This window comes from Curtobacterium sp. MCLR17_042 (genome assembly GCF_003234695.1).
Taxonomy (GTDB): domain Bacteria; phylum Actinomycetota; class Actinomycetes; order Actinomycetales; family Microbacteriaceae; genus Curtobacterium; species Curtobacterium flaccumfaciens.
In genome coordinates this window covers 57,672-102,728 of record NZ_QKTD01000016.1, presented here as the reverse complement: position 1 = coordinate 102,728, position 45,057 = coordinate 57,672, and the positions used below count along the sequence as shown (strand labels likewise).

The 45,057-nt window shown below is 71.0% G+C and carries 42 protein-coding genes (1 of these 42 cut by a window edge); 23 read left to right on the top strand and 19 right to left on the bottom strand.

All coding sequences use genetic code 11. The features are described 5' to 3' along the window. Window positions 1-370: 370 nt before the first annotated feature. On the top strand, window positions 371-766 hold the full coding sequence (locus DEJ02_RS15205) for a hypothetical protein (RefSeq protein WP_111024640.1): 396 nt from the start codon (window positions 371-373) through the stop codon (window positions 764-766). A gap of 120 nt (window positions 767-886) precedes the next feature. Here the strand turns inward: DEJ02_RS15205 and DEJ02_RS15200 are convergent, their stop codons facing one another. The 3 genes from DEJ02_RS15200 to DEJ02_RS15190 form a co-directional block, all read right to left on the bottom strand. Then, the gene (locus DEJ02_RS15200) at window positions 887-2,284 is read right to left on the bottom strand and encodes an FAD-binding oxidoreductase (RefSeq protein ID WP_111033638.1); all 1,398 of its coding nucleotides are present in this window, start codon (window positions 2,282-2,284) and stop codon (window positions 887-889) included. A 61-nt stretch (window positions 2,285-2,345) separates the two neighbouring features. Continuing rightward, on the bottom strand, window positions 2,346-2,678 hold the full coding sequence (locus tag DEJ02_RS15195) for a VOC family protein (RefSeq protein WP_181440385.1): 333 nt from the start codon (window positions 2,676-2,678) through the stop codon (window positions 2,346-2,348). 27 nt (window positions 2,679-2,705) lie between these two features. Beyond that, window positions 2,706-3,581 (bottom strand): DUF808 domain-containing protein, encoded by an 876-nt coding sequence (locus DEJ02_RS15190; RefSeq protein WP_111033650.1) that lies wholly within the window; start codon window positions 3,579-3,581, stop codon window positions 2,706-2,708. Window positions 3,582-3,675: 94 nt separating this feature from the next. Here DEJ02_RS15190 and DEJ02_RS15185 point away from each other — a divergent pair, with 94 nt between their 5' ends. Continuing rightward, entirely contained in the window at window positions 3,676-3,945 is a 270-nt protein-coding gene (locus DEJ02_RS15185) for a hypothetical protein (protein WP_111033636.1), read from the top strand. A gap of 19 nt (window positions 3,946-3,964) precedes the next feature. Here DEJ02_RS15185 and DEJ02_RS15180 read toward each other — a convergent pair whose 3' ends face one another. Together DEJ02_RS15180 and DEJ02_RS15175 are read right to left on the bottom strand one after the other, a co-directional pair. Next, window positions 3,965-4,375, bottom strand: a complete 411-nt coding sequence (locus tag DEJ02_RS15180; RefSeq protein ID WP_071405184.1) for a VOC family protein — start codon at window positions 4,373-4,375, stop codon at window positions 3,965-3,967. 48 nt (window positions 4,376-4,423) lie between these two features. After that, window positions 4,424-5,002 (bottom strand): TetR family transcriptional regulator, encoded by a 579-nt coding sequence (locus DEJ02_RS15175; RefSeq protein ID WP_027464431.1) that lies wholly within the window; start codon window positions 5,000-5,002, stop codon window positions 4,424-4,426. 68 nt (window positions 5,003-5,070) lie between these two features. Between DEJ02_RS15175 and DEJ02_RS15170 the strand changes: the two genes are divergently transcribed. The 3 genes from DEJ02_RS15170 to DEJ02_RS15160 all read left to right on the top strand — a co-directional run bounded on the left by DEJ02_RS15170 (window position 5,071) and on the right by DEJ02_RS15160 (window position 6,926). After that, on the top strand, window positions 5,071-5,829 hold the full coding sequence (locus DEJ02_RS15170) for an SDR family NAD(P)-dependent oxidoreductase (protein WP_027464432.1): 759 nt from the start codon (window positions 5,071-5,073) through the stop codon (window positions 5,827-5,829). A 72-nt stretch (window positions 5,830-5,901) separates the two neighbouring features. After that, on the top strand, window positions 5,902-6,507 hold the full coding sequence (locus DEJ02_RS15165) for a nucleotidyltransferase domain-containing protein (RefSeq protein ID WP_111033635.1): 606 nt from the start codon (window positions 5,902-5,904) through the stop codon (window positions 6,505-6,507). Next, window positions 6,504-6,926, top strand: a complete 423-nt coding sequence (locus DEJ02_RS15160; protein WP_111033634.1) for a hypothetical protein — start codon at window positions 6,504-6,506, stop codon at window positions 6,924-6,926. The genes DEJ02_RS15165 and DEJ02_RS15160 overlap by 4 nt, the downstream gene beginning before the upstream one ends. A 311-nt stretch (window positions 6,927-7,237) precedes the next feature. Here the strand turns inward: DEJ02_RS15160 and DEJ02_RS15155 are convergent, their stop codons facing one another. Continuing rightward, entirely contained in the window at window positions 7,238-7,825 is a 588-nt protein-coding gene (locus DEJ02_RS15155) for a TetR/AcrR family transcriptional regulator (RefSeq protein WP_111033633.1), read from the bottom strand. Between the two features lie 76 nt (window positions 7,826-7,901). Then, window positions 7,902-10,076, bottom strand: coding sequence for an MDR family MFS transporter (locus tag DEJ02_RS15150; RefSeq protein ID WP_111033632.1), 2,175 nt, complete (start codon window positions 10,074-10,076; stop codon window positions 7,902-7,904). Window positions 10,077-10,172: 96 nt separating this feature from the next. Between DEJ02_RS15150 and DEJ02_RS18550 the strand changes: the two genes are divergently transcribed. From DEJ02_RS18550 to DEJ02_RS15135, 3 genes are all read left to right on the top strand, one after another. Further along, window positions 10,173-10,637, top strand: a complete 465-nt coding sequence (locus tag DEJ02_RS18550) for a MarR family winged helix-turn-helix transcriptional regulator (RefSeq protein WP_181440384.1) — start codon at window positions 10,173-10,175, stop codon at window positions 10,635-10,637. Window positions 10,638-10,728: 91 nt separating this feature from the next. Beyond that, complete coding sequence (locus tag DEJ02_RS15140) at window positions 10,729-12,537, top strand: DEAD/DEAH box helicase (protein WP_111024629.1); 1,809 nt, start codon at window positions 10,729-10,731, stop codon at window positions 12,535-12,537. A gap of 219 nt (window positions 12,538-12,756) precedes the next feature. Continuing rightward, entirely contained in the window at window positions 12,757-14,097 is a 1,341-nt protein-coding gene (locus DEJ02_RS15135) for a fibronectin type III domain-containing protein (RefSeq protein WP_181440383.1), read from the top strand. 143 nt (window positions 14,098-14,240) lie between these two features. Here the strand turns inward: DEJ02_RS15135 and DEJ02_RS15130 are convergent, their stop codons facing one another. Beyond that, complete coding sequence (locus DEJ02_RS15130; RefSeq protein WP_111033630.1) at window positions 14,241-15,212, bottom strand: NAD-dependent epimerase/dehydratase family protein; 972 nt, start codon at window positions 15,210-15,212, stop codon at window positions 14,241-14,243. Between the two features lie 74 nt (window positions 15,213-15,286). Between DEJ02_RS15130 and DEJ02_RS15125 the strand changes: the two genes are divergently transcribed. From DEJ02_RS15125 to opgC, 4 genes are all read left to right on the top strand, one after another. Continuing rightward, entirely contained in the window at window positions 15,287-16,063 is a 777-nt protein-coding gene (locus tag DEJ02_RS15125) for a TetR/AcrR family transcriptional regulator (RefSeq protein ID WP_111033629.1), read from the top strand. A gap of 310 nt (window positions 16,064-16,373) precedes the next feature. Continuing rightward, the gene (locus DEJ02_RS15120; protein ID WP_258378752.1) at window positions 16,374-18,329 is read left to right on the top strand and encodes a glycosyltransferase; all 1,956 of its coding nucleotides are present in this window, start codon (window positions 16,374-16,376) and stop codon (window positions 18,327-18,329) included. Then, a complete protein-coding gene (locus DEJ02_RS15115; RefSeq protein WP_111033628.1) occupies window positions 18,326-18,736 on the top strand; it encodes an ATP-binding protein in 411 nt (136 codons plus the stop codon). The genes DEJ02_RS15120 and DEJ02_RS15115 overlap by 4 nt, the downstream gene beginning before the upstream one ends. Further along, window positions 18,733-21,222, top strand: coding sequence for an OpgC domain-containing protein (opgC, locus tag DEJ02_RS15110; protein WP_258378751.1), 2,490 nt, complete (start codon window positions 18,733-18,735; stop codon window positions 21,220-21,222). Before DEJ02_RS15115 ends, opgC begins: the two co-directional genes overlap by 4 nt. Window positions 21,223-21,363: 141 nt before the next feature. Here the strand turns inward: opgC and DEJ02_RS15105 are convergent, their stop codons facing one another. Genes DEJ02_RS15105 through DEJ02_RS15085 form a run of 5 tightly spaced genes read right to left on the bottom strand, consistent with a single transcriptional unit; the run spans window position 21,364 to window position 26,428 of the window. Continuing rightward, window positions 21,364-22,467: a Gfo/Idh/MocA family protein gene (locus DEJ02_RS15105; RefSeq protein ID WP_111033627.1), complete on the bottom strand. Its 1,104-nt coding sequence runs from the start codon at window positions 22,465-22,467 to the stop codon at window positions 21,364-21,366. Further along, entirely contained in the window at window positions 22,464-23,312 is an 849-nt protein-coding gene (locus DEJ02_RS15100; RefSeq protein WP_111033626.1) for a ThuA domain-containing protein, read from the bottom strand. Before DEJ02_RS15100 ends, DEJ02_RS15105 begins: the two co-directional genes overlap by 4 nt. Window positions 23,313-23,344: 32 nt before the next feature. Next, the gene (locus DEJ02_RS15095; protein ID WP_084740987.1) at window positions 23,345-24,232 is read right to left on the bottom strand and encodes a carbohydrate ABC transporter permease; all 888 of its coding nucleotides are present in this window, start codon (window positions 24,230-24,232) and stop codon (window positions 23,345-23,347) included. After that, window positions 24,225-25,190 carry a carbohydrate ABC transporter permease gene (locus tag DEJ02_RS15090; protein WP_111033625.1) on the bottom strand — a complete coding sequence of 322 codons (966 nt, stop codon included), beginning with the start codon at window positions 25,188-25,190 and terminating at the stop codon, window positions 24,225-24,227. Before DEJ02_RS15090 ends, DEJ02_RS15095 begins: the two co-directional genes overlap by 8 nt. Window positions 25,191-25,192: 2 nt before the next feature. Further along, window positions 25,193-26,428 carry an ABC transporter substrate-binding protein gene (locus DEJ02_RS15085; RefSeq protein ID WP_071405204.1) on the bottom strand — a complete coding sequence of 412 codons (1,236 nt, stop codon included), beginning with the start codon at window positions 26,426-26,428 and terminating at the stop codon, window positions 25,193-25,195. 201 nt (window positions 26,429-26,629) lie between these two features. Between DEJ02_RS15085 and DEJ02_RS15080 the strand changes: the two genes are divergently transcribed. The 4 genes from DEJ02_RS15080 (at window position 26,630) to DEJ02_RS15065 (ending at window position 30,999) form a co-directional block, all read left to right on the top strand. Beyond that, the gene (locus tag DEJ02_RS15080; RefSeq protein ID WP_258378750.1) at window positions 26,630-27,646 is read left to right on the top strand and encodes a LacI family DNA-binding transcriptional regulator; all 1,017 of its coding nucleotides are present in this window, start codon (window positions 26,630-26,632) and stop codon (window positions 27,644-27,646) included. Between the two features lie 220 nt (window positions 27,647-27,866). Beyond that, the gene (locus DEJ02_RS15075) at window positions 27,867-29,186 is read left to right on the top strand and encodes an ABC transporter substrate-binding protein (protein WP_111033624.1); all 1,320 of its coding nucleotides are present in this window, start codon (window positions 27,867-27,869) and stop codon (window positions 29,184-29,186) included. Between the two features lie 149 nt (window positions 29,187-29,335). After that, complete coding sequence (locus tag DEJ02_RS15070; protein ID WP_204166204.1) at window positions 29,336-30,151, top strand: carbohydrate ABC transporter permease; 816 nt, start codon at window positions 29,336-29,338, stop codon at window positions 30,149-30,151. Beyond that, window positions 30,151-30,999 (top strand): carbohydrate ABC transporter permease, encoded by an 849-nt coding sequence (locus DEJ02_RS15065; protein ID WP_027464448.1) that lies wholly within the window; start codon window positions 30,151-30,153, stop codon window positions 30,997-30,999. Before DEJ02_RS15070 ends, DEJ02_RS15065 begins: the two co-directional genes overlap by 1 nt. A gap of 95 nt (window positions 31,000-31,094) precedes the next feature. On the opposite strand, the gene DEJ02_RS15060 is transcribed toward DEJ02_RS15065, so the two are convergent. Further along, complete coding sequence (locus DEJ02_RS15060) at window positions 31,095-31,541, bottom strand: MarR family winged helix-turn-helix transcriptional regulator (RefSeq protein ID WP_164941227.1); 447 nt, start codon at window positions 31,539-31,541, stop codon at window positions 31,095-31,097. A 121-nt stretch (window positions 31,542-31,662) separates the two neighbouring features. Between DEJ02_RS15060 and DEJ02_RS15055 the strand changes: the two genes are divergently transcribed. Beyond that, entirely contained in the window at window positions 31,663-32,646 is a 984-nt protein-coding gene (locus DEJ02_RS15055) for a helix-turn-helix domain-containing protein (protein ID WP_111033623.1), read from the top strand. A 13-nt stretch (window positions 32,647-32,659) separates the two neighbouring features. Here the strand turns inward: DEJ02_RS15055 and DEJ02_RS15050 are convergent, their stop codons facing one another. After that, complete coding sequence (locus DEJ02_RS15050; protein ID WP_181440381.1) at window positions 32,660-33,703, bottom strand: LacI family DNA-binding transcriptional regulator; 1,044 nt, start codon at window positions 33,701-33,703, stop codon at window positions 32,660-32,662. Window positions 33,704-33,849: 146 nt separating this feature from the next. Between DEJ02_RS15050 and DEJ02_RS15045 the strand changes: the two genes are divergently transcribed. The 4 genes from DEJ02_RS15045 to DEJ02_RS15030 are packed head-to-tail and all read left to right on the top strand — an operon-like array spanning window position 33,850 to window position 39,591. Further along, complete coding sequence (locus DEJ02_RS15045) at window positions 33,850-35,145, top strand: ABC transporter substrate-binding protein (protein WP_111033622.1); 1,296 nt, start codon at window positions 33,850-33,852, stop codon at window positions 35,143-35,145. Window positions 35,146-35,147: 2 nt separating this feature from the next. Then, window positions 35,148-36,170 (top strand): carbohydrate ABC transporter permease, encoded by a 1,023-nt coding sequence (locus DEJ02_RS15040; RefSeq protein WP_027464452.1) that lies wholly within the window; start codon window positions 35,148-35,150, stop codon window positions 36,168-36,170. Beyond that, complete coding sequence (locus tag DEJ02_RS15035; protein ID WP_017886791.1) at window positions 36,170-37,051, top strand: carbohydrate ABC transporter permease; 882 nt, start codon at window positions 36,170-36,172, stop codon at window positions 37,049-37,051. Before DEJ02_RS15040 ends, DEJ02_RS15035 begins: the two co-directional genes overlap by 1 nt. Continuing rightward, window positions 37,048-39,591: a glycoside hydrolase family 3 N-terminal domain-containing protein gene (locus DEJ02_RS15030; RefSeq protein WP_181440380.1), complete on the top strand. Its 2,544-nt coding sequence runs from the start codon at window positions 37,048-37,050 to the stop codon at window positions 39,589-39,591. Before DEJ02_RS15035 ends, DEJ02_RS15030 begins: the two co-directional genes overlap by 4 nt. Window positions 39,592-39,631: 40 nt before the next feature. On the opposite strand, the gene DEJ02_RS15025 is transcribed toward DEJ02_RS15030, so the two are convergent. Then, window positions 39,632-40,921 (bottom strand): MFS transporter, encoded by a 1,290-nt coding sequence (locus DEJ02_RS15025; protein ID WP_111033621.1) that lies wholly within the window; start codon window positions 40,919-40,921, stop codon window positions 39,632-39,634. A 64-nt stretch (window positions 40,922-40,985) separates the two neighbouring features. Here DEJ02_RS15025 and DEJ02_RS15020 point away from each other — a divergent pair, with 64 nt between their 5' ends. Further along, window positions 40,986-41,609 (top strand): CGNR zinc finger domain-containing protein, encoded by a 624-nt coding sequence (locus DEJ02_RS15020; RefSeq protein ID WP_111033620.1) that lies wholly within the window; start codon window positions 40,986-40,988, stop codon window positions 41,607-41,609. A 93-nt stretch (window positions 41,610-41,702) separates the two neighbouring features. On the opposite strand, the gene DEJ02_RS15015 is transcribed toward DEJ02_RS15020, so the two are convergent. Then, complete coding sequence (locus tag DEJ02_RS15015; protein ID WP_111033619.1) at window positions 41,703-42,728, bottom strand: glycosyl hydrolase family 18 protein; 1,026 nt, start codon at window positions 42,726-42,728, stop codon at window positions 41,703-41,705. Next, a complete protein-coding gene (locus DEJ02_RS15010) occupies window positions 42,725-43,480 on the bottom strand; it encodes an AraC family transcriptional regulator (protein WP_111033618.1) in 756 nt (251 codons plus the stop codon). Before DEJ02_RS15010 ends, DEJ02_RS15015 begins: the two co-directional genes overlap by 4 nt. Window positions 43,481-43,840: 360 nt before the next feature. Between DEJ02_RS15010 and DEJ02_RS18610 the strand changes: the two genes are divergently transcribed. Then, entirely contained in the window at window positions 43,841-44,803 is a 963-nt protein-coding gene (locus tag DEJ02_RS18610) for an AraC family transcriptional regulator (protein ID WP_220038391.1), read from the top strand. 34 nt (window positions 44,804-44,837) lie between these two features. On the opposite strand, the gene DEJ02_RS14995 is transcribed toward DEJ02_RS18610, so the two are convergent. Next, on the bottom strand, window positions 44,838-45,057 hold the 3' end of the coding sequence (locus DEJ02_RS14995; protein ID WP_111033616.1) for an acetylxylan esterase. It continues 770 nt past the right edge of the window; only the last 220 of its 990 coding nucleotides appear in the window; its start codon lies off the right edge, out of view; the stop codon is at window positions 44,838-44,840.

Here is a 45,057-nt window from a genome sequence, read left to right as displayed (position 1 = left end):
GGCCTGGGCGGAGGAGATCCCGAACGCGGCACCGCCGAGGACGAGGGCGCCGGTCGTGGCGAGGGTGATGGAGGTCTTGAGGCTCTTACGCATCGTGATCAGTCCTTTGCTGTTGTCGCGCTCGGCGCGGCTGCTGTGTGCGCGCCGAACACACCCTTGGTGGGGTGGAGAACCAGCGATGTGCGGCTGGTGAGCGCTCCGGGTGTTTCCCGGTCGTTGCAGGTGATTCGGCACCCTCCGGCGAAGGGTTTGGACGGATCTGCTGTCGTTACCGCTCTGTGACCTTCGGGCTCATCCGGACAGCGCTCACGCCCGCAAGTACGTTCTCTGAGAGGCCGCTGAACGTGGTCCATCGAGAAAGGCACTCCCCATGGCATCGACGTCCAGTCGTCCCACGTCCGTCACCGTCGCGTTCGTCATCTGGCTGGTGGTGGTCCTGGCGAACATCCTGCAGGGCATCATCAACCTCACGTCGGGCTCCTCCGCCGACGTCGCTGACAGTGTCGGCACCGCCCCGCTCGTCGGCGGCGCGATCTTCGCGTTCATCCTCGCCGTGATCGAGCTCATCATCGTCTTCAAGATGCGCGACGGCCGCAACTGGGCCCGCATCGTGCTGACGGTCCTCGCGGTCCTGCAGCTCATCGGTGTCGGTGTCGGCGCGGCCTCGGGTGGCAACGCCTTCGGCTGGATCGGTGGCGTCGCGGTGCTCATCGCAACGATCCTGATGTACGTCGGCGGCGCGAACGGGTACTTCCGTCGCCACTGAGCGCGCGTGCGTGCGGATGCGCTCCTGCGTGACGCACACCGGTCGCTGAACGCGACCACCTGACGGACGGGAGGCCCGGTGCCAGCTGGCACCGGGCCTCCCGTCCGTCGTCCGCTCGGGTCAGAACGCCTTGCCCGGGTTCAGGGTCCCCGCCGGGTCGAGCGCGTCCTTGACGGAGCGGTGCATCGCGAGCACACGGTCACCGAGCTCGACCCGCAGGCCCGGCAGCTTCAGCAGCCCGACGCCGTGCTCACCGGTCACGGTCCCACCGAGCGCCAGGCAGTCCGCCACGATCTGGTCGAACGCGGTCTTCGCGCGGGCCTTCGCGGCGTCGTCACCCTCGGGCGCGATGATCAGCGGGTGCAGGTTGCCGTCGCCGGCGTGCGCGATGTTGGCGATCGTGACGTCCTGTGCGTCCGCGGTCACCTGGATCCGCCGGAGCATCTCGGGCGCCGCGCTCCGCGGCACGCAGATGTCCTCGGTCAGCACCGGACCGAGCCGTTCGAGAGCCGGGTAGGCGAGCCTGCGGGCCTGGAACAGCCGGTCGATGTCCTGGGGGTCGGTGGCCCGCTCGACGTCCGTCCCACCGGCCTCGGCGAAGACGTCCGCGACGTGGTCGGCGATCGCGTCCCCGGCGGCACCGCGCTCGTCGACCCGGGCGAGCAGCAGGGTGTCGACGTCCGCCGGCAGCCCGAGGTGCATCCAGTCGTCGACGGCGCGCAGGCAGGTGCGGTCGACGATCTCGAGGGCCGCGGGGATGATGCCCGCGCGCGAGATCGCGGCCACGGCGTCGCCCGCGGCGGTCAGCGAGGGGAAGTACCCGATCACGGCCCGCTCGTCACGGCCGGCCAGGGGGAGCAGCTTCACGGTGACCGACACGACGATGCCGAGCGTGCCCTCGGAACCGACCAGCAGCCCCGTGAGGTCGTACCCGGCGACGCCCTTCGCCGTCCGGCGGCCGAGCTCCACGACCGACCCGTCGGCAAGCACGACGGTCATGCCGAGCACGTAGTCGCGGGTGACCCCGTACTTGACGCAGCAGATGCCGCCGGCGTTCGTCGCGACGTTGCCGCCGATCGTCGAGATCGCCGAGCTCGCGGGGTCCGGCGGGTACCAGAGGCCGTGCTCGGCGACCGCGGCGCGGAGTGCGTCGTTGATGACGCCGGGTTCGGTGACCGCGTAGCGCTCGTCGGTGTTCACCTCGAGCACCCGGTCCATCCGCTCGAGCGACACGACGATCGAGTCGGCCATCGCGTTGGCGCCGCCGGACAGACCGGTGCCGGCACCGCGGGGGACGACCCGGAGGCCGGCAGCGGCTGCCCAGCGGACGGCGGTGACGACGTCGTCGGTGCTGCGTGCCAGGACCACGGCGAGCGGTGCCGTGGAGTCGGCCCACTCGGCGTCGTCGTGGCGGTAGCGCTCGAGCGACTCCGGGTCGCGGAGCACCTGGTCGGACCCCAGCAGGTGTTCGAGGGCGGTGGCGTCGGCTGCGGTGGCGGATGCGGCGGTGACGGTCATGCGGGGTGGGGGTCCTTCCGTGGCGCGGCGGTGCGGTTCGGGTCCGTCGACGATACGCCGGTCAGTCCAGGCAGAACTCGTTGCCCTCGACGTCCTGCATGACGATGCACGACTCGTTGACCTGGTCCGCCGTCATGCGACGGACCTGGGTGGCGCCGAGTCCGACCAGTCGGGCGCTCTCGGCGTCGAGGGCCGCGAGCCGTTCGGCACCGACCATCCCGGTGCCGACCCGGACGTCCGGCTCGGCGCAGTCGAACGTCACCTGGACCTGTCGCACCGTTGCCATGGCGCCGAGGATACGACGATGCGCGACCGGCGTCCGCTGAGCGCGGCCCGCACCGTCAGCGGTGGGCGCACGGTGCGCCGGGCGGGAGGCACGGTGCCAGGCCGCCACGGGCCTCCAGTCCGTCGCGCAGTCGCGTCAGTGCTGCTTGCCGCGCAGGCGGCCGATGCCCAGCACGATGCCGACGACGACCATGCCCAGCGCGAGGCCGGCCACGGCCGAGACGGCGGTGTCGGCGATCCAGACGACGACGGGGCCTGCGGTCTCGAGTGCGTGCTCGATCACGTGCAGCAGGTCGTACGGTCCGTGCCAGATGGTCTCGGCCAGGTTCGCGATGACCAGGTGTCCACCGACCCAGAGCATCGCGACCGTGCCGATGACGCTGATGACCCGGAAGACCATCGGCATCGCACGGACGATGCGGGCACCGATGCGGCGGGTGCGGCGGACGGAGTTCTTCATCATCTGCAGGCCGATGTCGTCGACCTTCACGAGCAGTGCCACGGCGCCGTAGACGACGGCCGTCATGACCAGACCGATCACGATCAGGGCGCCGAGCGTCGGCCAGAGCCCCAGGTCGGGGTCGAGGCCCGCCAGTGCGATGAGCATGATCTCGGTGCTCAGGATGAGGTCGGTGCGGATGGCGCCGAAGACGAGCTTCGGTTCGGTGACGGCCTCGTCGGACCCGCCCTCGTGGTGCACGCCGAACCACTCGGTGACCTTCTCGGCACCCTCGAAGCACAGGTACGTGCCGCCGAGCAGCAGCAGCCACGGCAGCACCCCGGGTGCGAACGCCGTGAGCAGCAACGCCAGCGGGATGATGATGATGAACTTGTTGAACAGGCTGCCGAGGGCGATGCGCCCGACGACGGGGAGTTCACGAGCGGGCTCGAGGCCCTGCACGTACTGGGGCGTGACGGCGGCGTCGTCGATGACGACCCCGGCGGTCTTCGCGCTGGCCTTGAGGGCTGCGGAGAGGATGTCGTCCACCACGGCGAGCAATCCGACTGACAATGCGTTCTCCACTCGTCTGACCTGTGACCGTGCACAGCGTAGTGGCCGCGGGGCATCCTGAACGCCAGCCGCGGGGCGTCCGTAGGCTCGCGGCATGGCTGACTTCACCGCATCCCAGGCCGCCGTCGTCCGGATCGAGCGTTCCGAGCAGGGGCGCTGGGACCTCTCCGTCATCAGCGACGCCGGTGTCGCGATGGGGCACGGCGTGTACCTGTTCGACGCGGAACACGACGACGCCGAGGACGAGCAGGCCGCGGCCCTCGACTTCGTGCGCGACTACGGGTTCCGGTTCGAGCGCGACGCCGTGCAGGCCGACGGTCCCGACGCCTTCTGGGCACCGCTGCTGCCGTCCGACCAGCAGTAGGCGCTGCAGCGCGCGGGACTCAGCGCGCCGAGTCCTCGAACCCGATCAGCCAGGTGACCCCGTGCGCGTCGCGGACGGTGCCGTCCCAGTCGCCCCACGGCCGCTGCTGCAGCGGGTCGATCACCGTTCCGCCCTCGGCGAGCTGGTCGAACCACCGACGCAGGACGTCCGGTTCCGCGGCGCCGAGCAGTGAGAAGAGCAGCCCGGTCGCCGAGAACGGGGTGTCGCCCTCGCTCGCGTCCGCGGCGAACAGCTGCAGCTCACCGGTGAGCTGGCCGTGCGCGACGGCGTCGGCCGGGCCGTCCGTGCGGGAGAAGTCCGCGTAGGTCGCGATCTGCACCTCGCCGCCGAACACCCGCTGCCAGTGCTCGAGGGCCTGCCTGGCGGTGCCGGCGAACTGGAAGTACGGCGCGGGTCCGGTCGTGTGCATGCCCGGCAAGGTACTCCGGAGTGCGGCGTGCGGGAACCCCGGGGCTCGTCAGTCGAGCAGCGCCAGTGCGCGCTCCAGGACGTCCTCCGGTCGTCCGTCGCCGTGCAGTGCCCACCAGGTCAGTGCGGCGCTCGCGGCGGCGGCCAGCGTGTGGGCGCGCACGGCGACGGCGAGGTCGTCGGCGGTGACCCCGTCCCGCTCGGCCACGTACCGCAGGATCTCGTCGGTCAGGGCCGTGACCGTGGCAGCGCCGACGTGCTCGAGCGACGGGTTCGCGCGGATGACCCGGAGCCGGTGTCGGGTGACCTCGACGGCGTCGTCCGGGAACGTCGCACCGATCCGGTAGGCCGCCCGGAGCGCCACCGCCGAGGGCTCGTCGGCCGGCCGTGACCGCAGGGCCTCGCGGAACCGTGCGGCGAACTCGTCGAGACCGCCCCAGACCAGCGCCGCCTTGTTCGGGAACAGCCGGAAGAGCGACCGACGGCTCACCCCGGCCGCCGCCGCGACGTCGTCCATCGACACCGCGTCGAAGCCCTGGTCGTCGAACAGCCGGAGTGCGACGAGGGACACGGCGTCGGGGTCGATGGTGCGCGGGCGCCCCGTCGGACGGTCGTTCGTCGAGCTCATGGAGACCTTTCGGCACTGAGTGCTATAACCGGTGTGGCGCAGTGAGCGCCCCGCATCGAGGAGACCACATGACCGACACCACCGCCGGACGGTTCACCGGCAGGACCATCATCGTCACCGGAGCGGGTTCCGGCATCGGACGCGCCACGGCGACACGCATCGCGAACGAGGGTGGCCGCGTCATCGCGACCGACGTCGTGGCCGAGCGGCTCGACGCACTCCGCACGGAGCTCGAGGGCTTCGCCGTGGAGACCGTCGTCGGCGACGTCGCCGCGAGCGAGACCATCGATGCACTCATCGCCGCCGCCGGCGACCGGGTGGACGGACTCGCCAACGTCGCCGGCATCATGGACGCGTTCCTGCCGCCGGACGAGGTCGACGACGCCACCTGGGAGCGTGTCTTCAGCGTCAACGTCACCGGCCCGATGCGCCTGACCCGCGCGGTGCTGCCGCTGATGATCGCCGCCGGCAAGGGCTCGGTCGTGAACGTCGCGTCCGAGGCTGCGTTGAAGGCCTCGGCCGCCGGTGCTGCCTACACCTCGTCGAAGCACGCCATCGCCGGGTACACCAAGAGCGTCGCGTTCTTCCACGGGCCGCAGGGCATCCGGGCGAACGCCGTGGCGCCGGGTGCGGTCGCCACGAACATCGAGGCACCGATGCGCAGCGAGTACGCGGCTCGCCGGGTCGGTCCGATCATGCAGACCACCATCCCGCCGGTCGCCCAGCCCGAGCAGCTCGCCGCCGCCATCACCTGGCTGCTGAGTGACGACTCGGCGAACGTCAACGGTGCGGTGCTGCCGAGCGACGGTGGCTGGTCCGTGGTCTGACGGATTTGCTCGGATACGAGTAGAAATCTACCTGGAGTGGTAGATTTCTACTCGATCTGATCGGACCTCTCCATGCAGTTGCAATCCCCCTTCGCGACCGTCACAACCTCCGTGGACGGCGATGTCCTCGCGGTGTTGGCACTGGCCCCAGGGCCGTTGACTATCGCGGGCATCTGCAACCTGGTACCGGACCGGTCGTACGCCGGGGTCCGGAACAGCGCGGATCGGCTGGTCGAGCAGGGCCTCGTCGACGGGCACCGGACCGGACGGACGAAGTCCTTCACCCTGAACCGAGAGCACCTCGCCGCCGATGCGGTCACCGCCCTGGCCGACCTCCGGCGTGTCCTGCTCGAACGACTCCGATCCGGCTGTCGGTCGATCCCCCTCCGGTACGCCGCGCTCTTCGGATCCGGAGCCCGCGGTGCGATGCGCCCGGACAGCGATCTCGATCTCTGCTTCGTCGTCACTCGCGGCCGACGCCCGGACGCCGAGGACCAGATCCACGCCTTGTGCCGCGCAGCCGGTCGTTGGACCGGCAACGCCGTGCGGCCGGTCGTCTTCGACGAGGACGAGATCGAGGGCACCGATCCGCTCCTCGCGTCGGTTGCTCGGGACGGGATCTCCATCGCAGGTGACGGTCGTTGGCTGTCCCGGAAGCTCCGTACGCTGAACGGATGACCCCGCGAACCGGCGCCACCGCACCGGGCGACGATTCGTTCCGGAGGGGCCGGCTCGCCAAGGCGACGGAGTTCCTCGACGCCGCTGACGTCCTCCGCGCGTTCGGTGGTGACCGAGGGGTCCTCAGTGCCGGGTCGCAGTTCGCGAACGCGTTCGTCACACAGTGCGTCCTCAGCGGCATCGCCGCGGCTGACGCGATCTGCGTGGCTCGGACCGGCAGGTACTCGCGATCGGGAGCGCACCACGAGGCGGTGCCCGTGCTCCGCGCAGCTGCCGGGCCCGCGGTCGCGAAGCACCTCGAGGTGCTGTTGGCGGTGAAGACCAAGGCCGAGTACAACGCGAGGTCGGTCAGCGACGGTGACATCGTGCGCGCCGGCGAAGCCGCTGAGGCACTCGAGGCGGCCGCGCGGTCGGTCTGACGCGCTGGTCGAGCGGGCGACCACGACATCGTCGTGCTGCGCGTGCTGCGCGTGCTCCGGTTCGCCCGCGACCGCTCGCGTGACGCACTCGTGTGGCACCGACCGGCGCGGCGGCGTCAGGGCGTCACCACCTGACGGACTGGAGGCCCGTGGCGACGCCGCCACGGGCCTCCCGTCCGCCCTTCGCGCACGTCGGCGACGCGCGGTTCCTTCCCATTGCGCGCGCACTGGAAAGCGGAATCGGGCGTACCGGGCGGGAAGTTCCTGCCAGGTACGCCCGATTCGACCAGGTACGCCCGAAGGGCCCCGCCTCAGGAGACGAGCGCCGCCATCTCGCGCACGACGGCACGGAGCCGGTCCGCGAGCTCGTCGTTGCTCCGCACGGTCTCGCGGTGCGCGACCTCGCTGAGCGCGGACATCACCAGGGTCACCGCGGTGCGGGCGGTCTGCGCGTCCGTGCGGGTGCCGACGACGCTGAGCAGGGACTGGCGCGACTCGGCCATCCACTGCATCACCATCGAGGACATCTCCGGCCGGAGCACGAGCAGCTCCTTCATGCGACGGCGGTCCTGCGAGAGCGGGACGGTGGCCGCGACCAGGGCGCACAGGTCGTCGACCAGGGCACCGTCGGCCTCGGCGAACCAGGCCGCTGAGCGCTCCGGGACCTCGACCGAGTCGAGCCCGAGCGCCGCGTGCGCCTTCGACGAGAAGTAGTTGAAGAAGGTGCGGGGGGAGACGTCGGCGTCGGCGCAGATCTGCTCGACCGTGACGCCGTCGAGCCCGTGCGCGGACACGAGCGTGAGCGTTGCGTCGTGCAGTGCCTGCCGGGTCTGCTGCTTCTTCCGTTCACGCAGCGTGCACGGCTCCGTTGCCGCAGCCGCTGCCGGGGTGGTGATCACGTTAACTCCTGGTGGGTTGCAGTGTGTGGGAGGGGCGCCCGCCCGGAAAGGGGGCACGGACGGACGCCCCGGTCGGTCACCGACGGTGCGTCGGCACGGACCCGGTCGGTACGGACCCGGTCATGGGTCCGGTGAACGAGCCGGCCTCGGCTGCGGCGGCGCCCGCCTCGGCCTCGAGCTGCGCCTCGGCGGACATGTCGGCCTGCTCCTGCAGGGCGGAACGCTGGCGCAGCGGCGGCACCCGGAAGAACCAGGTCAGCACGAACGCGAGCAGGATGACGCCGAGACCGACCCAGTAGATCGTCACGGACGAGGCGTTGAAGCCCGCCATGAACGGCCGGGTCAGTCGGCTGTCGGCACCGGTCAGGAACGACGTGTCGTTCGTGCTCGTGGCGCTGTCGCTCGTGGTGTTGCCGTCGTCGATCTTCTTCGCCAGCTCCGGGGTGAGCTCGTCGACCCAGTACGAGCGCTGCGAGGCGTTCGACCAGTCGACGGACACGGTCCCGTCCTGCACGCTGGCGTGCGCCTGGTCGGCGACCTGCTCGAGTGCGGACTGCTCGGCGGCCGGCGTCGCCGCGGCGACCTGCTGGTCGATGACGGTCTGCGCGGCTGCGGCGGGCACGGCACCGGCGGCGACCTGCTGCTGCACGGCCGCGGTGACCTGCTCGGTGACCGCGGCGTCGGCGGCCTGCTTCGCCTTCGCCGAGGCGGCGTCGAGCTGCGACTGCACGGACTTCGTCAGCGGGGTGACGACGGGCGTCCAGATCTTGTCCATGGCGCCCTGGTTCGCCTTCGCGCTGGCGACGGTCGGGTTGAGCGCGGCGTCGAGTGCCGGACCGAGGTCCTTCTCGTTCGCCGTGGCCGTCAGGATGTTCGCCGGCATCACCGAGAACAGGATGGACAGCAGCACGGCGGTGCCGAGCGTGCCACCGATCTGGCGGAAGAACGTGGCGGAGGACGTGGCGACGCCCATGTCACGAGCCTCGACGGAGCCCTGCGACGCCAGGGTCAGCGACTGCATGACCGAGCCGAGGCCGAGACCGATGAGGAACATGCCGATCATCAGGAACCAGAGCGGCTTGTCGATCGACATGAAGGTCAGGACGACGTAGCCGGCGGAGACGAGCGCGGTGCCGATGACCGGGAAGATCCGGTAGCGGCCGACGCGGGCGACGATCTGACCGCTCGTGATCGAGGCGATCATGAGACCGCCGACCAGGGGCAGCGTGGCGAAGCCGGACTCGGTCGGGGTGAGTCCGACGACGATCTGCAGGTACAGCGGGATCGTGAGCATCGCGCCGAACATCGCGAAGCCGACCAGGAACCCGATGACGGTCGCCATCGAGAACGTGCCCGAGCGGAACAGCTTGAGCGGGATGATCGCCGCGTCGCCCATCTTCGACTCGATGAGCAACAGACCGATCAGGCCGACGACACCGACGACGTAGCAAGCGATGGCGGCGGGGGAGCCCCAGCCCCAGATGCGGCCCTGTTCGGCGACGAGCAGGAGCGGCACGAGGGTGACGATGACGGCGGTCGCGCCCCACCAGTCGACCTTCGGCTTCGCGTCGCCGGCGCCGTGCACCTTCGGCAGGTGCAGGAACACGATGACCATGAGGAGCGCCGCGACGCCGATCGGCACGTTGATCAGGAGCACCCAGCGCCAGCCCGTGATCCACAGGATCTCGGAGGAACCGGCGAGCAGACCACCGATGAGCGGGCCGATGACGGACGAGATGCCGAAGACCGCCAGGAAGTACCCCTGGTACTTGGCGCGCTCACGCGGGGCGAGGATGTCGCCCATGATCGCGAGCGGCAGCGACATCAGCGCGCCGGCACCGATGCCCTGCACCGCGCGGAAGGCGGCGAGCATGAGCATCGAGGTGGACATCGACGACAGGACGGCGCCGAGGATGAAGACGACGATGCCGAAGATGTACAGCGGGCGGCGGCCGAAGATGTCGGACAGCTTGCCGTAGATCGGCGTCGCGATCGTCGAGGTGATGAGGTACGCGGTCGTCACCCAGGCCTGCTGGTCGAGCCCGTGCAGGTCGTCGCCGATCGTGCGGATCGCCGTGCCGAACACCGTCTGGCCGAGCGAGGACAGGAACATGCCCGCCATCAGGCCGTAGATCACCAGGAGGATCTGACGGTGGGTCATCAGCGGCTGCTGGCCGGCGCCTCCGGAGGCCGCGGGGGCCTCGGCGGTGTGCCGACCGTGCTGCACCGAGACGGGTGCGGTGGCGGTCATCGAACTCCTTTTTCTGGCTGTGAAACTTTGCAGACCGCGCAACGATACATCTGTTGCTTCCGGCAAGCAACTAAAGGTGCCCGCTACGCTGAGCGCGTGACCGACGACCGGCGTGCCGCCGAGCGACTCCTGCGATCCCAGCTCGACCGGCTGTGGGTCCGGCAGACCCTGCGCTCCTCGCTCATCGAGTCGCGGGGTGGGCTCGACCCGACCGCCCGCGTGATCCTGCGCGCCGTCGCCGGACACGGCCCGGTCCGGGCGACCGCGATCGCCGACGCGACGGGGCTGTCGCGGCCGGTGATCAGCCGCCGGGTCGCCTCGCTGATCGAGGCCCAGTACCTGATCGGGTCGCCCGACCCAGCGGACGGCCGCGCCACGCTCGTCACGCTCGCCCCCGCGGGCCGGCGGCTGCTCGACGAGCTGGACGCCGCCGGCGCCGAGGTGTTCGACGACCTGACGGAGGAGTTCGCCTCGGACGAGCTGCGCTCGCTCGCCGAGATGCTGACGCGACTGAACGACCGGGCGGACGCGGTCCTGGGGATCGGCACCACGCGCTCCTGACGCGACCAGCGGGACGGACGGGAGGCCCGTGGCGGCGCCGCCACGGGCCTCCCGTCCCTGCGGAGCGCGCATTCGAGATACCGTTGGTGGTATGAGCACGGACACCACCCCCACCACTGAGACCCTCGACGACGGGCCCGTGGTGACGTTCGCCGATCTCGGCCTGAGCGACGCTGTGCTCAAGGCCGTCAAGGACATCGGTTACGAGACCCCTTCCGCCATCCAGGAAGCCACCATCCCCACCCTCCTCGCCGGGCGCGACGTCGTCGGCCTGGCACAGACCGGTACCGGCAAGACCGCGGCCTTCGCGCTGCCGATCCTGTCCCGCATGGAGTCCGGCAGCAAGAAGCCCCAGGCGCTCGTGCTGTCCCCGACGCGCGAGCTCGCCCTGCAGGTGTGCGAGGCGTTCGAGCAGTTCGCGTCCCACATGAAGAACGTCCACGTCCTGCCGGTCTACGGCGGCCAGGCGTACGGCGTGCAGCTCTCCGCCCTGCGCCGCGGCGTCGACGTCATCGTCGGCACCCCCGGTCGCATCATGGACCACCTGGCGAAGGGCACGCTCGACCTGTCCGAGCTGAAGTACCTGGTCCTCGACGAGGCCGACGAGATGCTCAAGATGGGCTTCGCCGAGGACGTCGAGACGATCCTCGCCGACACCCCGGACGACAAGCAGGTCGCGCTCTTCTCGGCGACGATGCCCGCGCAGATCCGCCGCATCTCGCAGCAGTACCTGACCGACCCGGCCGAGATCACCGTCAAGACCAAGACGAAGACCGCCGCGAACATCACGCAGCGCTACCTGATGGTCTCGTACCCGCAGAAGGTCGACGCGCTCACCCGCATCCTCGAGGTCGAGGACTTCGAGGGCATGATCATCTTCGTCCGCACCAAGAGCGAGACCGAGACCCTGGCCGAGAAGCTCCGTGCCCGCGGGTACGCCGCCGCCGCGATCAGCGGTGACGTCGCCCAGGCCCAGCGTGAGCGCACGGTCAACCAGCTGAAGTCGGGCAAGCTCGACATCCTGGTCGCCACCGACGTCGCCGCCCGTGGCCTCGACGTCGACCGCATCACGCACGTCGTGAACTTCGACATCCCGGTCGACATCGAGTCCTACGTGCACCGCATCGGTCGTACCGGCCGTGCCGGTCGCTCGGGTGACTCGATCAGCTTCGTCACCCCGCGTGAGCGTCGCCTGCTGTCCGCGATCGAGCGCCACACCAAGCAGCCGCTCACGCAGATGCAGCTGCCGACCATCGACGACGTCAACGAGACGCGCCTGACCCGCTTCGACGACGCGATCACCGCGGCGCTCGAGGACCAGGGCCGGATCGCCGCCTTCCGCGACGTCATCGCGCACTACGTCGAGCACCACGACGTCCCCTCGGACGACGTCGCCGCCGCCCTGGCCGTCGTGGCGCAGGGCGACTCGCCGCTGCTCCTCACCGCAGCCGACGACGCCCTCCGCAGCCAGATGGAGCGCGACGCCCGCCGCAGCGAGCGTGACGAGCGCGGTGCCCGCGACGACCGTGGCGGCCGCAACGACCGCGGCGACCGTGGTGGCGACCGCGACCGTGGTGACCGCGGCGACCGCGGACCGCGCCGTTCGCAGCCGATGTCCCCGTACCGCATCGAGGTCGGCCGTCGTCACCGCGTCGAGCCGCGCCAGATCGTCGGTGCCCTGGCCAACGAAGGTGGCCTGCGTCGCGACGACTTCGGTGCGATCCAGATCCGTCCGGACTTCTCGATCGTCGAACTGCCGGCCGACATGGACCCCGGTGTGCTCGACCGCCTGACCGACACCCGGATCAGCGGCAAGCTCATCGAGATCCGTGCGGACCGCCGTGGTGGTGGCCGCCGCGACGACCGCGACGAGCGTCCGGAGCGCAAGCCGCGCTACTGAGACGCGCCGCGTCCGAGACGCGACCCCCTTCCTGACGGGAGGCCCGGTGCCAGCTGGCACCGGGCCTCCCGTCCGTCGTCGGTGCGGGTCCAGCCATGCGGCATCTTGCGGTGCGGGGAACCGCAGATCCGACCCGCAACCGTTCCCCTGGGGTCAGCGCGGTGCTGTGATACCTGGAGCCGTGACGCAGGGAGCCGCGGAGAAGGCAGGGGAACCATCGTGTACCGAGCACTCATCACCGCGGTCGCCGCCGCGGCGCTCGTCTTCGGAGGTGCGGTGCCGGCGACGGCGCACACCTCTCCGTCGGTGCCGGGAGCACCGACCGCCGTCCGCGTCACCGGCGACGCGGACAGTGCCACGCTGACGTGGCGCGGCCCGGAGCACGGCGCGAAGGTGGCGGGCTGGAAGGTCGCGGTCGCCGCCGTCTCGAACCGCCACGACCGCCAGGTCGACCGACTCCACCCGCGTGCCCGCTCCGACCGCTTCGACGAGCTCTCGCCCGCGACCACGTACCGGTTCTCGGTGCGTGCCCTCGGCCACCGGGGGACCGGACGCACGATCACGCTGCGCTGGACGTCACCGTCGGTGCCCGAGCCGGAGACGACGCAGTCGCTGTTCGCGCTCGACGGCAACGGTGACGTCGTGCGGTTCGCGGACTCCGGCAGCGGTGCGGAGACCGTCGTCGCGACGGACGGCGAGGGCTTCACCGCGAACGCCGACGGTGACGTGTTCACCCCGTCGGCGGACGGCACCGAGATCCTGCGGGACCCGGCCGACGGCAGCGGGGTCTCGATCATCGCGTCCGGCCTGCACCTGACCCCGGACCTGCGCTCCGACGCCGAGGGCAACCTGTACTGGGTGGACTCGGTGACCGGTGCGGTGCAGAAGCTGTCCGTCGGCGCCTCGACCCCGAAGGTCGTGCTGGACCTGGGTGGCAAGGCCGTCGGGAGCGATCAGCGTTTCTGGACCGTCACCCCGGACGGCAAGGTCGTCGTGCTCGGCGGAACCGTCAGCCAGCCGTACGTCAAGGGCACCGGCATCGCGCCCCGCACGTTCACCGGGCCCGCCGGCTCGACCGTCGGCTACCCCGCCGGTGTGCTCGCGGACTCGCAGGGCAACGTCTACGTCGACATCCGCTCGCCCGGTGCCGCCGGGTCGTGGATCTGGTACCAGCTCAAGCCCGGGGCGACCGAACTGACGAAGATCGAACCGCGGTACGCGTTCGAGTACGCCGCCGCGAACGCCGACGGCTTCTCGCTCCTGCAGTCGGCCGAGTTCTGTCCCGCCCCGTCGGAGTACCCGACCAGCCCGACCGGTTGCAAGATCGACCGCGGCATCCCGGACAAGCTCGTGGTGGGCAGCGGCGGCACGTCCACCGTGCCGGTGACCGGGCTGACCGCCGGGTCGCGTGGCGAGCACCTGGGTGCCGCCTCCGCCGACGGGGACGTGTTCGTCTCCATCGAGAGCGGCCCCTCGGTCGGGCTGTGGAAGGTCCCCGCCGCGGGTGGAGCTGCGCAGCAGCTCGACGCGGCGCAGTACTCGAGGCTGCTGGTGATCTGACCGGCGGTGCGAGGCGGAAGGGGGTGGGACGCAACGGCGCGTCCCACCCCCTTCCGTGTGTGGCGGCGGCGGGCGGCGGTTGTTCGGGCTGCGTCGGGCTGCGTCGGGTGGCAGCGGCTGGTGGCGGTGGCAGTGGCGGTGGTTCAGGCCGCGCCGGCGGCCGTCCGGTGGCACACCTCGTCCCACGGGGTCGGTTCGATGCCGAAGCGCGCCCGGCTCTCGCGGTCGTCGACCACGTACGGCGCGGTCCACTGGTACGTCAGGTCGGCCAGCTCGCGCATCATCGGCGACACGAGCCCGCCGACGCGGAACAGGGCCGCGGGCATCCGGCGCACCGGCACCGCGGGCTTCCCCGCCGCCGCGAGGACGTCGGTGAGGGCCTGCCGCTGCGTCCGCGGTGCGTTGCTCGGCACCATCCACGTGCGACCGTGCGCGCCCTGGTCCTCGGCAGTGGCGACGAGGGTCCGGGCGACGTCGAGCACGTCGGTGAAGGTGTGCGGCAGGTCCGTGCGACCGACCATCGACACCGTCCGTCCCCGCAGTGCCGACGGCAGCACGCGGGTGACGTGCCCGTTCGCGCCGATCCCGGGGCCGAGGTAGTCCGAGGCGCGGACCTCGACGGCGCGGACACGGCCGGCGTCGTGCGCGGCGAGGGCATCGGCCCACAGCGTCGCCCGGAGCACCCCCTTGTGGTCGGTGGCGGCGTCCGGCAGTCCCTCGTGCATCGGCCCGTCGACCGGGCCGTACGGGTACAGGTTCCCGGTGATGGCGTAGGTCGCCCCGGTGCGTTCGGCCGCGGCGAGCAGTGCTGCGGCGAGCGGGGGCCAGGTGCGCTCCCACTGCGTGTAGTCGCCAGGGTTCGCGCAGTTGTAGAGGGCGGCTGCTCCCTCGGTGGCGCGGGAGAGGGCGTCGGCATCGGAGGCGTCGAGCGCGAGGTGCTCGACACCGGCGATGCCCGTGCTGCGACCGGAGCGGGAGACGACGGTGACGCGGTCGCCCCGGACGGTCAACAGCTCCGCGACGTGCCGGCCGACGGGGCCGGCGCCGACGACGAGGTGGTGGGGCATGGTCTCCTGCTTCCTGGTCGCGAGAGCACCGCTCTCGGAAATGAGCATGACGGTTCGTCGACGCGAAATCAAGAGCAGTGCTCTCCTTTGTGTGCGCTGCTCTCTCGTGCCAGGATCGTTGGATGGCACCCACCGCCCGAGCACTCGCACGGCAGACGGTCACCGCGGACATCCTGGCCGCGGCACGCGCCCGCCTGACCGACGAGGGTCCGGCCGCCCTCAGCCTGCGTGCCGTCGCCCGTGACGTCGGGATGGTCTCGTCGGCCGTGTACCGGTACTTCCCGAGCCGCGACGACCTGCTGACGGCCCTGCTCATCACCGACTACGACGAACTCGGCGCCGCGGTCGAGGCCGCCGGTGCCGCGGCCGGACCGGCTCCCGGTGCGCGCTGGGTCGCGATGTGCCGGGCGATCCGCGACTGGTCGATCGCGCACCCGGGGGACTTCGCGCTGCTGTTCGGCTCGCCCGTGCCGGGATACGCGGCGCCGCGTGAGACCGTCGTGCCCGCGACGCGGACGACGCTGGCGCTGGTGCGCGTGGTCGCGGACGCCGTCGGCTCCGGTACGTCCGGTGCGCCTGGTGCGTCCGGTGCGGCGGGCTCGTCCGTCACGTCGACGCCGGGGCCGGCCGGGAGGCCCGGATCACCCACCGCGCCCACGGCGGCTCCCGGGGTGGCCGGTCCCGCCGTCGCGGACGGGGTCGCCACCCTGCGCTCGTTCGGCATCGCCCTGCCCGACGAGGTCCTCGTCCGCACCCTGATTGCCTGGACGACGGTGTTCGGGACGATCTCGTTCGAGCTCTTCGGGCACTTCGTCGGTTCCGTGTCCGACCCGGCCGCCTACTTCGACCAGGTCATCGTGCGCCTGGCGGATGACCTGGGGTTCGCCGCCACGTTCTGACGGGCGTGCTGTCCCCAGATCGGGTGCGCTGCCTGACAGAGCACCCGCCCGTGCGGTAGACAGGTCGTCACGCCGAGGTCGTGCCCGATGACCGGAGCGGACGACCGGCACGGTGCCCTCCGGGTCAGCTGCCGGACGGAACCACACTCGGGCGTGTGCGACGCGGCCGGGGCCCGCGCGGGGATCAGGAGGAACGCTTGCGACGCAGCACGTCCGGCGACGCCGCGGACGGGGAGACCCGGTGACCGCGCTCGACGTCAGCAGACAGGACCGCCGCCGCCTGAGCACCGGCACCGCCCGCCGACGCCTGGTGGCCGTGCGCACGGTGGCGCTCCTGGCGTCCCTCGCCGGGGTGAACTACATCGTGTGGCGCTGGGCGGCCTCGGTGAACTGGCACTCGTGGTGGATCGCGGTGCCGCTGATCCTCGCCGAGACCTACAGCGTCATCGACTCCCTGCTCTTCGCCCTCGGGGCCTGGCGGCTCCGGGAGCGCGGCGAACCACCGGCGAAACCGTCCACCGACGTCACCGTCGACGTCTTCATCACGACCTACAACGAGCCGATCGACCTGGTCGAGCGCACCGCCCGGGCCGCGAAGGCGATCACGCACCCGCACACCACCTGGATCCTCGACGACGGCAACCGCCCCGAGATGCGTGCGGCGGCCGACGCGCTCGGCATCGGCGTCATCACCCGCGGTGCCGACTGGGTGGACCGACCCCGGCACGCCAAGGCCGGCAACCTCAACAACGCCCTGCTCGCGACCCAGGGCGAGTTCCTGCTCATCCTCGACGCCGACCAGGTGCCCGATCCGGCGATCCTCGACCGCACCCTCGGCTACTTCAAGGACCCCAAGATGGCGCTCGTGCAGACGCCGCAGTGGTTCGAGAACGTGCCGGACGACGACCCCCTCGGCAGCCAGGCGCCGCTGTTCTACGGTCCGATCCAGCAGTCGAAGGACGGCTGGAACGCCGCGTTCTTCTGCGGGTCGAACGCCATCCTGCGACGCGAAGCGCTCATGCAGCTCGGCATCTCGCGCTACGTGGCCGAGGTCGAGGCGTCCGTGCAGCGCACCCTCGCGACTTCGCGCAAGCTCCTCGCCCGCTCCCGTGAGACCGAGACCGACCCGCGCGTGCTCGCCGCCCTCGACGACGCCGAGGCGGTGGTGGACCAGGCGCGCGAACAGGTCCGCGCCGGTGAGCCCCTCGGTGACGTGACCTACGCGTTCCAGCGGGGGATCGACGCCATCGCGTTCCGGTTCGCCGCCGCCGACCTCGAGTCCGTGCGGAACGACCTGCAGGAGCTCGCGGCGATGTCCACCGATGCCAACACCTTCGCTGGTCTCGACGACGCCGCGCTCGACGTGCTCGGCCGGCGCGAGGCCTCACCGGTCGCCGCCATCGAGTCCATCGCGGTGCTCGCCCGTGCCCTCGACGTGAACCGTGACGACGAGGCGCAGCCGATCATGCCGCTGGCGACGATCTCGGTGACCGAGGACATGGCCACCGCGATGCGCCTGCACGGCCTCGGCTGGAAGTCGGCCTACCACGACGAGATCCTGGCGAAGGGCCTGGCCCCCGAGGACCTGCCGACGATGCTCGTGCAGCGACTCCGCTGGGCGCAGGGCACCATGCAGGTGTTCTTCCGCGAGAACCCCCTGGTGCAGAAGGGGCTGTCGTGGGGGCAGCGGCTCATGTACTTCTCGACGATGTGGAGCTACCTGTCGGGGTTCGCCGCGATCGTCTACATCGCCGCCCCGGTGCTCTGCCTGTCGTTCGGGGTCATCCCCGTGCAGGCCTACAGCGTCGACTTCTTCGCCCGGCTCATCCCGTTCCTGGTGTTCAACCAGCTGCTGTTCTGGGTGGTGGCCGCCGGCAGACCGACCTGGCGCGGGCAGCAGTACTCGCTCGCGCTCTTCCCGGTCTGGATCGAGTCGGTGACCAGCGCGTTCCAGAACGTCTACCGGGGCAGGCCGCTCGGGTTCCGCGTCACCCCCAAGGTGCGCGACGAGACCGAGCAGAAGCCGCGGTGGGACCTGGTCAAGCCGCAGCTGTACGCGATGGGTGCCCTGGTCGCCGCCCTGGTCATGATCGGCATCCGCTACCTGACCGGCCAGGCCGAAGGGATCGCGCCGCTCGTGAACACCGCGTGGGTCGTCTTCGACCTGTTCATCTTCAGCATCGTGATCCGGGCCGTCCGGTACCGGGGTCCGGCCACCCCAGTCCAGTCCGAACACGAGTCGAGCACCGCCGGAGGACCCCTGTGAGCACCGAGACCACGTTCGAGGTCGCCGCGACGCCCGACTCCCTCGACGAGGTGCAGGACCGCTTCGCCGCGTGGTGGGACGGCCTGGGCATCGACGACGTGCGGCTCCGGTTCGCGCTCGAGACCGCGTTGGCCGAGATCGCCGCGAACATCGTCGAGCACACCGTCCGTGCCGACCGGGGGACCGGGCGCCGGTACTCCGTGCGCCTCGAGGCCACCGACCAGGCCCTGACCGCGGTGCTGACCGACAACGGGATGCCCGTCGACATCGACCTGAGTGCCGTGACGATGGCGGACGTGGAGCAGGAGAGCGGCCGCGGTCTGGCCCTCGCCATCGCCGCCCTCGACCGCCTCGAGCACCGGCACGAGCCCGGCCACAACGTCTGGACGCTTGCGTGCGACCGGTGAAGCAGCCGGTGGTCCGCGCGGTCGCCCTCCTCGTCACGATCGCCACGCTCCTGCTCGGTGGTGCGCTGCCGGCGTCCGCGGCGTCCGTGCCGAGAGCCGCCGCCGTGCAGCCGTCCGAGGGGTCGACGTGGTTCGGCCCCGACCTCGACTGGGCCAGCGATTCGCCCGAAGGGTACGAGGGCCGGCTCGGTGCGACGCCGTCGATGTACGGGGTCTCCGTCGACTACCCGCTCGACGGCACGGCGGAGCAGGAGCTCCTCCGCTCGGCGCGTGCGGCCGCGACCCAGGGCGCGGTGCTCGTCGTGAGCCTCGAACCCGACCGCGAACTGCGGTCGCTCGACACCGCGGACACCCGTGCCGTCAACACCGTCTTCGAGGACCTGCACGACCAGTACGACACCCAGGTGCTCGTCCGGTTCGCACCGCAGATGAACGGCACCTGGGTCCGCTGGGGCCAGCAGCCGACGGAGTTCATCCGGGCGTTCCGGGCGCTCGGGACGACCGTGCACGCGGGCACATCGGACGCGCTCATGGTCTGGTCGCCGGGGTACGGTGCCGGCTACCCGTTCGGCGAGTCCGCCGGGCGGCTGCGGAACCTGTCCCCGGTCGACGTCGCGAAGGCGGACACGAACGGCGACGGACAGCTCACCGGTGCCGACGACCCGTACGGGCCGTACTGGCCGGGCGCCGAGGCCGTCGACTGGGTCGGGCTCTCGATGTTCTCGTACGGCAAGGGCGACCCGACTGAGGCCGCCGGTCGCGCCGTGCCGCTCACCCGCAGCGGTGAGGTCGAGTCGCGGTTCGACGAGGACTGGGGTTACGACCAGCCGCAGTCGGGCACGTTCTACGACCGGTTCGCGGCGGCCGACGACCGTCCGATGCTGCTCGACACCGGTGCCCTGTACAACCGCGAGCTGCAGGGCGACACCGAGCTCCAGGTCAAGCGGAGCTGGTGGCGGCAGGTGCTCGCCGCCGTGCAGGAGCGTCCGCTGATCCGGGGCATGACCGTGCTCGAGGCGGAGCGACGCGAGCCCGAGGCCGGCAACCGCGTGGCCGACTGGCGGCTCACCGCGGACCCGGACGTCGCGGAGGCCTTCCGCGCCGACCTCGAGCGGTCCGGCGACTTCGCCTTCGGCCCGGTCACCGACCGCGTGACCGTGCAGCAGGGCAACGCCGCGATCTCGCAGGAGTACGAGACCGGCGGCGACCAGATGGCGTGGATCGTCTGGCTGGCCGCCGGCCTGGCGGTCGTGTTCCTGCTGAGCGGGGTGTTCGGACGGCTCCTGCCGAGCTGGCGCTACCCCGACGACGGCAAGCCCGGCCGTGACCTGCGCCTCGACCTGTTCCGCGGGTTCATCATCCTCGCCGTGGTGATCACCCACATCGAGATCGGCGGGCCGTACTCGTACCTCACGCTGCACGCCGTCGGGGCGATCACCGGCGCCGAGATGTTCGTGTTCCTGTCCGGCATGGTCCTCGGCATGACGTACCCGTTCGCCGTGAAGAAGTTCGGCGAGTGGGCGGCGGCCATCGGGGCGTGGAAGCGCGCGCGCAAGCAGTACGTCGTCACGCTCGTGGTGATCCTGGTGGTCTTCGCGCTGAGCTTCGTCCCGTTCCTGAACACCGACGCCATCACCACGTTCACCGACCGCGGCACGGGCACCGGCGGTGTCGAGGCCGAGGGCCGGGTCTACGACCTGTACCCGAACGCGATGCAGCTGCTCGCCTACCCGCCGCCCTGGTACGCGATCCGGCAGTTCCTGCTGCTCGAGATGGGGCCGTGGCCGTTCAACATCATGGGCCTGTTCGTGGTGCTGAGCCTGTTCATCCCGGCGTTGATCTGGGTGATCCGCCGCGGGTTCTGGTGGGTGGTCCTCGCCGCCAGCTGGGCGCTGTACGTGTTCCAGGCGCTCAACCCCGACTTCCGTCCGCTGAACTCCCAGTTCGAGGCGGTGTTCCCCCTGTTCACCTGGCAGGTGGTGTTCACCCACGGGCTCGTGCTCGGGTACTACCGGCGGCAGATCGTCGGCGCGCTCACCGGGCGTCTCGGCAAGGTCCTGGTCGGCGTCGCCGTCGGCGGGTACGCGGCGTTCCTGGTCTACGTGTGGGCCGGCGACCACTTCGGGTTCACCCCGGTGCCGTTCCCGGCGACGATGTACGAGTCCCTGTACAACACGGCGTACCAGCGGGTGGACCTGCAGTGGGGCCGCCTGGTGGACATCGCGTTCTTCGCGATCGTGTCCTACGCGATCCTCACCGTGTTCTGGAAGCCCATCGCCGCCGCCATCGGCTGGCTCTGGATCCCGCTCGGGCAGGCGAGCCTGTACGTGTTCGTCTGGCAGGTGTTCTTCGCCCTGGCGATCGCGTCGATCCCCGGTGTGCCGTGGGGCGACTTCTGGATCGGGTTCGTGGTGCACACCGCGCTGATCCTGCTGGCCTGGTACATGGTCCGCAAGAAGTTCCTGTTCTCCGTCATCCCGCGCTGACCTCGCGCGCACGGATGGTGAGCAGGAATGGTCGGGTCCGACGTGCGGACCCGACCATTCCTGCTCACGAAGCGAGGGCGGACGGACGGGAGGCCCGTGGCGGTGTCGCCACGGGCCTCCCGTCCGTCCTGCGGTCGCGTCTCAGGACGCGGGCAGCCGCTCGCGCAGGGCGCCGCGGACCGACTCCCACCCGGCCAGGCGGTCGCGGATCGCGTCGTCCTGCTCGGCGGCCAGGGCGTCCCGGTGCGCCTGTTCGAGCACCTCGTCGATGACGACCCGGCGGCCGCTGCGGGCCGACGTGATGGCTGCGTCGACCATGGTCAGGCTCATCACGTTGCCGTGGACCTCGCCGTCCGGCACCTCGCCGGAGCGGACCGCCCGGACGAAAGACGCCAGCGACCCGGCGATCTCGTGCCCGACCGACGGCGCAGCGGCAGGGGAGCCGGGGGTGCCGTCGAGGTCGCTCGACGGGTCGTGGTCGCCGTCCCAGAGTGCCGTGCCGGCCGCTCCGGAAGCACGCCAGTCGCCGTTCCACGAGGTCTCGGCACCCGGCGCGCACCACGAGCCGTCGTAGACGTAGCGGACGTCGTCCTCGAACGTGAAGACGGCTGCGGCGGCCGCGTCGCCCCGGTACCAGGACCACGACGGGTTCCACGACTCGCAGTACACCGACACCGGGTCGCGTTCGAGCACGTACCGGGCGGAGTCGAAGGCGTGGATGGCCATGTCGAGCAGCAGGACGTCGTCCATCTCCTCGCGGAACCCACCGAAGTGCGGCGCCTTCGCGAACCGGGTGCTCACCCCGCCGACGGCACCGAGGTCGCGGACGTGCTGCCGGAACGCGACGAGCTGGTCGTTGTAGCGGCGGGACTGCGACACCATGAACAGCTTGCCGGTGGCCTCGGCGGCGGCGGCGAGCGAGAGCGCCTCGGCGACGGTCTGCGCGGCTGGTTTCTCGCCGAGCACGGGGAGCCCGGCACGGAGCGCCTGCAGGGTGACCGGGTGGTGCGCGCCCGGCACGGTGATGTCGAGGACGGCCTCGGCACCGGTCTCGGCGGCCAGCGCGGTCAGGTCCGTGCCGACCGGGATCGACGGGTCGCCGGCGTGCTCCGCCCCGGCGCGTGCGGCGTCGAGGTCGAGGTCGACGATGCCGACCAGCTCGACCTCGGGGTCGGCGGCGACGGTGGCGAGCCAGGCCCGCCCCATCCCGCCGGCGCCGACCTGCAGGACGCGGAGGGGGCTCACGCCTGCGCCCCGTCGCGCTCGGCTGCCTGCTCGCTGGCCGCCGGCTCGCTGGCTGCCGGCTCGGCGGTCTCGGGCTCGGCGTCGTCGAACGGGCCGCGGTAGTGCTGCCCGTCGAAGTACTCGCCCAGGTCGTAGCGGCGGAGCGTCGGGATCTCCCGCTCCCGCTCGGGCCGCGCCCACTCGGCGCCGTTCGCGATCACGCGGCGGACGTCCGGGTGGTGGTAGACGGGGAAGTCCTGGTCACCGGGGGAGAAGTAGAAGATCTTCCCGAGGCCGCGGCGGTAGGTCATGCCGCTCCGGAACACCTCGCCGCCCGTGAAGCCCGAGATGAACACGAGCTCGTCGGGCGTCGGGACGTCGAAGTACTCGCCGTACATCTCCTGCTCGGGGATGACGATCGGGTTCGGCACCCCGCGGGTGATCGGGTGCTGCGGGTTGACGGTCCAGACGAGCTCCTGGTCGTGCTCGCTGCGCCAGCGGAGGGTGCAGGTGGTGCCCATCAGCTTGCCGAAGATCTTCGACCAGTGGCCGGAGTGCAGGACGAGCAGCCCCATGCCGGAGAGCACGTGCTTGTGCACCCGGTCGACCACGGCGTCGTCGACGTCCTGGTGTGCGGCGTGCCCCCACCAGGTGAGGACGTCGGTGTTCGCGAGGACCTCGTCGGTGAGGCCGTGCTCGGGCTCCTGCATGGTGGCGGTCCGGACGACGGCCTCGGGCAGGTGCTCGCGGATGCCGTCCGCGATCGCGCCGTGCATGCCGTCGGGGTACCGCTCGGCGACGTGCTGCTCGACCTGTTCGTGGACGTTCTCGCCCCAGACGGTGATGCGGAGCGGGGTGGTGGTCATGGTGTGTGCCTTTCGGGGGTGGTGAGACCCGGTCACTTGACTGCGCCGCCGGTGGCCCCGGCGGCGATGAACTTCTGCGCCACGAGCAGCAGCACGATGGCGGGGATCGAGGCCATCACCGCGGCGGCCATGACGGTCGACCAGTCGGCGGTGAAGGTGCCGATGTAGTTGTAGATGCCGAGGGTGATCGGCCGGACGTCCTCGGTGGTGGTGAGGGTCAGGGCGAACAGGAAGTCGCTCCAGGTGAACAGGAACGTGAACAGCCCGGCGGTGATCAGGGCGTTGGCGCTGATCGGCACGACGACCGAGCGGAAGGCCCGGAAGTTGCCGGCACCGTCGACCTTGGCGGCCTCGATGATCGACGGCGGGATGTTCTGCATGAACGCGCGCATGATCAGGATCGCGAAGGGCACGCCGGCGGTGCTGTCGGCCAGGATCAGTCCCGGCACGGTGTTCAGCAGTCCGAGGTCGTTGTACGCCGCGTACAGGGCGTTCGCGACGACGATGCCCGGGATCATCTGCGAGATGAGGATGCCGAACAGCACCGCGTTGATGCCCTTGACCTTGAACTGGGCGAGCGCGTACGACGCCGGTGTCGCGATGAGCAGGCTGACGACGACGCTGCCCAGGGCGATCACCAGGCTCGTGACCAGGGCGCCGCCCTGGTCGGCGATGGCCTGGGCGTAGCCGCCGAGCTGGGCGTTGATCGGGAACCAGGCGGCCTCGATCGCGGAACCGGCCGGCTGCAGGGAGATGTTGATCATCCAGTAGACGGGGAACAGCATCACGGCGAGGATCAGGATCCCCACGCCGGACAGCACCCACTGCTTCGCGCTCGTGGGACGGACGGGCCGCCGGGCACCGCGGGTGACCACCGCGCGGGTCCGGAGGGCGTCGGTGGTGGACGCTGCGTCAGTCATCGACGGCCTTCCTGTTGAGGCGGAGGTAGACGATCGCGAACAGGGCGGAGATCACGATGAGGATGTTGCTCAGCGCGGCGCCCTGCCCGAAGTCGAACTGCTTGAACGACAGGTCGTAGGACTGGGTCGCGATGGTCTGGGTGGCGTTCGCCGGCCCACCGTTCGTCAACCCGAGGATGATGTCGAGCACCTTGATCGTGTAGACGACGCCGAGCACGAGCGTGACGCTCACGACCGGTCGCAGCATCGGCCAGGTGATCGCCCAGAAGGCCTTCCACCCGGTCGCGCCGTCGAGCGCCGCTGCCTCGTACAGCTCGGTGGGGATGTCCTGCAGACCGCCGTACAGGATCGTGGTGTTGAACGGGATCCCGATCCAGATGTTCACCGCGATGACGGTGATGAGCGCCACGGCGGGACTCGTCAGCCACGGGACCGACGGGATGCCGAAGGTGCCGAGGAACTGGTTGACGACGCCCGAGTCCTGGTCGAGCATCCACTTCCAGACCGCACTCGAGACGATGAGCGGCAGCAGCCAGGGCAGCAGGAGCAGCGAGCGCAGGAGACCGGACAGCGGGAAGTTCCGGCGGAAGAACAGGGCGAGCAGCAGGCCGAGGACGAACTGGCCGACGATCGACCCGATCGTGAACAGCGCCGTGTTGAGCATCGCCGTGCCGAACAGCTGGGACGACACGACCGAGGCGTAGTTCGCCAGGCCGACCCACGGCGCCTCGCCCGTGTAGAACGTCGACGTCGTGTACGCCTGGAAGCTCATGACGATGTTCTTGACCACCGGGTAGCCGAAGAACAGCAGCAGGAACAGGACGGCCGGCAGCAGGAACAGCAGCTGCGCGATCCGTTCGAAGCGCAGCGAGCGGCCCGGGCGGGGCCGCCGGGACGGAGCGGGTGCTCCGTCCCCGGCGGCCCGCCGTGGGGCGACGGGGGTCGCGGTGCTCGTCATGCTCAGTTGCTCGACTGCGCGTTCTGCAGGGCGTCGGCCGGGGAGTCCTGCCCGGTCAGCGCCGACTGCACGGCCGTGTAGATCTTCGTCGCGGCCTTGGGCCAGTCGGCACCGAGCTCGCCGGTGCGGGCACGGGCGTCGGCGACGAGGTCGACGAACACCTGCTCCTCGGGGACGTCCTTGCCGAACTGCTGGGCGACGTCGGTCTTCGAGGGGATCGTGTAGCGCAGCTTCGCCATCGCGAGCTGGTTCGCGTCGCTGTTCATGCAGTCGACGATCTTCGCCGCGACGGCCTGCTTCGCCTTGTCACCGGTGTTCGGGACGGTCCAGACCTCACCACCGAGCGGGGCCACGGCCTTGTCGCTGGCGGACTGCACGGGGATCTGGGCGATCCCGTAGTCGACCTTCGACTCCTTCAGACCCGGGATCTGCCACGGGCCGTTGATCATCATCGCGGCCTTGCCGGCCATGAACTGGTCGTTCACGTCGGCCTGGGTCCAGTTGACGACGCTCTTCGACATCGAGCCGTCGTCGACCAGGCCCTTCCAGAGCGACAGGGCCTCTTCGGTCTCCGGGGTCGCGATGTCCTTCTCGTCGCCGCCGTTCGACCACATGAACGGCAGGAACTGCCAGGTGCCCTCGTACGTGGCGTTGGCGTCGACGGCGAACCCGTACTGGTCGCCCTTGGTGAGCTTCGCCGCGGCGGACTGCAGCTCGTCCCACGTCTTCGGCGGGGTGACACCGGCCTCGGACAGCACCTTCTTGTTGTAGAAGAGCGCGATGGTGTTCACGGTGGGGGCGAGGCCGTAGACCTTGTCCTCGTAGGTCCCGGCCTGCAGCACGCCCTTGGCGTAGCCGTCGGTCGAGATGTCGTAGTCGGACAGCGGCGACAGCGCACCCGTCTCGGCGATCTGCTGCAGGTCCGGGTTGTCGAGCATCAGGACGTCCGGCAGGGTCTTCGACGACGCCTGCTGCAGGACCTTCTGGATGAGCGACGAGCCGGGCACCAGGCTGCGCTTGATGGTGACGTCGTTCTCGGCACCGCACTTGTCGAGGTACTCGCCGATGACCTTCTTGTCGTTGCCCTGGTTGTAGTAGTCGAGCACGGTGATGGAGTCCACCTTGCCGCCGGAGCTCGCGGACGAGCCCCCGGAACAGCCGGCGAGGACGAGGGGGACGGTCGCCAGCATGGCGACCGCGCTGAGGACCGGGGCGATCCTGCGGTGTCGAGGCTTCATTGCTTCGCTCTTCTCTGGATGGTTGCCGGACACGAGTCGAACGTGTCGCTCGTGGATCGGGGACGACCGGACCAGAACCGCTCCGTCGCGTCCCGAGTGGGGTCGAAGCTAGCATCGAAGCGGTTAGATGGTAAAGCGCTTAGACGAACTTTTTCGGACACCGCCCCCGCTACAGTGAGCGGGACAGGGTGAGGGAGCGGCATGGCGACGATGCAGCAGGTCGCCGACCGGGCGGGCGTCTCGATCGCGACGGTGTCCTTCGTCGTGAACGGCAACAAGCGCGTGTCCGCCGACACCCGTGCCCGGGTCACGGCGGCGATGCGGGAGCTCGGCTACCGGAACAACGTGGTCGCCCGGGCACTGGCATCGCGCCGCACCCGGATCCTCGCGCTCGTGTTCCCGGTGCTCGAGCACCGGCTCGGCCAGACCGCGCTGCAGTTCTTCACGAGTGCCGCGAGCCGCGCCTCGGAACTCGGGTACCACCTGGTGCTCTGGCCGGCGGTGACGACGGCGGACGACGTGCAGGAGCTCATCTCGGGCGGTCTCGCCGACGGGGTCGTGGTGATGGAGGTCACGATGCACGACCCCCGGATCGCCCGTCTGACCGAGCTCGAGGTCCCGTTCGTCGCGATCGGCCGCACCGCCGACCCCTCGGGCATCTCGTACGTCGACATCGACTTCGAGCGCACCGTCGAGGACGCCCTCGACCACCTCACCGGGCTCGGGCACCGTCGGATCGGCCTCGTGGTCGAGGACCTCGACGGCACCACCATGGCCGACTACGGGCCGAAGGTCCGCTCCGAGGCGGCGTTCCACGCCGGCATCGAGCGCCGGGGGCTCACCGGCACCGTGGTCGCCGCCGGCGCCTCCGCCGAGGGCGGTCGTCGTGCGGCGGCGGACCTGCTGGCGCACGACCCCGACGTCACGGCCGCGATCATCATGAAGGACGACTCGAACTTCGGGCTCGTCAGCGGGTTGCGGGCCGGCGGTCGGCGGGTCCCCGAGGACGTCTCGGTCATCGCGATCGTGTCCTCCGACGGCGCCGGCGCCGCGACGGAACCGGTGCTCACGACGCTGAACGCCCCCGGCCCGGCGCTCGGCCGCCTGGCGGTCGAGTCGCTGGTCGACCGCCTCGAGGGCGGCAGCACCGGGCGCACGCACACGCTCATCCCGTGCGCCCTGCACCTGGCCGAGTCGACGGCCCCCGCCCCCGCCTGACCCCCTGCCGGACTGGAGGCGCGGGTCGGCCCCGCCACGCGCCTCCAGGCCGTCGCTGGCCACGTTTCGGGCTGAGCGACAGTTGGCGGGGCCGCGAACCCGTGAACTGTCGTCCACCGCGAAAGCGCGGCCGCGCAGCCGGCGCCCCTGGCGGACAGACCAGGCTCCGCCTGGTTGTGTGGATGCACAGGTTCGCAGCACCACACGTCGAGGAGGACGGATGGCAATCGACCGGAGGACGTTCATGCTCGGGGGAGCGGGGGTGCTGCTGCTCGCCGGCTGCTCCACCCGACCCGAGCGCACGCGGGTCGAGGACTGGCCCACCGAACCGCCCGAGGGCGAGGCGACGATCAGCTGGTGGGCCGGCCAGGTCGCCTCGAAGGACGGCGGTGACCTGCGCCGCCGGCTCATCGCGGAGTTCCAGAAGGAGCACCCGAACATCCGCGTCCGGATCGTCAGCGCCCCGAGCGACACCGACACGAACCGCACCAGCCTGACGACCCAGATCGCGGCCGGCAGCAGCACGCCGGACGTCTACCTGGGCGACGTCGCCTGGCCCGGGCAGTTCGCGAAGAACAAGCTCGCGACCCCCGTGAACCAGCTCGTCGGCGAGGACTTCTTCGACCAGTTCCCCGAGGGGCTCCGGCTCGCGGCGAGTGTCGACGGCACGTACTACATGTTCCCGCTCTACATCGACGAGTCGTTCTTCCTGTACCGGAAGGACCTGCTCGCGAAGCACTCCCTGCAGGTGCCGGGGTCGTGGGAGGAAGTGCGCGAGACCGCCGCGAAGCTCGTGGACACCGGCGACGTGTCGTACGGGTTCGCGTTCCAGGGCGACGTGTACGAGGGACTGACCTGCAACGTCACCGAGTTTGTCGCCGACGCGGGCGGGTCGTTGCTCAACGACGACCTCACGAAGCCGGAGACGACGAGTTCCGAGACCAAGCGGGCGTTCGAGTTCATGCGGTCGCTGATCACCGAGGGGGCGTCTCCACGGGCCACCCTGACGTACCAGGAGCAGGACACCAACGACGCCTTCTCCGGCGGCCGCGCGGCGTTCCTCCGCAACTGGTCGTACGCGTGGGGGATCGCGAACGGCCCGGACAGCCAGGTCGCCGGCAAGGTGGGGCTCGCCGCCCGGCCGACGTTCGACGGCATGGACGAGCACCACTCGACGATCGGTGGGTGGGGGAACTACATCAACCCGCACACCCAGGAACCCGCGGCGGCACTGACCTTCGCGCGCTGGATGTCGAGCGAGACCGCGCAGCAGTTCCTGACCCGCGAGGGCGGGGTCCTGCCGGCCCGGTCGGCGAGCCTCGTCAGTGCGGACGCGAAGCGGCAGGAGCGCCCGACCTACGACACGGCGGCGGGCATCACGCTCGTGCCCCGCCCGACCTCGACCGCTTACTACCCGAAGGTCTCGCAGGGCGTCTACCAGAACGGCAACAGCATCCTCGGCGGACAGGCGTCCGTCGACGGCGGCACCAGCGCGATGGCCTCCGCCATCTCGCTCGCCCTGCAGGGAGCAGCGCTGTGAGCGCCGGCACGGCGACACGACCGGCACGGCCTGGAGGCGCGGGTCGCGTCGATCCGCCGCCCCGGCCGTCGGGGCGGTCACGTCTCGACCGCATCCGCTCGCGGGGCGCGTGGGGTTTCGCGGCCCCGGCGCTCCTGGTGGTCGCGGCGGTGACGATCTTCCCGGTCGTGTACTCAGTGGTCCTGAGCTTCGCGGACGTCGAGGTCGGCTACGAGGGCTTCACGATCCAGTCGTTCGGGTTCGACAACTACGCGGCCCTGCTGCAGAGCGCCGACTGGTACCGGGCGCTGGGCTTCACGGTGCTCTACACGGTGGTGACGGTGTCGGTCGAGCTCGTGCTCGGCATGCTCGTCGCACTGGTGCTCGAGCGGCTCGGGGCCACCCGCGGCTGGATGCTCGCGCTCATGCTCATCCCGTGGTCGCTCGTGACCATCGTCAACGCGCAGCTGTGGAAGTACATCTACGACAGCACCTACGGCGTCGCGACGTGGTTCTTCGGGTTGTTCGGGGACGCTCCGGTGATCCTCGGCGAACCGGTGCCCGCGATCACGGGGCTGATGGTCGCGGACATCTGGAAGACGACGCCGTTCGTCGCGATCATCCTGCTCGCCGGGCTCGTGCAGATCTCCGAGGACCACTACGAGGCCGCCGAGCTCGACGGCGCGAGCACCTGGCAGACGTTCTGGCGCGTGGTGCTGCCGCAGCTCACCCCGACCCTGACGATCGCGGTGCTGTTCCGCATCCTGCAGGCGTTCGGGGTCTTCGACCTGCCGTTCGTGCTGACGAACGGCGGCCCGGGCACCGCCACCCAGTCGCTCGCGATCATGGGGTACAAGGTGCTCTTCCAGGACATCAACATCGGACCGGGCGCGGCGATCGCGACCTCCACCGCGGTCATCGTCGCGGCCGGGTGTCTGCTGTTCCTCCGGGCGTTCCGGAACCAGGCGAAGGGAGGGGACGACTGATGCCCCGTCAACGTGTGCGCAAGGGCTGGCGCAAGTGGGTCAACACCGTCAACGTCAGCGGTGTCGTCATCGCGGTGCTCACCGCGCTGCCGCTCTACTGGCTCGTCACGACGTCGCTCAAACCGGCGTCCGAGATCGGACAGTCGCCGCCCACCGTCTGGCCGCAGTCGTTCACCTTCGACAACTTCGTGGTGGCCTTCCGCGACAACGCGCTCGGCCAGTACATGGTGAACAGCGTCATCGTGTCGGTGTCGACCACGGTGATCGTGCTCGCGCTGGCGTTCCTCGCCGGGTACGCCCTGGCCGGCCGGTTCATCCGGGGGCGGACGGCGATCATGACCTCGCTGCTCATGCTGTCGGTGTTCCCGGCGATCGCGGTGCTGACGCCGCTGTACCTGCTCGAGCGCAACCTCGGGCTGCTGAACTCGTACCCGGGCCTGATCGTGCCGTACGTGGCGTTCAACCTGCCGTTCGCCATCTGGATCATGCGGAACTACCTGCAGGGGATCCCGTCGACGATCGAGGAGGCGTCCGAGATCGACGGCGCCGGGGCCTGGCGGACCGTGCTGTCGGTGATCCTGCCGATGGCGAAGCCGGGCCTGTTCACGGTCGGCGTCTTCACCTTCACGGCCTCGTGGAGCGAGTTCCTGATGGCCCTGACGTTCAACAGTGAGAACTCGTTCCGGACGATCCCGGTCGGCATCGCGCTCTTCGGGACGCAGTTCACGGTGCCGTTCGCGCAGATCTTCGCCGCGAGCGTCGCTGCGACGGTGCCGATCGTCATCCTGGTGCTCGTGTTCCGCCGCTCGATCGTGTCCGGTCTGACCTCCGGAGCCGTCAAGGGGTGACGGGTGTCCGGCACGCGGAGATAGGTAGAGAACTTACCTAGCTGCGCATGCTGGACATTCGTCCGAGCGTCGTCCTGACCGCCCGTACCCTGCCGTCAGGGGCTCGGTGCGCCGAGATCGACGGCTGCGACGATGCGGTCGATGATCCGCACGAACCTGGCCCGCTCCCGTTCCGAGAAGGAGGCCATCAGGTCGTGCAGGTGCTTGTTCGTGCCGTCCATCGCGCGCGCGTAGTCGCGGCGGGCAGCATCGGTCAGCTCGATGTACCGGCTGCGGCCGTCGTCGGGGTTCGGGACACGACTGATGTGTCCGCTGTGCTCGAGGCGGTCCACCATGCCGGTGACCGCCGGGCCGGTGAGCCCCAGGTGCTTCGACAGGTCCTTCACGCGCACCGTCCGGCCCGCTTCTTCGGCACGCGAGACGAACTGCAGCAGCGTCAGGTCGCCGCCGGAGACGCCGAGCTCGTCGCGCAGTCGACCGCGCAGTTCGGAGACCGCGGCCTCGAGCCGGGTCAGCGCCGCGTTCAGGTCGACATCGCTCACGACAATGCCCCCTTCGCACGGGTCTCGTCCGGGTCACGATACGCCGCAGTCACCGCACCAGCGTATCCACATAACGCGGAGCGTGGAACGGTGCGGGTGACGGCATCGGGAGCGGGGCACCGTGGCTGACCCCGTCCCGACTCCACAGTCCGCTGCACCCGCCGGGGAACCGGTCCGTTTCGAGGTCTCCGGCGGGGACCCCGACGCGGCCGAGCGCGACCTCGCCGCCGTCCACGGCGCCGATCGGTGGTCCGTTCGGCGCATCGACGAGGACTTCTCGTACCGGTACACGGCCGTCGGCGACTCCGACGTGAGCATCCGGCGCTCGCAGCTCCGCGGTGCCGTGCGCGGCTCGGTCCCCGTGGGCGCCGACTACGTGGTGACGTGGATCACCAGCGGGACCGCGCACTTGGACTCCGGGCGCGTCCGGATGGAGCTTCGCCGGGACGTCCCCGTGCTCCTGCCGCCCGAGGACGACTTCGTGTTCACGGCCGAGGACCACGACCAGCGGCTGGTGCACTTCGGGCGGGAGTACGTGCACCGCGTCGCGTTCGAACACCTGGAGGTCGAAGCGGCACCACTGCGGTTCGACCCGACCCGCATGCCGGAACCGGAGACCGCCGAGCGCTGGCAGGGGGCGCTCGTGGCGCTGTCCCGGGCCCTGCGCGCCGAGGGCCCCGACTCGGACGCGTGGCACGAGGCCAAGCGGTCGGCTGCCACCGCGTTCCTGGACACCTTCCCGCCGCAGGCCGACGACCTGCCCGCGGTGCTCGGCCTGCCCCGGAACGCCCGGCTGCGGGCAGCGGTGGAGTACATCCACGCGCACGCTGCCGAGCCGGTCACGGTCCAGGAGCTGTCCGAGGTCGCCGGCCTGAGCGTGCGGTCTGTGCAGGAGTCGTTCCGCCGGGTCTTCGACGTGTCGCCGCTGACGTACCTGCGCGAGGTCCGGCTCGACCGCGTGCGCGGCGAACTGCTCGAGCTCGACCCGCAGGCCGGGGTCGTCGGCGACGTTGCCCGCCGCTGGGGGTTCGCCCACCTCGGCCGGTTCTCGGCGGCCTACGCGGCCCGGTTCGGCGAGTACCCGAAGCAGACCCTGCGCCGCTGACGGCGGCGGGTGCTCAGCGGCGGGGCGTCGGCCTCGGCGCGGGGCCCGTACTCGCCCGAACCCGCAGGGTCGTGGGGAGCCGGACGTGGTCCGTGGTCGGTTCGCCACGGAGCATCGTCAGGAGCATCTGCACGGCGTGCGACCCGAGCTCGGCGAGCGGCTGCGACACCGTGGTGAGCGGCGGGGTCGTGGTGGACGCCTGTGGCACGTCGTCGAAGCCCACGACGGACAGGTCCTGGGGGACGCGGAGCCCGACCTCGGCCGCGGCGCGGAGCACACCGATCGCCGACGAGTCGTTCGCGGCGAACACCGCTGTGGGGCGGTCGGCGAGGGTCAGGAGCTCGCGGGCGACGGCCGCGGACTGGTCCTCCTGGTAGCCGCCGTCACGCAGCAGGCACTCGTCGACCGTGATGCCCGCGGCGGTCAGGGCCGAGCGGTACCCGGCCGCGCGCAGCTGGGCGGAGGCCAGGTCGGCGCGTCCCTGCAGGTGCGCGATGCGGGTGTGCCCGAGTGACAGCAGGTGTTCGACGGCCTGCACCGCGCCGGCCTCGTTGTCCGCGTCGACGGTGGCGTGCCCCTCCGGCCCGGTGTGCGGGTCGATCGCCACGACGGGGATCGACGAGCTCGACAGTGCCGTGGTCGGGGTGACGACGATCGCGCCGTCGATCAGGGTGCCGGACAGGCGGGACAGCGACCGGCGCTCCCACCCGGGTCGGTCGGCGCCGGTCATCAGGCCGGCGTAGGCGAGGAGCTCGTAGCCGGTGCCGGTGGCCGCCCGCGAGATGCCGCGGAGCAGCTCGGTCGAGAACGGCTCGAACTCGGGCACCAGGATGCCGACGACCCCGGTCCGCGAACTCCGCAGGCTCCGGGCGACCAGCGACGTCTCGTACCCCAGGTCGTCGACCACCTGCTGCACGCGGAGCATCGTGGCGGGTGCGACCCCGTCCCGCTGGTTGATCACCTTGGACACCGTCGGGATCGAGACCCCGGCCACCCGCGCCACGTCGCCGATCGTCACCCGGCCGGCACCGGGACGCGCGCCGAGTGCCGAGTCCATGTGCACACCGTACCGCTGCGGCACCATGCGAACGGTAAAGAAAACGTTATCGATATCGATTGACATAGGCCAGGAGCAGCAGGCATGCTCTCCGCAGCGGCAGTCGATGTCGCGCATGTCAACGACGACACTTCAGGAGTTCCACGATGACGAGGAAGATCCGTGCCGCGGCAGCCATCGCGCTGATCGGGGCCACAGCACTGGTGGCCAGTGGGTGCTCGGCGGGCAGCGATGCCTCCGAGGACGGCGGGAAGGTCACGATGACCTTCTGGCACAACTCGACCACCGGACCGGGCAAGGCCTACTGGGCCTCGACGGTCAAGGCGTTCGAGGAGAAGTACCCGAACGTCACCATCAAGACCCAGGCGATCCAGAACGAGGACCTGGACGGCAAGCTCCAGACCGCCCTCAACTCCGGCGACGCCCCCGACGTGTTCCTGCAGCGCGGCGGCGGCAAGATGGACGCGATGATCGCTGCCGGGCAGCTCATGGACATCTCCGACTCCATCAGCGCCGACGCGAAGAAGTCCATCAGCGCGGGCACGTTCGCCGGGTACGAGAAGGACGGCAAGACCTACGCCATGCCGGGCGCGGTGCTCCCCGAGGGCATCTGGTACTCGAAGGACCTGTTCAAGGAAGCCGGCATCGAGGGCACGCCCACGACCATGGACGAGCTGGACGACGCGATCACGAAGCTCAAGGCCAAGGACATCGACCCGGTCGCCGTCGGCGCGAAGGACGCCTGGCCGGCCGCCCACTGGTACTACAACTTCGCGCTCCGCGAGTGCAGCCAGAAGACGCTCGAGGACGCCGCGAAGTCGCTGAAGTTCGACAACGCCTGCTGGACGAAGGCCGGCGAGCAGCTCGAGGACTTCAACGCCACCAAGCCCTTCAACAACGGCTTCCTCACCACCGCCGCACAGCAGGGCGCCGGCAGCTCCGCCGGTCTCCTCGCCAACCACAAGGCGGCCATGGAGCTCATGGGCGCGTGGGACCCGGGCGTGATCGCGTCGCTGACGCCGGACGCCAAGCCGCTGCCCGACCTCGGTTGGTTCCCGTTCCCCGCGATCGACGGTGGCAAGGGTGACCCGAAGTCGATGATGGGTGGTGTCGACGGCAACTCCTGCTCGGCACAGGCCCCGAAGAAGGCCTGCACCGACTTCCTGAACTTCATCGTGCAGAAGGACAACCAGGAGGCCTACTACAAGGCCTTCAACGCCATCCCGGTCAACAAGGAGGCCCAGTCGGTCGTCGACTCGGACTACCTGAAGTCGGCCCTGGCCGCCTACCAGGAGGCCCCGTTCGTCTCGCAGTACCTCGACACCCTGTACGGCCAGAACGTCGGCAACGCGCTGAACACCAGCGTCGTCGACCTGCTCGCCGGCAAGGGCGACGCGAAGGACATCGTCGAGACCACCAACCAGGCTGCGGCCAAGGGCTGAGCATGACCCTCGACACCTCGCTCGGTACGACTCCGACCACCGGGTCGGACACGGCCGCGGGGACGTCCCCGGCGGGGAGCGGTTCGCCGCTCCCCGCCGGTCGGCGGACCAAGCGCCGCATCGCGGACTGGCGGAAGCGCGTCGAGATCGCGGTCCTCGCCGGACCCGCGGTCATCGTCTTCGTCACGTTCGTGATCCTGCCCGTGGCGCTCGCCGCCTACTACGGGTTCTTCAAGTGGCAGGGCTACGGCCCGCCCACCGACTTCGTCGGACTGCAGAACTACCTGATCATCTTCCAGGACAAGGCGTTCCACGCGGTCCTGATGCACAACGGCTTCATCGTCGTGCTCTCCCTGGTGCTGCAGGGGCCGATCGCGATCGTGCTCGCACTGCTGCTCAACCAGAAGATGCACGGCCGCGGGCTCGTCCGCGTGCTCGTCTTCGTGCCGTACGTCATCTCCGAGGTGATCGTCGGCACCGGCTGGAGCCTGATGCTCCAGTCGAACGGCGCCGTGAACGACCTGTTCCAGAGCATCGGCCTGGGCGGACTCCGTGCGGACTGGCTGTCGAACCCCGACATCGCCATCTGGACGCTGCTCGTGATCATCTCGTGGAAGTACATCGGCTTCGCGGTGATCCTGTTCCTCGCCGGCCTGCAGAGCATCCCCGAGGAACTGTTCGAGGCCGCCGCCATCGACGGCGCCGGCTACTGGCAGATCCAGCGGCGCATCACGCTGCCGCTGCTCGGTCCGACCATCCGCATCTGGGCGTTCCTGTCGATCATCGGCTCGCTGCAGCTGTTCGACCTCGTCTACATCATCTGGGGGCAGTACATCGCGTCGACCGCGGGCACCTCGACGATGGCGACGTACATGGTCGCCAACGGCCGGACCTCGGGCAACTTCGGCTTCGGCAGCGCCGTCGCGGTCGTGATGTTCGTGATCTCGCTCGTGGTCGCCCTGATCTACCAGCGCTTCGTGCTCCGCCGCGACACCGCGGGTGCACTCACCGAGAGGAAGAACTGATGGCCACCACGAGCATCGTCGCCCCCGGGCGCCGGGCCGTGCGGGAGCGCCGGTCCAGTGCCGCGATCGGACGCGCGAACCCGCTGACCTACGTCGTCGCGATCCTGTTCGTCGCCGCCAACCTGGCACCCGTGCTCTACATCGTGCTGGGCGGCTTCCGGACCAACTCGCAGATCACGACGAGCCCCGCCGGGCTGCCGGCACCGTTCGAGTTCGGCAACTACGGTTCCGTGCTGTCCAGCGGCATCTTCTGGCAGCAGCTCGGCAACTCCACGATCAGCGCCGTCACGACCACCCTCGGGGTCGTCGTGCTCGGGCTGATGGTGAGCTTCGTGCTCGCCCGCTACCGGTTCGCCGGCCGCGGGGCGCTGTACGCCCTGTTCGCCGCCGGTTTGATGTTCCCGATCACGGTCGCGATCACCCCGCTGTACCTGCTCGTCAAGGACCTCGGTCTGACGAACAGCCTGGCCGGCGTGATCCTGCCGCAGATCGCGTTCGCGCTGCCGACCACCGTCATCATCCTGGTGCCGTTCCTGCGGGCGATCCCCGACGAGCTCGAGGAGGCCGCGTCCATCGACGGGGCGAGCCGTCTCGGGTTCTTCTTCCGCATGGTCGTGCCGCTGTCGCTGCCCGGCGTCGTCACGGTCGGCATCCTGGCGTTCATCGCCAGCTGGAACAGCTACATCCTGCCGCTGTTCATCCTGAACAACGAGGCCGCGTACACGCTGCCGCTCGGGGTCCAGTCGTTCTCGTCGCAGTACTCCGTCGACACCGCCAAGGTGCTCGCGTTCACCTCGATGTCGATGATCCCGGCCCTCGTGTTCTTCACGATCTTCCAGCGCCGCATCGTCGGCGGCCTGACCGGGGCGGTGAAGGGGTGACCGCGACCGACGCGACGCGGACCGCCGGACGCGATCCGCGCCTCCAGGCCGACAGCGCGACGGACGCGACGACCGCGACGGACGCAGCCGCGACGGACGCGACCGCGACGGCGACCGACGCGACCACCGCCGGACCCCGCGCTGACGCCCTGCTCGCCGTGATGACCCTCGACGAGAAGGTCGCCCAGCTCGTCGGCTACTGGCTCGACCAGAACGGCGTCGTCGCCCCCATGCAGGGCGAGATGGCGGCCGTGCAGCAGGGCAGCACCCTGGCGGACATCACGCGCGACGGCATCGGGCAGTTCACCCGCGTCTACGGCACCCGCCCCGTCGAACCCGACGAGCGTGCCGCCTGGCTCTGGGCCGAACAGCGCCGCCTGCAGCGCGAGACCCGGCTCGGGATCCCCGCGCTCGTCCACGAGGAGTGCCTGACCGGCCTCGCCGCGTGGAAGGCCGCGACGTTCCCGACGCCGCTGGCATGGGGCGCGTCGTTCGACCCGGAGCTCGTCGAGCAGGTCGGCGCCGCGATCGGTGCATCGATGCGGCAGCTCGGCGTCCACCAGGGCCTCGCGCCGGTCCTCGACGTCATCCGCGACCCGCGTTGGGGGCGGGTCGACGAGTGCATCGCCGAGGACCCCTACCTGGTCGGCACGGTCGGCACCGCGTACGTGCGCGGGTTGCAGTCTGCCGGGGTCGATGCGACCCTGAAGCACTTCCTCGGGTACTCGGCGTCGCAGGCGGGACGGAACCACGCCCCCGTGCACGCCGGGGCCCGCGAGGTCGCCGACGTCTACCTGCCGCCGTTCGAGATGGCGCTGCGCGACGGCGGCGCCCGGAGCGTCATGAACTCGTACGCCGAGATCGACGGCGTGCCCGTCGCGGCGAACGGCGAGTTGCTCACCGACCTGCTCCGCGACCGGCTCGGCTTCGAGGGCACGGTCGTCGCGGACTACTTCTCGGTGGCGTTCCTCGAGGTCATGCACGGCATCGCCGCCGACCGTGGCGAGGCCGCGGCGCTGGCGCTCGAGGCCGGCATCGACGTCGAGCTCCCGACCGGTGACGCGTACCTCGCGCCGCTCGTCGAGCGGGTCCGCAGCGGGCAGGTGGACGAGGCACTCGTCGACCGTGCCGTGCTCCGGGTGCTCCGGCAGAAGGAGCGGCTCGGACTGCTCGAAGCGGACGCGTTCGCCGAGGACGCCCCCACCGGGATCGACCTCGACACCCCGCTGCACCAGGCACTCGCACGCCAGCTGGCGGCGAAGTCGCTCGTGCTGCTGTCGAACGACAGCGGCAGCGCCAACAGCGGCACCGCCACCGTCGACAGTGGGACCACCGGCAGCACCACCCCCGTCCTCCCGCTCGCACCGGGCGCCTCCGTCGCGGTCATCGGCCCGAACGCCGACCGCGCCGAGGCCCTGCAGGGCTGCTACTCGTTCGCCAACCACGTGCTCGCCTCGCATCCCGACCTGCCGCTCGGCTTCGCGATCCCGACCGTCCGTGAAGCCGTCGTCCGGGCCCTCGGCCCGGCGGCTGTCCGCTTCGCCACGGGCTGCGCCGTCACGGGCGACGACCGGGCCGGCTTCGCCGACGCGGTCGCCGTGGCCTCCGCCTCGGACGTCGCGGTGGTCGTCGTCGGTGACCAGGCCGGACTCTTCGGCCGCGGCACGGTCGGCGAGGGCAACGACACCGAGTCGCTCGACCTGCCCGGCGTGCAGCGTGAGCTGGTCGAGGCCGTCGTCGCGACCGGCACCCCCACCGTGATGGTGCTGCTGACCGGCCGGCCGTACGCGATCGGCTGGGCGCTCGACGGCGACCAGCCGCGTCCGGCCGCGGTCGTGCAGGCGTTCTTCCCGGGCGAGGGCGGCGGGTTGGCGATCGCCGACCTGCTCACCGGCGCGGCCCCGCCCTCGGGTCGGCTGCCACTGTCCCTGCCCCGGTCCGCCGGCGCGCAGCCGTTCACGTACCTGCACCCGCGGCTCGGCGGTCCGTCCGACGTCACGGCCGCCGACTCGACGCCGGTGCGGCCGTTCGGCTTCGGCCTCGGCTACACCGACTTTGCGTACGAGGAGCTCGTCGTCGACCCGGACGTCCGATCCGACGGCGTCTTCACCGCGTCGGTGACGGTCCGGAACACCGGGTCCCGTGCCGGCGAGGACGTCGTGCAGCTCTACGGGCACGACGTGCACGGCAGCGTCACCCGGCCGGAGGTGCAGCTCCTCGGCTACGCGCGGGTAGCGCTCGCCGCGGGGGAGTCCGCGCGGGTCCGCTTCCGCGTCCCGGTGCAGCGCTTCGCGTTCACCGACCGTCGGATGCGCAAGGTGGTCGAACCCGGCGACGTGCAGGTCTGGGTCGCGTCGCACGCGGCGGCGTCCCGGCCGGGAGGCCCGGTGGCAGCGGGTGGGATCGTCGCCTCGGGCGACGGGCCGGTCCGACACCCCGTCCCCGGCACCGCCACGGAGCGCGCCACCGTCGCGGTCACGGGCGCGGTGCACGAGGTCACCCCGGGCGACCCCCGCCTGGTGGAGTGGTCGCTCGTCTGACGGCAGTGCGGGGAGGCGTCGGCACCACCGATGCCTCCCCTCATCCCGTCCGTCGACCAGCCTCGGGGTCGGTGGCGAGTGCGGCCGGGTCGCGCAGACCACGGAGCGGTGAGGCGACGACCCAGACGACGGTGAGCAAGATCCCCGCGCACCCCAGGGCGAGGCCGGTCCGCGTGCCGAGCAGCTCTCCGACCAGGCCGCCGAGCCCGGCCCCGATCGCGATGACGCCGTAGGACAGCCAGCGCATGGTGGCGTTGACGCGACCGAGCACCTGGTCCGGCGAACGCAGCTGCCGGAGCGTGAGTGCGACGACGCTCGACAGTGCGGTCCCCGCGCCGTTCACGGCGAACACCCCGATCAGGACGGTGACCGTGACCGGCGTCGACCACGATGGATCGATCACGGGGAGCACTGCGAGCGCGACGCACTCGGCCGTGGCGCAGGCGACCAGGACTGGCCCGGCACCGAACCGGCGGACACTCGACGGTGCCGCGGAGGCGCCGACCACGGCGCCGATCGCCCCGAGGCTGAAGACGAGGCCGAGCAGCCCCGCGTCCAGTCCGAGCTGCCGCACGGCGTGCACGGTGAAGAGCACCATCACCCACTGCGCGAAGAGGTTGTAGATCCCGGCGAAGCCGACCAGCGAGACCAAGTACCGGTCGCGACCGACGAACCGCAGGCCCTCGGCCAGGTCTCGCAGAGCACTCCGTCCGGTCGGGGTCGGGCGGGCCTCGGGCGCGCGGATGCCGAGCAGTGCCACCGCCGACACGACGTACGTCACGGCGTGGACCGCGAGGGCCCACGGCGCCGAGAGCACCTGGACGAGCAGGCCTCCGAGTCCTGGGCCACCGACCTCGGCCGCCGCCGCCGTCGCCTCCAGCCGCCCGTTCGCGCGTTCGAGCTGCCGGCGTCCGGCGACCGTCGGCAGGAACGACTGGTAGCTCACCTCGAACGCGACGGTGAACGCGCCGAGCAGCCCGACCAGGACGACGAGCACCGGCAGGGTCAGCGCCCCGCTGAACGCCACCACCACGACGACCACGGTGAGGGCAGCCCGAGCGAGGTCGGACACGACGAGGACCGGTCGACGGCGACGACGGTCGACCAGGACCCCGAGGGGCAGCGCGAGCAGGAGGAACGGGAGCCACCGCGCGGCGTTCAGCACCCCGACCTCGCCGGCGGACGCGTGCAGGACGACGACGGCGAGCAACGGCACCGCCAGTTCGCTCACCTGCCCGCCGACGGCCGAGGCGCCCTGCGCCACCCAGAACCGCGTGAAGTCCGGGCCGAGGCCGGTCCGTGCTGCGCTAACGCGTGGAACGCTCGTCATGCATTAGACCCTGGCACAGGCGATGCACATGGCACAACGGTTGATCACGCATTAGTCTCGGAGCATGGTGGTCCCCGACGCGCAGCCGACGTTCCCGGACGTGGGGGGACACGCGGCGCTCGACCTCGTCGACACCGTGCACTGGCGCCTCGATCCCCGTCGTTCGATCGACACCCTGAGCAGCTTCAGCGCCGTCGTGGCGTGGTGCGAGCAGATGGGCGTCCTGCCCGGCGGTGCGGACGAGATCAGCCGGCTCGCCGCAGCCGCGCCCGACGTCGCAGCGCAGGAGCACACGGCGGTGCTGGCGCTCCGCGAGGCGGTGTACGAAGCGGTGTTCGCGTCGTCACCGCGCGCCGCCGCCCACGTCGCGTCCGAGTACGTCGCTGCGCTCGGGCGCGCGACGCTCGAGCAGGGCACGGACGGGGCGTCGTGGTCGTGGCGGATGCGCGCCGACCTGTCCGGGCCGCGGGGTGCGATCGCACTGCTCGCGCAGGAACTGCTGACGTCCGACCTCAGTGCGGCGCGGCAGTGCGGCGACGACGCGTGCGGCTGGGTCTACCTGGACACGTCGCCCCGGCACAACCGCGTCTGGTGCACGGCCGCGGGGTGCGGCAACCGCAACCGGGTCGCGCGGCACCAGGCGAAGCGTCGCGGAGCCACGACGCCACAGGGCGGCCGTCAGGACTGACAGCGCGCACCACGCGCCCGGGGCGCGACCAGGCGATGGACGGGAGGCGCGGTGCGGGCTCGCACCGCGCCTCCTGTCCGTCAGCGGGTGCGGTCACCCGACCGGTTCGATCCGGTCGGACAGGTCCAGCGACCAGACGGCGACGCCCGTCAGGCCGAGCCGTTCCGCCAGCGCGACCCGTTCGCGCAGCGAGCGTGCGTCGGACCACCAGAGCACCTCACCGCTCGGCAGGGTCGCGGTCCACTCGCCGACCGTCGCGTCCCAGCGGGCGGTCGCGCCCGCCTTCCGGACCCGGAGCCGGGCCTGGGCGTCGGAGAGCTGACCGGCCGGACGCTTCCCCTTCCAGTGGTAGCCGTACCCGGCGACACCGAGCACGGTCTGGTCGGCGGGAGCGAGGGTCGCGAGCGCGCGGACGGCCTTCGACGACCACGCGAGCGACCCGACCGGGCCGGGTGCGTCCGGCTCCCAGGGGCCGTGCTGGTCGTAGGCCATGAGCGTCAGGTGGTCGAGCGGGGCGCGGAGGGCGCGCACGTCGTAGCCGAGGCGGGCGTACCCGGCGGCCGTGGTCGACGCGGACAGGGCGATGTCGAGCCGGACGTCGTCGCCGACGGCGGCCCGGAGCTCCCGGGCGAAGGCGGTGAGACCGGGCTTCTCGGCCGGGGTCAGCGCCTCGAGGTCGATCATGACCGAGTCCCAGCCGCCCGTGGCCACGTCGGCGGCGAGTGATCGGACGACCCGGGCGCGGTTCGCGGGCGAGGTCAGGAGCTTCCGGGCGATCGGCTCGCTGAAGTCCCCGTCGGCCTCGGAGTAGTTGCTGACGAGCAGCTGCGCGGTGAGCCCGTTGGCGTGTGCCCGGTTGCGCTGGGCCTTGGCAGCGCGCGACGGTGCGGTGACCTTCGTGCCCGTGCGGTTCACCAGCAGCCCGTCGACGCCGACCACGTCCATCGCGGCGGCGTTCGCGTCCACCAGGGCGGTGTCGGCGTTCTCGGGCTGGAAGCCGGTCACGTCGAACCCGTCGGCCCGGGCGGCGGTCGGGACCGTGCAGCCGGCGAGCGCGAGTCCTGCAGTGAGCGCGGCGGCGAGCAGGACCGTCCAGCGGCCCCGGTGGTCGAGCGTCACGCTGGGGGACCGTCCTGCCGTTCGGGGTGGCCGGGTGCCGACCACGGCGGGAGCTCGGCGGACGGGTACCCGCCGTGCTCGTCCGGAGCCCGCAGCATCGGGTTGACCGCACGCAGCCGGATGCCGGAGGTGTCCCCGGCGACCCCGCGGACGGCGTTCGCCAGCAGGAACGCGACGACGTCCGCCGTGCTGCCGTCGGGGTCGTAGCCGTGCCAGGGGCGGTCGTCGCCCTGGGCACGGCGCAGGGCATGGGCGAAGGTCGCGTCGGCGTCGTCGACCTCCACCTCGCAGTCGAGCACGATCCGGAAGCGTGATCCCTCGGCCGGGGACCCGGCGAGGTCCGACGTGGCGCGGGGGTCCGGGTCCTCCGGGTCGAACGACCGGAGCGCCGCCGACGGTGCGGTGCCGAACGCGGCGCGGTACTCGGCCGCCATCCGCCCGGCGTTGCTGAAGTGCCAGTGCTTCGCGACGTCCGCGATGGTGCGACGGTCGGCCGGTGTCATCGACAGCAGGTCGCGGCGGACGCCCTCGAGTCGCACCCCGCGCAGGTACGACGCGGGTGAGGTCTGCAGCTCCCGCCGGAACGCGCTCTGCAGGCCGCGGGTCGACAGGTGTGCGGCGGCGGCGATGTCCGGTACGGAGATCGCTTCGCGGGCGTGGGCGTGTACGAACCGCAGCGCCTCGTGCACGGTGCGGGACAGCCGTGCTCCGCCGTGCTCGGGACCACTCGCCGTGGTCGGTGCCTGGTCCATACGTGGAGGGTACGAGTCGGTCGGGCCGATCGGCCTCCGACGCCACGACGCCGCCGTTATCCGGGGTGCGCGGATGTGGATCGCACCCGTTCGGGGGCCATTGTGGACCCCGGTGAGGGCGCTTATCGTCCAAGAGGTACTCAAACTGTCCCCCTCCGAACAGGGTCGGAGGCACGGGGACAGATCGGAGGATCTGATGAGTGGTTACGAGCGTGCACCGGGGGTCGCCCCGGTCCACATCACCTCTTACCGGGCTCGGGCACGCGCTGCCCGACGCGGGTGGATCGTGCAGTCCGAGGACGATGTCGACCGCGAGCGGTTCACCTTCGCGGACCTCCGCGCCCGGCGAGGGTCGGGCCAGTGAGCAGCGACACCGTCCCGCGGGTCGCCGTCGGCAACGCGCCCCGGACCGCCGAGCGGTGCGGCCGGACCACTGCGGACGCCGTCCGGACGGTGCGTGCCGTGTACGACGGTCGCGACGTCCGGTTCGCGCCCACCGACCGGTTCGCGTTCCGCCACCGGACGGTGCGCCACCACAACGTCGCACTGCTGTCGTCGGCGGTGTCGACGACCACCGCCGCCTCGTTCACGCCGGACGGCACACCGGTGCTGGCGTGGTCGACCGCGGGGTGCCTGCGGGTCGACGACGACGCGCCCACCCGGCCCGGTGTGCCGGTGCTCCTGCCGACGGACCGGCCGTTCACGCTGCTCGTGCCGGCGGGGACCGTCCAGGTCCTGCGGGTCGACCGCGGCTTCCTCGACGCCGTGAACGGGGTCGTGTTCGACCACCGCTTCGCCGGCCGACTGCGATCCCGCCCGGCCGAGGCCGAGGTGTCCCAGCTGCTCGCCCGCATCGATGCGGTCGCCGTCAACGCGCTGCACCCCGACCGCAACCCGGGCGGGCACCTGTCGGCACAGGTGCTGCTGGCCGAGTCCGTCCTGCGGGCCTTCGGCGGCGCGGACGCCGAACCCGACGCGCGGCCGGTGCGCCGGACGGTGAACACCGTGCAGCTCGCACAGGCCTGGCTCGCGGAGCACTGCGACCGGCAGCTCCAGCTCGCGGACGTCTGCGGGGCCGTCGGGGTCAGCTCCCGCACGCTCCAGGAGAACTTCGTGCAGCACGTCGGCGTGAGCCCCATGACGTACCTGCTGCAGGTCCGCCTCGACCGGGTCCGGATCGCGCTCCAGCTCGCCGACGGTGCGCAGACGACGGTGGCCGAGGTCGCGCACCGGTGGGGCTTCCGCCACATGGGGCGGTTCTCGAGCACGTACTTCCAGCGCTTCGACGAGTACCCGAAGAAGACGCTCCAGACGAGCACCTGAACCCTGACGCCCGACGTCTGCCGCCCGACGTCCGTCAGCGCAAGCGGTCCGCCAGGAACGCCGCCTGACGCTCCCAGTGCCGGAAGCCGCCGCCCTCGTGCCCGTTGTACGGGTACACGACGATCTCGCGGTCGGTGGAGCCGAGGGCGTTGAACGCGGCGAAGGTCGTGCGCGGCGGCACGACGTCGTCCATCAGCGCGACCGAGAACAGCGCCGGGGCAGTGATGCCTGCGGCGTGGTTGACCCCGTCCAGG

Bases quoted from the DNA above. Each gene is read 5' to 3' on its own strand.
- DEJ02_RS15150 (WP_111033632.1), bottom strand. From the start codon at position 10,076: ATGACCGCCACCGCACCCGTCTCGGTGCAGCACGGTCGGCACACCGCC.
- DEJ02_RS15065 (WP_027464448.1), top strand. From the start codon at position 30,151: ATGCCCCGTCAACGTGTGCGCAAGGGCTGGCGCAAGTGGGTCAACACC.
- DEJ02_RS15085 (WP_071405204.1), bottom strand. From the start codon at position 26,428: ATGAAGCCTCGACACCGCAGGATCGCCCCGGTCCTCAGCGCGGTCGCC.
- DEJ02_RS15185 (WP_111033636.1), top strand. From the start codon at position 3,676: ATGGCTGACTTCACCGCATCCCAGGCCGCCGTCGTCCGGATCGAGCGT.
- DEJ02_RS15075 (WP_111033624.1), top strand. From the start codon at position 27,867: ATGGCAATCGACCGGAGGACGTTCATGCTCGGGGGAGCGGGGGTGCTG.
- DEJ02_RS15050 (WP_181440381.1), bottom strand. From the start codon at position 33,703: ATGGACTCGGCACTCGGCGCGCGTCCCGGTGCCGGCCGGGTGACGATC.
- DEJ02_RS15100 (WP_111033626.1), bottom strand. From the start codon at position 23,312: ATGACCACCACCCCGCTCCGCATCACCGTCTGGGGCGAGAACGTCCAC.
- DEJ02_RS15125 (WP_111033629.1), top strand. From the start codon at position 15,287: ATGGCACCCACCGCCCGAGCACTCGCACGGCAGACGGTCACCGCGGAC.
- DEJ02_RS15170 (WP_027464432.1), top strand. From the start codon at position 5,071: ATGACCGACACCACCGCCGGACGGTTCACCGGCAGGACCATCATCGTC.
- DEJ02_RS15165 (WP_111033635.1), top strand. From the start codon at position 5,902: ATGCAGTTGCAATCCCCCTTCGCGACCGTCACAACCTCCGTGGACGGC.
- DEJ02_RS15035 (WP_017886791.1), top strand. From the start codon at position 36,170: ATGGCCACCACGAGCATCGTCGCCCCCGGGCGCCGGGCCGTGCGGGAG.
- DEJ02_RS15090 (WP_111033625.1), bottom strand. From the start codon at position 25,190: ATGACGAGCACCGCGACCCCCGTCGCCCCACGGCGGGCCGCCGGGGAC.
- DEJ02_RS15160 (WP_111033634.1), top strand. From the start codon at position 6,504: ATGACCCCGCGAACCGGCGCCACCGCACCGGGCGACGATTCGTTCCGG.
- DEJ02_RS15025 (WP_111033621.1), bottom strand. From the start codon at position 40,921: ATGACGAGCGTTCCACGCGTTAGCGCAGCACGGACCGGCCTCGGCCCG.
- DEJ02_RS15175 (WP_027464431.1), bottom strand. From the start codon at position 5,002: ATGAGCTCGACGAACGACCGTCCGACGGGGCGCCCGCGCACCATCGAC.
- DEJ02_RS15020 (WP_111033620.1), top strand. From the start codon at position 40,986: ATGGTGGTCCCCGACGCGCAGCCGACGTTCCCGGACGTGGGGGGACAC.
- DEJ02_RS15095 (WP_084740987.1), bottom strand. From the start codon at position 24,232: ATGACTGACGCAGCGTCCACCACCGACGCCCTCCGGACCCGCGCGGTG.
- DEJ02_RS15040 (WP_027464452.1), top strand. From the start codon at position 35,148: ATGACCCTCGACACCTCGCTCGGTACGACTCCGACCACCGGGTCGGAC.
- DEJ02_RS15010 (WP_111033618.1), bottom strand. From the start codon at position 43,480: ATGGACCAGGCACCGACCACGGCGAGTGGTCCCGAGCACGGCGGAGCA.
- DEJ02_RS15130 (WP_111033630.1), bottom strand. From the start codon at position 15,212: ATGCTCATTTCCGAGAGCGGTGCTCTCGCGACCAGGAAGCAGGAGACC.
- DEJ02_RS15180 (WP_071405184.1), bottom strand. From the start codon at position 4,375: ATGCACACGACCGGACCCGCGCCGTACTTCCAGTTCGCCGGCACCGCC.
- DEJ02_RS15080 (WP_258378750.1), top strand. From the start codon at position 26,630: ATGGCGACGATGCAGCAGGTCGCCGACCGGGCGGGCGTCTCGATCGCG.
- DEJ02_RS15205 (WP_111024640.1), top strand. From the start codon at position 371: ATGGCATCGACGTCCAGTCGTCCCACGTCCGTCACCGTCGCGTTCGTC.
- DEJ02_RS15045 (WP_111033622.1), top strand. From the start codon at position 33,850: ATGACGAGGAAGATCCGTGCCGCGGCAGCCATCGCGCTGATCGGGGCC.
- DEJ02_RS15200 (WP_111033638.1), bottom strand. From the start codon at position 2,284: ATGACCGTCACCGCCGCATCCGCCACCGCAGCCGACGCCACCGCCCTC.
- DEJ02_RS15140 (WP_111024629.1), top strand. From the start codon at position 10,729: ATGAGCACGGACACCACCCCCACCACTGAGACCCTCGACGACGGGCCC.